General features: G+C 44.4%; 41 protein-coding genes and 1 pseudogene. 23 read left to right on the plus strand and 19 right to left on the minus strand.

Going from position 1 to position 50,091, the window contains the following annotated elements:
- Window positions 1–254 precede the first annotated feature (254 nt).
- From AACT18_RS06165 to gyrA, 3 genes are all read right to left on the minus strand, one after another.
- Window positions 255–431, minus strand: a complete 177-nt coding sequence (locus AACT18_RS06165; protein WP_017042466.1) for a hypothetical protein — start codon at window positions 429–431, stop codon at window positions 255–257.
- Between the two features lie 125 nt (window positions 432–556).
- The gene (locus AACT18_RS06170) at window positions 557–2,203 is read right to left on the minus strand and encodes a methyl-accepting chemotaxis protein (protein WP_017046166.1); all 1,647 of its coding nucleotides are present in this window, start codon (window positions 2,201–2,203) and stop codon (window positions 557–559) included.
- A gap of 357 nt (window positions 2,204–2,560) precedes the next feature.
- A complete protein-coding gene (gene gyrA, locus AACT18_RS06175; RefSeq protein ID WP_094125866.1) occupies window positions 2,561–5,284 on the minus strand; it encodes a DNA topoisomerase (ATP-hydrolyzing) subunit A in 2,724 nt (907 codons plus the stop codon).
- A 294-nt stretch (window positions 5,285–5,578) separates the two neighbouring features.
- On the opposite strand from gyrA, the gene ubiG reads away from it, so the two are divergent.
- The 4 genes from ubiG to yfaE all read left to right on the plus strand — a co-directional run bounded on the left by ubiG (window position 5,579) and on the right by yfaE (window position 10,529).
- Entirely contained in the window at window positions 5,579–6,286 is a 708-nt protein-coding gene (ubiG, locus tag AACT18_RS06180; protein WP_017044298.1) for a bifunctional 2-polyprenyl-6-hydroxyphenol methylase/3-demethylubiquinol 3-O-methyltransferase UbiG, read from the plus strand.
- A gap of 480 nt (window positions 6,287–6,766) precedes the next feature.
- On the plus strand, window positions 6,767–9,049 hold the full coding sequence (gene nrdA, locus AACT18_RS06185; RefSeq protein ID WP_094125805.1) for a class 1a ribonucleoside-diphosphate reductase subunit alpha: 2,283 nt from the start codon (window positions 6,767–6,769) through the stop codon (window positions 9,047–9,049).
- 68 nt (window positions 9,050–9,117) lie between these two features.
- On the plus strand, window positions 9,118–10,251 hold the full coding sequence (gene nrdB, locus AACT18_RS06190) for a class Ia ribonucleoside-diphosphate reductase subunit beta (protein WP_010318364.1): 1,134 nt from the start codon (window positions 9,118–9,120) through the stop codon (window positions 10,249–10,251).
- Window positions 10,251–10,529: a class I ribonucleotide reductase maintenance protein YfaE gene (gene yfaE / locus AACT18_RS06195; protein ID WP_013857000.1), complete on the plus strand. Its 279-nt coding sequence runs from the start codon at window positions 10,251–10,253 to the stop codon at window positions 10,527–10,529. Before nrdB ends, yfaE begins: the two co-directional genes overlap by 1 nt.
- A gap of 64 nt (window positions 10,530–10,593) precedes the next feature.
- Here the strand turns inward: yfaE and AACT18_RS06200 are convergent, their stop codons facing one another.
- Complete coding sequence (locus AACT18_RS06200) at window positions 10,594–10,848, minus strand: hypothetical protein (protein ID WP_013857001.1); 255 nt, start codon at window positions 10,846–10,848, stop codon at window positions 10,594–10,596.
- 263 nt (window positions 10,849–11,111) lie between these two features.
- Window positions 11,112–12,350 carry a CinA family nicotinamide mononucleotide deamidase-related protein gene (locus AACT18_RS06205; RefSeq protein ID WP_094125067.1) on the minus strand — a complete coding sequence of 413 codons (1,239 nt, stop codon included), beginning with the start codon at window positions 12,348–12,350 and terminating at the stop codon, window positions 11,112–11,114.
- 156 nt (window positions 12,351–12,506) lie between these two features.
- Here AACT18_RS06205 and AACT18_RS06210 point away from each other — a divergent pair, with 156 nt between their 5' ends.
- From AACT18_RS06210 to AACT18_RS06220, 3 genes are all read left to right on the plus strand, one after another.
- On the plus strand, window positions 12,507–13,445 hold the full coding sequence (locus AACT18_RS06210; RefSeq protein ID WP_017044301.1) for a DUF3943 domain-containing protein: 939 nt from the start codon (window positions 12,507–12,509) through the stop codon (window positions 13,443–13,445).
- 202 nt (window positions 13,446–13,647) lie between these two features.
- Window positions 13,648–14,160, plus strand: a complete 513-nt coding sequence (locus tag AACT18_RS06215; protein ID WP_094125066.1) for a glycine cleavage system protein R — start codon at window positions 13,648–13,650, stop codon at window positions 14,158–14,160.
- 359 nt (window positions 14,161–14,519) lie between these two features.
- Entirely contained in the window at window positions 14,520–16,130 is a 1,611-nt protein-coding gene (locus AACT18_RS06220; RefSeq protein WP_026028013.1) for a methyl-accepting chemotaxis protein, read from the plus strand.
- Window positions 16,131–16,184: 54 nt separating this feature from the next.
- Here the strand turns inward: AACT18_RS06220 and nspC are convergent, their stop codons facing one another.
- The 8 genes from nspC to AACT18_RS06260 all read right to left on the minus strand — a co-directional run bounded on the left by nspC (window position 16,185) and on the right by AACT18_RS06260 (window position 29,243).
- Entirely contained in the window at window positions 16,185–17,318 is a 1,134-nt protein-coding gene (nspC, locus tag AACT18_RS06225) for a carboxynorspermidine decarboxylase (RefSeq protein WP_017046172.1), read from the minus strand.
- 64 nt (window positions 17,319–17,382) lie between these two features.
- Complete coding sequence (locus AACT18_RS06230) at window positions 17,383–18,627, minus strand: carboxynorspermidine synthase (protein ID WP_094125065.1); 1,245 nt, start codon at window positions 18,625–18,627, stop codon at window positions 17,383–17,385.
- A 16-nt stretch (window positions 18,628–18,643) separates the two neighbouring features.
- Window positions 18,644–21,532, minus strand: a complete 2,889-nt coding sequence (locus tag AACT18_RS06235) for a pyridoxal phosphate-dependent class III aminotransferase (protein ID WP_094125064.1) — start codon at window positions 21,530–21,532, stop codon at window positions 18,644–18,646.
- 545 nt (window positions 21,533–22,077) lie between these two features.
- The gene (nhaA, locus tag AACT18_RS06240) at window positions 22,078–23,223 is read right to left on the minus strand and encodes a Na+/H+ antiporter NhaA (protein WP_026027720.1); all 1,146 of its coding nucleotides are present in this window, start codon (window positions 23,221–23,223) and stop codon (window positions 22,078–22,080) included.
- A 280-nt stretch (window positions 23,224–23,503) separates the two neighbouring features.
- The gene (locus tag AACT18_RS06245) at window positions 23,504–24,637 is read right to left on the minus strand and encodes a lipocalin-like domain-containing protein (protein WP_094143666.1); all 1,134 of its coding nucleotides are present in this window, start codon (window positions 24,635–24,637) and stop codon (window positions 23,504–23,506) included.
- Complete coding sequence (locus tag AACT18_RS06250) at window positions 24,638–27,091, minus strand: FtsX-like permease family protein (RefSeq protein WP_094124780.1); 2,454 nt, start codon at window positions 27,089–27,091, stop codon at window positions 24,638–24,640.
- Window positions 27,072–27,743: an ABC transporter ATP-binding protein gene (locus AACT18_RS06255; RefSeq protein ID WP_094124781.1), complete on the minus strand. Its 672-nt coding sequence runs from the start codon at window positions 27,741–27,743 to the stop codon at window positions 27,072–27,074. Before AACT18_RS06255 ends, AACT18_RS06250 begins: the two co-directional genes overlap by 20 nt.
- A gap of 123 nt (window positions 27,744–27,866) precedes the next feature.
- Window positions 27,867–29,243, minus strand: coding sequence for an MATE family efflux transporter (locus AACT18_RS06260; protein WP_094124782.1), 1,377 nt, complete (start codon window positions 29,241–29,243; stop codon window positions 27,867–27,869).
- Window positions 29,244–29,283: 40 nt separating this feature from the next.
- On the opposite strand from AACT18_RS06260, the gene AACT18_RS06265 reads away from it, so the two are divergent.
- Complete coding sequence (locus AACT18_RS06265; protein WP_094124783.1) at window positions 29,284–30,777, plus strand: DUF2867 domain-containing protein; 1,494 nt, start codon at window positions 29,284–29,286, stop codon at window positions 30,775–30,777.
- A gap of 42 nt (window positions 30,778–30,819) precedes the next feature.
- On the opposite strand, the gene AACT18_RS06270 is transcribed toward AACT18_RS06265, so the two are convergent.
- Genes AACT18_RS06270 through rsuA form a run of 3 tightly spaced genes read right to left on the minus strand, consistent with a single transcriptional unit; the run spans window position 30,820 to window position 33,430 of the window.
- Entirely contained in the window at window positions 30,820–31,479 is a 660-nt protein-coding gene (locus AACT18_RS06270) for a DUF2913 family protein (protein ID WP_094124784.1), read from the minus strand.
- A complete protein-coding gene (locus AACT18_RS06275) occupies window positions 31,479–32,687 on the minus strand; it encodes a Bcr/CflA family multidrug efflux MFS transporter (protein ID WP_013857017.1) in 1,209 nt (402 codons plus the stop codon). Before AACT18_RS06275 ends, AACT18_RS06270 begins: the two co-directional genes overlap by 1 nt.
- Before the next feature lie 47 nt (window positions 32,688–32,734).
- On the minus strand, window positions 32,735–33,430 hold the full coding sequence (gene rsuA, locus AACT18_RS06280) for a 16S rRNA pseudouridine(516) synthase RsuA (RefSeq protein WP_013857018.1): 696 nt from the start codon (window positions 33,428–33,430) through the stop codon (window positions 32,735–32,737).
- A gap of 104 nt (window positions 33,431–33,534) precedes the next feature.
- Here rsuA and AACT18_RS06285 point away from each other — a divergent pair, with 104 nt between their 5' ends.
- From AACT18_RS06285 to AACT18_RS06310, 6 genes are all read left to right on the plus strand, one after another.
- Window positions 33,535–35,277 (plus strand): DEAD/DEAH box helicase, encoded by a 1,743-nt coding sequence (locus tag AACT18_RS06285; protein WP_013857019.1) that lies wholly within the window; start codon window positions 33,535–33,537, stop codon window positions 35,275–35,277.
- Window positions 35,278–35,339: 62 nt separating this feature from the next.
- Window positions 35,340–35,729 (plus strand): PepSY domain-containing protein, encoded by a 390-nt coding sequence (locus AACT18_RS06290; protein ID WP_026028016.1) that lies wholly within the window; start codon window positions 35,340–35,342, stop codon window positions 35,727–35,729.
- 9 nt (window positions 35,730–35,738) lie between these two features.
- Window positions 35,739–36,398, plus strand: coding sequence for a response regulator transcription factor (locus AACT18_RS06295; RefSeq protein WP_010318384.1), 660 nt, complete (start codon window positions 35,739–35,741; stop codon window positions 36,396–36,398).
- A complete protein-coding gene (locus tag AACT18_RS06300; RefSeq protein ID WP_094124785.1) occupies window positions 36,388–37,728 on the plus strand; it encodes an ATP-binding protein in 1,341 nt (446 codons plus the stop codon). The genes AACT18_RS06295 and AACT18_RS06300 overlap by 11 nt, the downstream gene beginning before the upstream one ends.
- A 227-nt stretch (window positions 37,729–37,955) precedes the next feature.
- Window positions 37,956–38,234: a 50S ribosomal protein L25 gene (rplY, locus tag AACT18_RS06305; RefSeq protein WP_010318386.1), complete on the plus strand. Its 279-nt coding sequence runs from the start codon at window positions 37,956–37,958 to the stop codon at window positions 38,232–38,234.
- Window positions 38,235–38,399: 165 nt separating this feature from the next.
- Complete coding sequence (locus tag AACT18_RS06310; protein ID WP_017047699.1) at window positions 38,400–38,792, plus strand: ribosome recycling factor family protein; 393 nt, start codon at window positions 38,400–38,402, stop codon at window positions 38,790–38,792.
- A 1-nt stretch (window position 38,793) separates the two neighbouring features.
- Here AACT18_RS06310 and AACT18_RS06315 read toward each other — a convergent pair whose 3' ends face one another.
- On the minus strand, window positions 38,794–39,150 hold the full coding sequence (locus AACT18_RS06315) for a PilZ domain-containing protein (protein WP_017046184.1): 357 nt from the start codon (window positions 39,148–39,150) through the stop codon (window positions 38,794–38,796).
- A 290-nt stretch (window positions 39,151–39,440) separates the two neighbouring features.
- Here AACT18_RS06315 and AACT18_RS06320 point away from each other — a divergent pair, with 290 nt between their 5' ends.
- On the plus strand, window positions 39,441–40,727 hold the full coding sequence (locus AACT18_RS06320) for a DEAD/DEAH box helicase (protein WP_026027722.1): 1,287 nt from the start codon (window positions 39,441–39,443) through the stop codon (window positions 40,725–40,727).
- A gap of 199 nt (window positions 40,728–40,926) precedes the next feature.
- A complete protein-coding gene (locus AACT18_RS06325) occupies window positions 40,927–41,547 on the plus strand; it encodes a LysE family translocator (protein WP_094125351.1) in 621 nt (206 codons plus the stop codon).
- A gap of 61 nt (window positions 41,548–41,608) precedes the next feature.
- On the opposite strand, the gene AACT18_RS06330 is transcribed toward AACT18_RS06325, so the two are convergent.
- Entirely contained in the window at window positions 41,609–43,525 is a 1,917-nt protein-coding gene (locus AACT18_RS06330) for a bifunctional metallophosphatase/5'-nucleotidase (protein ID WP_094144254.1), read from the minus strand.
- 299 nt (window positions 43,526–43,824) lie between these two features.
- Between AACT18_RS06330 and AACT18_RS06335 the strand changes: the two genes are divergently transcribed.
- Window positions 43,825–44,034, plus strand: a complete 210-nt coding sequence (locus AACT18_RS06335; protein WP_026027723.1) for a hypothetical protein — start codon at window positions 43,825–43,827, stop codon at window positions 44,032–44,034.
- 4 nt (window positions 44,035–44,038) lie between these two features.
- Here AACT18_RS06335 and AACT18_RS06340 read toward each other — a convergent pair whose 3' ends face one another.
- Complete coding sequence (locus tag AACT18_RS06340) at window positions 44,039–44,290, minus strand: DUF1289 domain-containing protein (RefSeq protein WP_013857474.1); 252 nt, start codon at window positions 44,288–44,290, stop codon at window positions 44,039–44,041.
- 165 nt (window positions 44,291–44,455) lie between these two features.
- Between AACT18_RS06340 and AACT18_RS06345 the strand changes: the two genes are divergently transcribed.
- The 6 genes and pseudogenes from AACT18_RS06345 to AACT18_RS06370 form a co-directional block, all read left to right on the plus strand.
- Window positions 44,456–44,899: an META domain-containing protein gene (locus AACT18_RS06345; RefSeq protein ID WP_026028018.1), complete on the plus strand. Its 444-nt coding sequence runs from the start codon at window positions 44,456–44,458 to the stop codon at window positions 44,897–44,899.
- Window positions 44,900–45,102: 203 nt separating this feature from the next.
- Complete coding sequence (locus tag AACT18_RS06350) at window positions 45,103–46,242, plus strand: ABC transporter substrate-binding protein (RefSeq protein ID WP_094124580.1); 1,140 nt, start codon at window positions 45,103–45,105, stop codon at window positions 46,240–46,242.
- 20 nt (window positions 46,243–46,262) lie between these two features.
- Entirely contained in the window at window positions 46,263–47,984 is a 1,722-nt protein-coding gene (locus tag AACT18_RS06355) for an ABC transporter permease (protein WP_094124579.1), read from the plus strand.
- On the plus strand, window positions 47,950–48,597 hold the full coding sequence (locus AACT18_RS06360; protein WP_094124578.1) for an ATP-binding cassette domain-containing protein: 648 nt from the start codon (window positions 47,950–47,952) through the stop codon (window positions 48,595–48,597). Before AACT18_RS06355 ends, AACT18_RS06360 begins: the two co-directional genes overlap by 35 nt.
- Window positions 48,590–49,228 (plus strand): CDP-alcohol phosphatidyltransferase family protein, encoded by a 639-nt coding sequence (locus AACT18_RS06365; RefSeq protein ID WP_094124577.1) that lies wholly within the window; start codon window positions 48,590–48,592, stop codon window positions 49,226–49,228. Before AACT18_RS06360 ends, AACT18_RS06365 begins: the two co-directional genes overlap by 8 nt.
- A 158-nt stretch (window positions 49,229–49,386) precedes the next feature.
- Window positions 49,387–50,091, plus strand: a pseudogene (locus AACT18_RS06370) (EAL domain-containing protein); the annotation flags it as partial.

A 50,091-nucleotide genomic window follows, 5' to 3' on the forward strand; every position in this document is an offset into this window, starting at 1 on the left:
ATCGCGTGTGCGCTAAGCTCTTTTCGTCCCCCATTGGGACCCCCTTTCAATTCTTAATTAACTCTTGCAGTTGCCAGACCACAAGACGTTTTTATCAAATTGAAAGGGGTTATATAACTGACTTATAGCTGTAAGCTTTACGGAACCCCCAGCCTAGCTGGGGGTTTTCTCGATACAAAAAAAGCCAGCATCTGTTCTGCTGGCTTTTTATTTGGGATTATTACGAAAATTTGCGCTAATCAATTTGTGGGCAGTTAGATATTCTGCGACTGCTTCCAAACCGCCAGTTCAACCCACATTTGTTCGAGTTGTTGCAACTCTTCTTCTGTGAGCAGTGCTAAGGTCGTTTGAGATTCAGATGTCGGACCGTCTTTGAGAGAGCGAATCTGCGCATAAAAATCCTTCTTTAATTGCGATATCACAGGGTCCACAACCGATTCCTATAAAAATACTAAAATTCTCAAAAATAATACCATTTTTCATAGACATGTCTTATGTCGTGTTAAGTTATGGAATAGTTATCACATTTCTAATATCTAAGCCTAAAGTATCAAAATTACAATTTAAAATTGTTCACTAGGCTATCGAGTTGCTTGGAAACTTTTTTCAAATGTTCGCTACTAACGGTGAGCTCCTCAGCCACTGTTGTTGTTTCCATGGTGAGATGATTAATATCTTCAACGGTGCGGTTGATTTCACTGACCACACTTGATTGCTCTTCCGTTGCCGTCGCCACTTGAATGTTCTGATCACTAATATTCTCTATATAAACGCGGATCTGTTTTAGCGAACTATTGGCATTTTCAGCTTGTTCAACCACCAATAAACTCTGCTCTCGGCCTTGGGACATCGCCCCAACCGCCCGTTTCGATTCTTCTTGTAAGTTATTAATGACTCTTTGAATTTCTTCGGTTGATGCAGCAGAACGGCTTGCTAAATTTCGCACCTCATCGGCAACGACCGCAAAGCCTCGACCTTGCTCTCCCGCTCGCGCCGCCTCAATCGCTGCGTTCAATGCAAGTAAGTTCGTTTGCTCGGAAATGCTACGAATAGTCTCAAGTATCGAGCTGATGTTAACCACTTGACCAGCCAAAGAGCCTACGACTTGTGCAGCTTGCTCTAATTCAGTGATCAAATCTGCAATTTGCACTTGTGCTTTCTCTACTACAGTGGTGCCATTTTCCGCCTGATGAGTGGCCTGTTTCGCAACGTCGGCAGCTTGAGCTGCGTTGTTTGCAATTTCGCCTACCGTTGCGCCTAATTCATGAATGGCAGTGGCCACTTGAACTGTTCTATCACGTTGCGAAGTGCAGTTGTTTTTGGTTAATAGTGCCCGAGCTGAAACTTGGTTAGCCGTATTCGCTAATTCATAAGAACTCGAAGCCACTTGCTTGATCGCTACATGTACTTTCTCAATGAAGTCGTTAAAACTGTCGCTAATTTTCGATAACTCATCTTGACCACCTAAATCAATGCGAGCATCTAGCGCCATGTTTTCAGCTGCCAAAGCAATCGATTTTTGTAGGCTGGCCACTCTCGTTTTTAGGCCGATAACAATAAAGAATGAAGTGACAAACGAAATTAGCACGCCAATACCAATAATGATAAACATGTGATTTTGCCCTTGGGCATAACTCTTTTGGCTATTGACGTTCTGCTGTTTGGCCTGCTCTAGTAGCGAATCGAGGATCACATTGGCTTTTTTACGCAGTTCACCATAGGTAACCGCATATTGATCTCGGTATATGTTGCGAGCCGTATCTAGATCGCCCTTTTCAAATGCCGCCAACATAGGATTAAGTTGAGTACTGACCATTTTTTCAAAGTCAGTCAACAGCTGCTGAACTTGTCTACGTTGTTCTGGATCCACTTGTGACTGAACTGCGTGCTCGACAGACTGCCTCATTTCAGGGATATCTTCGTCACGTGTCTCTTTCACGCGTGTGAGGACACCCTTTTTATCTCTTAACGACGTCTCTTGAAGTAACATCATATCGATACCAACCCGCATACGGGGAATTCGAGAGGCAACTTCAGCCATTGAACGCATTGGCGCGGCCGTATTGAGATAGAGCTGTTCTGCCTGTCGTTGAATCGTCGACATGCTATTGAAGCTCGCCATTCCAACAATAATCAACGCAACGCAAGGTAATAACACCGCAAAAATTAATCGCGATTGTAAAGTAAACCGATTAGCAAACATCTTTTATATCCTTTTTAGTTGTAGCGCCATTATGTTATGGGGACAGATCTTAACCAATGATTGGTTTCTTATTTATTAAAAAGTTATCTTTTCTAGAACGTTTAAAATTAAATTAATGACTTTTATGACGTTAACTCAATAGCTAAGTATAGGCAATTTTAGGTTGAATGAGAGATGTGGAGTCAGCCGTATTTGTGGCACAGATGATCTTTTCAAAAAGACCACCACGATTTCAACGCTGAATGGAAATCCTTCGCTTGTTGGATGGGCTGCTCGCTAGAAGTAAAAAGCCGAAGCAATCAATGCTCCGGCTTTTATTCTTTATCACCTTAGAATAAAGGTGGATATGTGAAACGATTACTCGTCTTCAGAATCGCTGCTCGGTTCAGAGTCAGCCTCTTCTGCGTCACTTTGTACTTCTAAAATTGCAATGCTCGATTCACCCTCTGGCAATTCCTCACCTTCTGGTAACTCAACATCTTCAATTTCTTCAATACGTTGTAAACCTACGACGTTTTCATCTTCAGCGGTGCGAATCAAGGTCACACCTTGAGTATTGCGTCCCACTTGGCTCACTTCCGCGACGCGAGTACGAACGAGCGTACCGGCATCGGTGATCATCATGAACTCATCGCCTTCTTCAGTTTGCACTGCGCCGACAACTTGACCATTACGCTCAGACACCTTGATTGAAACAACGCCTTGAGTTGCACGACCTTTAGTTGGATATTCCCCTAAGGTTGTACGTTTACCATAGCCGTTTTGTGTCACTGTTAAGATGTCGCCGTCATTTGAAGGAACAATCAGCGATACCACTTGGTCGCCTTCTGCTAGCTTCATACCACGAACACCGGACGCTGTGCGTCCCATGGCGCGCACACCTTTGAACTTAATTTCTGGCTGGCCATGTTCATCAAGAACAGGCTGACCATTTTCATCCAATACTGGCGTTTCTTCTGATTCTTTAAAGCGAACCACCTTACCAAATTTAGAAAACAGCATAATTTCACTGTTGCCATCGGTAATGTCCACACCAATCAAAGAATCATCTTCACGCAAGTTAACCGCGATCAAACCGTTAGAACGCACGTTGGCAAAGCTTGAAAGTGATGTTTTCTTCACTGTACCGTCACCGGTCGCCATAAAGATAAACTTATCATCACTAAACTCAGTGACTGGCAAAATCGCAGTAATACGTTCCCCTTCTTCCAGAGGAAGAATGTTAACGATAGGTTTGCCACGCGCTGTACGGCTCGCTAGCGGTAATTGATAGACTTTCAAACGGTATGTCTTACCACGAGTCGAGAAGCAAAGAATATGGTCATGAGTATTCGCCACAAGAAGACGCTCAATGTAGTCTTCTTCTTTCATCTTCGTCGCGCTCTTACCTTTACCACCACGGCGTTGTGCTTCGTAATCGCTGAGGATCTGGTATTTCACATAACCTGCATGAGAAAGTGTAACGACCACATCTTCACGAGCAATCAGCTCTTCCATGTCGATATCGTGAGTTGCCGCGGTAATTTCAGTGCGTCGTGCGTCACCAAAAGCATCACGAACAGTTTCAAGCTCTTCGCGGATCACTTCCATCAAACGTTCAGTGCTAGCAAGGATATGCATCAGTTCAGCGATTTCTTCCAGAAGAGCTTTGTACTCATCAAGAATTTTTTCGTGCTCTAAACCTGTCAATCTGTGCAGACGAAGTTCAAGAATTGCTTGGGCTTGTTGCTCAGTTAAGAAATATTTGCCATCACGGATACCGTATTCTGGTTCAAGCCATTCAGGACGAGCGGCATCGGTTCCAGCACGTTCAAGCATTGACGCTACGTTGCCAAGATCCCAACCACGAGCAATCAAGCCTTCTTTTGCTTCTGCTGGCGTTGCTGCGCGGCGAATCAATTCGATGATTTCATCAATGTTGGCTAACGCGAGAGCAAGTGCTTCTAGAATGTGGGCACGATCACGAGCTTTACGCAGTTCAAAAATAGTACGACGCGTCACCACTTCACGGCGGTGATCAACAAAGCATTTCAACATTTCTTTCAAGTTGAATAGCTTAGGTTGACCATTATCCAGCGCAACCATGTTGATGCCGAATGTTGTTTGTAACTGTGTTTGAGCGTAAAGGTTGTTCAGTACCACTTCGCCAACCGCATCACGTTTACATTCGATAACAATACGCATGCCGTCTTTATCAGACTCATCACGTAGTGCACTGATGCCTTCGACTTTTTTCTCTTTAACCAACTCAGCAATTTTTTCAATCAAGCGTGCTTTGTTCACTTGATAAGGGATTTCTCTGACGATAATGGTTTCTTTACCATTCTTCTCGACTTCGATATCCGCTTTAGAGCGCATGTAGACTTTACCGCGCCCTGTTTTATAAGCGTCGATAATTCCTTTGCGGCCACTGATTAATGCTGCTGTTGGGAAATCTGGGCCCGGAATGTAGTCCATCAACTCATCAATGGTGATGTCTTCATTATTTATATAGGCCAAGCAACCCTCAACCACTTCCGTTAGGTTATGGGGTGGAATGTTGGTTGCCATACCTACTGCAATACCAGATGAGCCATTCACCAGTAGGTTAGGAATTTTCGTAGGAAGAACCGCAGGGATCTGTTCTGTACCGTCATAGTTCGGTACATAATCGACCGTTTCTTTGTCGAGATCGGCAAGCAGTTCGTGGGCAATTTTTGACATGCGTACTTCGGTGTAACGCATTGCTGCCGCAGAGTCACCATCGATCGAGCCAAAGTTACCTTGGCCATCGACCAACATGTAACGCAATGAGAACGGCTGCGCCATACGAACAATCGTATCGTATACAGCACTATCACCATGCGGGTGATATTTACCAATCACATCGCCCACAACACGGGCAGATTTTTTATATGGTTTATTCCAATCGTTACCAAGCACATTCATCGCGAATAGAACGCGACGGTGTACTGGTTTTAGGCCATCACGCACATCTGGAAGAGCACGACCCACGATAACGGACATCGCGTAGTCTAGGTATGAACCTCTTAGCTCATCTTCAATGTTTACGGGCGTGATCTCTCTAGCTAGATCGCTCATAGAGCCATTATCCCTCTATCTTTTGATCGTATATTCGATACGTACAAGGCCGAAAAATATAACACATAATTCACTACTTCGGCATCCCTTTCCCTTTCCTTTTATCAGGTTGTGACCTTTGTTGTGTATCAAGTGCCGAGAAATTGCACATTCATTCCATACCCGGCTGATTAATGGCCAAATTTTAGCCAAAAATTAATGAAATAAAGATAACCTGTAGCCTGTGATAATCAACTGGTTATAATACCCCACACAACTAAAGATGCCTATTTTGACAGCAAGAGCGAATCTAACATGACTAAAGCACAAAACGTTGATCTTAATGAAATTAAAAAGTTTGAAGAGATGGCGTCACGCTGGTGGGATCTGGATGGTGAATTTAAGCCACTGCATCAAATTAACCCGTTAAGATTGAACTATGTGTTGGTCAATGCCAACGGCCTATTTGGCAAGAAGGTGCTCGATGTTGGATGTGGTGGCGGAATTTTAGCCGAAAGCATGGCGCGAGAAGGTGCGCAAGTGACTGGCTTAGACATGGGCAAAGAACCGCTTGAAGTCGCTCGTTTACATGCTTTAGAAACCGGAACAAAGCTCACTTATATTCAAAGTACGATTGAAGACCACGCCGCTGACAACCCACACACATATGATGTTGTCACCTGCATGGAAATGCTTGAGCATGTTCCAGACCCATTGTCCGTTGTTCAAGCCTGCTCTGCGTTGGTCAAACCCGGCGGTCATGTTTTCTTTTCTACGCTCAATCGTAATTTTAAGTCTTACCTGTTTGCCATCGTGGGCGCAGAAAAGTTGCTACGCATTGTTCCAGAAGGCACACATGATCATGAAAAATTCATCCGCCCATCGGAACTGATTAAGATGATTGATAAAACAAACCTGCAAGAGCAAGGAATAACAGGCCTACTTTATAACCCGTTAACCGATACTTACCGTTTAGGGCGCAATGTTGATGTCAATTACATCGTTCATACTCAGCTTTTTTAAAGTCAGTGGTCATCTAATATGCCATTATCGATAGCGTATTGCTCACGTTAAAAATTAAGCCGAATAGCACATTTTTTCTCGGTTTCTAGGCTGTTTTTTGTGCTCTAGATTCCATTTTAACCACATCGAAAATCGCTCCCTTTTTTCCTCAAAGATCAAGAAGTTTTTTTTTGATTGTGGTTACATCTAAACCAAACTCAAAACGGTAATTTTCTACAATCAAATCGGCTCTTTGATCATCAGTAAGTGGGTACTAACTGTTTTTTTTATTTTTGCTAGTTATCCACAAGCTGTCCCAGATCTGTAACTTGAAATGAGCTTCAGATAGCACTATCTTGTAACTCGCAAAGCAAAGAACCCCTATATGTTGTGTTTGCACTACAATATATAGATAAATTCAGATCACAAAGCCGCGATAAAATTTACAACAATTCTACAAAAATACGGCCTTAATCAGTTTTGTTAGGGAAATGAAGCAGAATGAACCAAAAACTTACTGTCACCAAGCGTGATGGACGCAAAGAAACAATTGATCTTGAGAAAATCCACCGTGTAATCGCGTGGGCTGCGGAAGACCTGCACAATGTCTCTGTATCACAAGTAGAACTGAAAGCTCACATTCAGTTTTACGATGGTATTACGACCTCTGACATCCATGAGACTATCATCAAATCCGCTGCCGATTTGATTTCAGAAGAGACGCCAGATTACCAATATCTAGCGGCTCGTCTTTCGGTGTTCCATTTGCGTAAAAAAGCCTACGGACAATACGAGCCACCCACTTTGTACAACCATGTCTCTCGTTTGGTTGAAATGGGCAAATACGATAAGCACCTTATCGAAGATTATACTCGCGCAGAATTTGAAGAACTCGACACTTATATCGACCACGCACGTGACCTTAATTTTTCTTACGCCGCGGTAAAACAGCTTGAAGGTAAGTACTTCGTGCAAAACCGTGTGACGAAACAAATTTATGAGAGTGCCCAGTTCCTCTACATTTTGGTCGCCGCTTGCTTATTCGCGAAATATCCAAAAGAAAACCGTCTCGATTACATTAAGCGTTTTTACGACGCAACATCAATGTTCAAAATCTCGCTGCCAACGCCAATCATGTCGGGTGTGCGCACGCCTACCCGTCAATTTAGCTCATGTGTGTTGATTGAATGTGGTGACAGCTTAGATTCAATCAATGCCACAGCAAGCTCTATCGTACGTTATGTATCACAGCGTGCGGGTATTGGTATTAACGCGGGCCGCATTCGTGCATTAGGCTCGGAAATTCGCGGTGGTGAAGCATTCCACACGGGTTGTATTCCTTTTTATAAATATTTCCAAACCGCAGTGAAGTGCTGTTCTCAAGGTGGTGTTCGTGGTGGCGCAGCCACTGTCTTCTACCCTTTGTGGCACGGTGAAGTGCAGTCGCTACTGGTATTGAAAAATAACCGCGGCGTTGAAGAGAACCGTGTTCGTCATATGGACTATGGTGTTCAGCTCAATAAGTTGATGTATTCTCGCTTAGTCCAAGGCGGTAATATCACCCTATTCTCCCCTTCTGATGTGCCTGGATTGTATGACGCATTCTTCGAAAACCAAGACGAATTCGAACGTTTGTATGTTCAATATGAGAATGACACTTCGATTAAAAAAGAGACGGTGAAAGCGGTAGAACTGTTCTCCCTATTGATGCAAGAACGTGCCTCCACTGGCCGTATCTACATCCAGAACGTTGACCACTGCAATACGCACAGCCCGTTTGATGCGTCTGTAGCGCCTGTTCGCCAATCCAATCTCTGTTTGGAGATCGCACTGCCGACGAAACCGCTGTCTAATGTTGAAGATAATGAAGGTGAGATTGCGCTATGTACGCTTTCGGCATTCAACTTAGGTTCAATTCAATCTCTGGATGATTTCGAAGAGTTGTCTGATCTTGTGGTTCGTGCGCTAGATGCACTGTTGGATTATCAAGATTACCCACTGCCTGCCGCTTATAAGTCAACCATGAATCGCCGTACATTGGGTGTGGGCGTGATTAACTACGCTTACTATCTGGCGAAAAATAGCGTGAAATATTCGGACGGTAGTGCAAATGGTTTGACACACCGCACTTTTGAAGCGATGCAATATTACCTGTTGAAGGCTTCAGTCGCGTTAGCCAAAGAACAAGGCCGATGCCCTCTATTCCATGAAACAAATTATGCCAAAGGCTTGCTGCCTATCGACACCTATAAAAAAGATGTCGACCAAATTTGCGCAGAACCTTTGCATTATGATTGGGATGCGCTGCGCGCAGAGATCATGGAATTTGGCTTACGTAACTCAACGTTAACAGCGTTAATGCCTTCAGAAACCTCTTCGCAAATTTCCAATGCCACCAACGGTATTGAGCCTCCTCGCGGTTATGTTTCAGTAAAAGCCTCAAAAGATGGCATCTTGAAACAAGTCGTGCCGGATTTCATTAATTTGAAAGAGAACTATGAGTTATTGTGGAATATTGGTTCTAACAACGGCTATCTGCACCTAGTCGGCATCATGCAGAAATTTGTTGACCAAGCGATTTCCGCTAATACCAACTACGACCCCAGCGCGTATGAAAGTGGCAAAGTGCCAATGAAACAATTGCTACAAGATCTGCTGACGGCATATAAATTTGGTGTGAAAACCTTGTACTATCACAACACTCGTGATGGCGCGAAGGATGATCAAAAAGACGCAGTACAGGCACAAGATGATGATTGTGCGGGCGGCGGTTGTAAGATCTAACTCTATTTCACTCAACGTATTCAATAATGCTCCCCACGCAGGGGAGCTTAAAAGGGATTGAGGCATTTATGGCTTACAGTACTTTTTCTCAAAAAAAGAATGATCAACTCAAAGAACCGATGTTTCTTGGCCAATCGGTTAACGTGGCTCGTTACGACCAGCAAAAGTTTGAAATTTTTGAAAAACTGATAGAAAAACAGCTCTCGTTCTTCTGGCGTCCAGAAGAAGTCGACGTATCGAGTGATCGCATTGATTACAACAAGCTTCCAGATCATGAAAAGCACATTTTCATCTCGAACTTGAAATATCAAACGCTACTGGATTCAATCCAAGGTCGCAGCCCTAACGTGGCACTGCTACCGCTGGTTTCGCTTCCTGAAGTGGAAACATGGATTGAAACCTGGTCATTTTCAGAAACAATCCACTCACGCTCATACACTCATATTATTCGTAATATTGTGAATGATCCGGGTATTGTGTTTGATGACATCGTCGAAAATGAACACATATTGAAACGCGCAAAAGACATTGCACACTATTACGATGATCTGATCCAACTGTCTAATGACTACCACCGTTTTGGTGAAGGAACGCATCAGATTAATGGTGAGAGCGTCAAAATTAGCTTAGGTGACCTGAAACGTAAACTTTATCTTTGCTTGATGTCAGTCAATGCGTTGGAAGCGATTCGTTTCTATGTCAGCTTCGCCTGCTCATTTGCCTTTGCAGAGCGCGAATTGATGGAAGGTAACGCCAAAATCATCAAGTTGATTGCACGTGATGAAGCTTTGCACCTGACTGGTACACAGCATATGATCAACTTGCTGCGTAATGGACAAGACGATTTCGCTTTCTTACAAATCGCTGAAGAGTGCAAGCAAGAGTGTTTTGATTTGTTCAAAGCGGCTGCTGAACAAGAAAAAGAGTGGGCTGAATATCTGTTTAAAGATGGTTCGATGATTGGTTTAAACAAAGACATTCTGTGCCAATACGTTGAATACATCACCAACGTTCGTATGCAAGCGGTTGGTTTAGATATCGCCTACCCCGGCGCAACATCAAACCCAATTCCTTGGATTAATGCGTGGTTGTCTTCAGACAACGTACAAGTTGCACCTCAAGAAGCAGAAATCAGCTCCTACCTTGTAGGCCAAATTGACAATGAAGTTCGTGCCAATGACTTCGAGGACTTTGAGCTGTAATGGCGACCATTAAAATCAACAAAGTTACAACCATAGAATCAAACTCTTCCAATACTTTATTGGAAAGTATGGAGAGTGCGGGGCTAGAGCCGGAGTACAACTGTCGCGATGGTCACTGTGGTGCCTGTCGCTGCACGCTCGTTAAAGGCGAAGTGGAATATGTTGGTTTTGCGATGGCTTACACGGAGCGCAACGAAATATTGCCCTGTATTTGTAAAGCCAAAAGCCACGTGGAACTTGCTGGTGTTAATTATCGACCCAAAGCAAGGCGAGCCTAATCTCGGTCTGCCAATATGCGCTTAACGCATCACACATTGGCGCGTTAAAAAGATAAAGCCAGAGCTATGCTCTGGCTTTATACATTCCTAGAAGAATGCCATCAGCTGTACCCATTGATACGGATTTGTTAGCGATTTCTCTGCCATCCCCATCAAACAATGAAAGTCTATATCCTTGATAGCTGGGCGTATCTAAGTCTGATGGAGCGTTGAGCCATAAAGAAACAACATCACTCATTTCATTACTCAATGCCTCACCTAAGATCACTTTTTGACTTGCAACTTTATACCAAACTAAAATTTTCGATTGGTTAAACATGTCAGCCTCCTGCTGAATTTCATCGAGCGGACTGACAGTGTACAGAGAAAAGATGTGCAAAAAAGACCTAATTTTGAAACAATTTTATCTGATGCGTGAAATCATGAGCTTAGTCTTTAGACGAAATAATCATAAGCTAAGCACCTCACCGAACCTACGGAATAAGCCAAAAAATCATGCAGTTACCACCCGATACAATTTAAATATAAAGCAACTAATTATCAAAGACTTAAACTTAAAAATGCGCTAACACATTGAGTTAATTAGCCAATGACGCTCGCAGATAAAAACATCTCTTTGACGGAGATCAATGCCCCATACTGAGCAAAAATAGGCTTATTCGATAAATAGCGGCGTAACATATCAGCCGCTATGGTCCCCATTAACTCCCTCTGCTCATCGGCGCTGTAACGACGCTTGAATTTGAGGATCTGTCCCCACTCTCCCTGCGGAGCCGATAAAGCTAGGCTAAATTGATCATCATTTACTACACCAGTCACGAGCGATAACGAAGTAGAACACTTTTCCTTCGTTGCGCCAGCAAGCGCTAATGACGCCGCGAGTGGATCTTGATCGCCTAAGCCCGATTCAACGTTGCGGCTCAAAATCCAGCAGTGGCCGCTCAACGCTTCCACTTGCTCGTTACTTAACAACCAACTGGCGAGCCAACCTTTGGTCGCTTGTTCTGCAATAGAGATCGATAATCCTTTGTCTTGCATTAAATGACCGATATGCGTGAGCATAGGTTCATCGACACTCACAACATGTTGTTCCAAATGCTGGTAGATGATCTGTAGTAGTTTTACTCGGCGTTCTAAATCACTTTTCGGACCAAACAATTTCACCTCAATAAAAGGCAGATAAGAACGATACCCCAGCATATACCCTTCCGATAAGACTAATTTATCCAACTTATCTGAAATGGCCGATTCTGATGAACCCAGAGTGAATAAACGGCTGCACTCTAATCCCGTTTGTTGTGGGTATGTTGCTAGCAAGTCGGGTAAAATCTGTTCAGAGACCATCAGCTTAAACTCTTTGGGTACTCCGGGGGTGAAATAACAAACACAATCATTAATCTGAACTTTAAAGCCGCAAGCCGTCCCTATTGGGTTATCAATGATGTCAGAGAACTCAGGTAACATCGCTTGTTTGAGGTTACTTTCTGGCATCACAACACCACGCTGCGCAAAAAATTCGTCCAGTTTTTGCTTCCACAGCACAGACAACACCAACTTTTGGTCCGCCGCTTGAGCCGCCGCCGCCGCACTTAAATCATCAGACGTTGGGCCGAGCCCGCCATTTACGATCAATACATCATTATTGAAACTAAGCATCAGTAACTCTTCAACCAAGGCTTGCTGGCTATCGCCTACCGTTGATCGTTTTACTAACGAAAAACCCTGCTGGAAGAACTCACTGGATAACCAAGCAGCATTGGTATCGACAATATCGCCATGGAGCACTTCCTCACCCGTGCTTAACATTGCTATTTTCAACATATCATGGTGTCCTTTTGTGTACGCTTACAGGTGTGCTATCAATCAATACGGCAGAGAATAAAGTGCAATATATAACGCTTTGAATGCTATTTTTCTCATAAGTTTCCTTATTTACATAATTTGCTGTTTTCATCACCGCCGCTTTAATAGATAATTGTGATTCTGATCATTAAAAACAAAACTTTGGAGCCCTCCGTGTCAAAGAAAAGCATCATACCATTGATGTTATCGTTTTCGGCTTGTGCTAGTGCCACTGCATACGATTTCAACCAACACATTGAGTTTTCCTATACGGTCGACTGCAATCAAATTTCTTGTTTTAATGACGATCCGAATATTTACCAATCGAACTCTCCATTTTTAGCAAGCTTAGCAGAGTCGCAACCGCTAAACCTTGAAGAGCCCGCGCTGCCTAAATATCTTACCGTGCAAGATACAAAAGACTGGGACTATCTCAAAGGCCAAACCTACACCATCTTAGGATTAAGCGTAGCAACCGTTGGTTTAATGACATTTTTGCCTGCATCCATTACCAAATGGGATGAAGAGGATCGCAGCATAAGCGGCATAGGCAGCAAATGGAAAGATAACGTATCATCCGGCCCCACTTGGGATAGAGATGAGCATTATCTCAACTACATTATGCACCCCTACTTTGGCGGCGTTTACTACACAGCCGCAAGACATGCTGGATTTAATGAGTTTGAATCTTTTCTTTACTCCGGTGTTATGTCGACTTTCTTTTGGGAATATGGCGTAGAATCGTTTGCCGAGATACCGTCATGGCAAGACTTATTTATTACGCCCTTTTTTGGTGCGGTTGTCGGTGAGCTGATGTTTGAAGCGGAACAAGATATTGTTACCACAGGTGGTGAAGTGTTGGGTTCATCGACTCTGGGTGATGTCACACTTTTCTTCCTCAACCCTGTTGGACATATCCATGGCTGGGTATCAAATGCTTGGGGAGGCGATGCCGAAGTAGAATTTAATGGCACGCCTTGGTTTGGCAACCAAGATGCCGCAAAGTTTGCTTTGGACTCAGGCGCTAGCTATGATTCGCAATTTTATGGCCTTAATCTCAAAGTCAGTTTCTAAAAAACAGGGCTAAACACAAGACCAATGCCTAAAGCCAAAGCTATTTTTGTGGCCCAAGTATGAATACTGACAAGCAAGAGACTGCGTAAATGTAAAAAATTGACTCTCATCAAGTCTTATCTAAGATAGGCCTCTACACTGAAGTGAAAGGAATTCAAGATCAACGATTTATCTTTCGTTAGCTTGCTATGGGAGGCCTATTATGAACAGTACTTTTATCGTCAATTTCGTCGGCAGTGCAACACCAGCCACAATTAAACATCTTGCCGCTATCACTCATGAAAATGGTGGAAAATGGTTAATAAGTAAAGTGAACTTTATTGAAAACCAAGTAGCTGCCGTCATTAAAATAGAGTTACCGACCTCAAATGCCGTTATCGTTCAACAAGCATTTAGAGAACAACCCGATCTTCTGGTGCAGATTGTTGATTCTGACGTACATCAACACGAAAAAGAAACGATTTACCAACTGCGGATTGATGCAAATGACCGTGCAGGCATCGTCAACGAAATCACCCACCTTCTTGATAATCAAGGTATCAATATTTTAGATATGGATTGCCAACGCGTTTTTATTGCGGGTGGCGGTGGTGTCAGCTCAAGTTTATTTACCGCCAACCTAGCCATCAAGCTCCCTGCTGCGATACAAATTGAAGACGTAGCCGATGAGCTTGAAGCGCTCAGTGGAGATACGCGCGTGATATTAGAAGTGTAATCTCGTTTACGACCCCGAAAAAAGGAAGCTGATGCTTCCTTTTTTATCGACCTCACTATCTATTAAGCAAGATTAAAGTTGTGATTCAGTTAACAAAATCAACTAATTGCATTCGCGAAATGACGACCATATTCCAATATTAGAGAGCGGGTAACCATAATTAATCTAAGCCTGCAAATCCTAGATGCCGAATAACTTGAAGACGCCGTCAGATGGATAAACGGATGATTACTAATGAGTATTAACAAACCTTGTGACTCTGGCAATCAAACGTAACCAACATCACGGTAACCTCAAGTACAACAGGTAAACCAATATGCCCAGCAATAAGGTTGGGTTGTTTTAATGGTGGTAACGTCATGTTGAAGCTTGAAAATATTAAGGTCAGCTACAAGCTGACCGCTATTATCGCGGTTGCAATTGTTGGCTTATTGAGCTTACTGTTCATTGCAACTAGCGCGCTGAGAAGTAACTTAGTCGTAGAGCGTGAAGCGAGGTTGAACGCAGTTATCGATACTCTCCTCTCACAAATCTCACACCTTCAGAAAACACTCCCCGAAGACGAAGCTAAATCACAGGCGAAGATACTCATCAACAACACACGTTTTGACAGCAACAACTATCTTTTTGCTATCGATGAGTCTCGTTACACCATTGCCCATCCGATTCGCACTGATTTGGTTGGCAAACAGATGGGAAGCCCAGGAAAAGATACACAAGGCGAGTTTTGGTTCACTATGGTTGAACTTGGCAAAAATGGTCAACAAGGCACGTTGACATATCCTTGGCAGACTAACAGTGGAACACCCGCAGAGAAATTATCGGCAGTCCACGGGTTTGCGCCGTGGCATTGGATTATCGGCTCAGGCATGCTCATCAATGACATTGAAGAGGCGATCAACAAACAGATCCTCAAGATGGGAGGAGCGACATTGGCAGTTGTGTTTGTGATGGCAACGCTTGGGGTGGTCATCAGCCGAGCCATCATTATGCCGTTAGAGTCAATTAAAGAAGTCATGAAAAAAGTGGCAAGCGGCGATTTAACCGCACAGGTCCCCGTAATGGGAGAAGATGAGATTGGCATTGTGGCATGTCGTATCAATGACAGTGTAAGCGCAGTGCGTTTAGCATTAATCGAGTCGGTCACCTCAGCAAACCTGCTTGCAGAGGCCGCCATTCGCATCGCTTCTTCTGCGGAAGAAACTAGCCAAGCGGTGACCAGCCAACGTGACCAATTAAGTCAGCTCGCAACCGCGATGAATGAAATGAGTGCGACAGTTGCCGATGTTGCAGGCCATGCAGAAGAGACCGCAAGAGACACATTGGATGCCAGCAAAGAAGCCGGCTTAGGCGATAAAGACGTACATTCCAGTGTGGACAGCATTAAAGCGCTCTCAAAAGAGCTGGAAGTGGCTACTGAGCAAGTGCACAAACTCAAAGAAGGCGTGATGCAAATCAGTGAAGTGACCACAGTGATCAGCGGCATTTCTGAACAAACCAATTTACTTGCACTAAATGCAGCGATTGAAGCCGCACGTGCTGGAGAACAAGGTAGAGGATTCGCAGTGGTCGCCGACGAGGTCAGAAATTTAGCTAGCCGTACCCATCATTCCACTGACCAAATCCAAACCACCATTAACCGCTTACAGCAACTGGCCGTTAGTACATCAAACGCGATGCAAAAAAGCCAAGATCTCGCTTATAACAGTGTGGAGCGGGCAGAAAATGCAGGCAGTGATCTTTCCTTGATCGTCAGTCATATTCAGCATGTGAGTGACAAAGCAATTCAAATCGCCACTGCGGCAGAAGAACAAAGTGCAGTGGCCGAAGAAATGAACCGTAACGTCAGTGGCATTAACGATTCAGCATTGGAGATGTCACAATCGGCAAACTATTTGGCAGAAGAGAGTGAAACCTTGGCCGCTCTTTCACGCCAATTAGACGAAAGAATGAAAAGCTTTAAACTCTAAGGTGTGATTTTACAAAAATAGGCCTCACCCACTGTATGGTGAGGCCTATTGTCATCAGTTTACCGACCATTGAGATAATGAACGTTTAAAGTCTTCATAGCCAAATTCATTCAGTTTCTGAAGCTCTCCTGTACTGCGTTGACAATACACGGAAGGCATTTTAAGGCCATTAAACCAATTCAATTTCACCATGGTATAGCCCGCGCTATCCATGATATGCAACCGCTGGCCAATCGATAATGGCTGTTCAAATGAAGCCACACAAAATTGATCACCCGCTAAGCAAGAGCACGAGCCAATGACATACTCATGTTCACCGTTCGCACTCGCTTCTAAGATAGCCGCAGGCTCTTTGTAAATCAGTGTGTCTAAACGATGCGCTTCAGTTGCCGAATCAACAATCGCTGTTTTCATGCCATTTTCAACGATATCGACGACAGTCACCACTAAATCAGCCGTTTTCGTGATGATCGCCTCACCCGGTTCAAGATAAAGCTGAACCTGATGCTTTTCTGAAAAGGCCTTAAGCGCTAATGCTAATTTTTCTAGCGGATAACCAGGCCAAGTGAAGAACACACCACCGCCTAGGCTGACCCAATCTAACTTATCCAGATATTGGCCAAAACGCTCAGAGATCGAATCTAATAACGCAATGAACGCATCAGCATCTTTGTTCTCACAGTTCATATGGAACATCACGCCATTGATAGTATCGAACACTGAGTTATCAATATGGTCTGTTTGAACACCTAAACGAGAAAACTGACGTGCGGGATTGGCAAGATCTTGCCCAGCGTAACTCACGCCGGGGTTTAAACGTAAACCCAATGACGCCTTGCCTTCAACTAAATGACGGTAAGCGGCCAACTGGGATTGCGAATTAAAAATCATTTTGTCGCAAATATCGGCCACTTCTTTAACATCAGCTTCACTGTAGCCAACGCTATAGGCGTGAGTTTCACCACCAAACGTTTCGTAACCTAATTTTACTTCAAATGGGCCACTGCTGGTTGTGCCATCTAGGTAAGGTTTGATGATGTCAAACACTCCCCAAGTAGAGAAGCATTTTAAAGCTAAGACGAGTTTGACGCCCGACATCTCTTTGAGCTGCTTCGCGATTTCTAGGTTCGCGATCAACTGTGATTCATCAATCATAAAATAGGGCGTTTGGAGTTCGCTTTTTTGCATCTATTTATCACTCTCAAATTGAAGAAAGCCGACACATCTGCATCGGCTTAACTATCGAAAACTCTTATTTTAGAATTTTAATCTCTGGTTGCACGATATCGAGCTCTTGAACATGCCAATCCAAACCTAATTTAGGCATCGTTTCTAAAAACAGATCAGGGTCAAGCTGCTCTAAGTTAAACACGCCCGCTTGTGCCCAATGCCCTTGGAAATACTGCAATGCCGCAGTAATGGCAGGAACGCCCGTGGTGTAAGCGATGGCTTGGTGCTCTACATCATGGTATGCCACTTCATGGTCTGCATTATTGTAGATAAAGACACTGCGCTGTTTACCATCCTTCCAACCTTGCACCCAAGTACCAATACAAGTCAGGCCTTTGTAGCCAGGAGCCAAAGAGGTTGGGTCTGGCAACATCGCTTTAAGCACTTGAAGTGGTTGAACCACAGTACCATCTTGCAGCGTCAATGGGTTTGGACTCAATAAACCAATATCACGCATGCAATTGAAATAGTTGAGATAACGATCGCCAAAACCCATCCAAAATTCAATACGTTTAGCCGGAATAAACTCTTTCATCGAACGCACTTCATCGTGCGACATGGAGTACACCTTGTGCTGGCCGCACTGAGGAAAATCAAATTCTAGCATTCGTGAATGGCAAGGAACACGCTGCCACTGCCCTTCTTCCCAATAGAAAGAGTCGCCTTGAATCTCTAACATATTGGTTTCTGGATCAAAGTTAGTCGCAAATTTTTTGCCGTGATCGCCTGCATTAATGTCCATCACATCAATACTGTCGATTTCGTCAAAGAGGTGTTTCACCGCATACGCGGCAAACACACTAACCACGCCCGGATCAAAACCAGCACCGAGAATAGCGGTAATGCCTGCTTGCTTAAATTTTTCACGAAATGCCCATTGAGGATCATACGCTTCAGGCACTTGTTGACCTTCAGAGCAAAGGTCAACAGCAACCGATGTATCTAGATAGGAAACCTTGGCTTGATAACATGCTTCCATGATTGGCACGTTTACCCAAGGAGGGCCAGCGTTGATCACAAGATCAGGCTGGACTTCTTTAATTAATGCAACTAACGAGGCTACGTCATCCGCCTTGACGGTGCGTGCCTCAAGTTTTTTAGTTGGATCTTTAAGGTTATTTTTTCCTTTGATCGATTCAATGATCTTCTCGCACTTTTCAAGAGTACGAGAAGCAAGAACAATATCACCGAGTATGTCGTTGTTTTGGGCCGCCTTATGTGCGACAACCCAGCCAACGCCTCCCGCGCCAATTTGTAAAATAGACATGGTTGTTTGTATTCCTTTATGCCTTGGCTAGCTCAGAGGCTAGTACTTCAATCTTATTAAGTAATGCTTTGAAATCTGACAATTGTAAGCATGGGTTTAAAATGGTGAATTTAAGCGCTGTTTTGCCATCCACAATCGTCTCGCCCAACACCGCGACACCACGTGTCAATGCTTCTAAACGCAACGCTTTGTTCAACTCGTCAAAATCTACCGCTTGTTTATCCACGGAACGGAATAACACGGTGGAGAGCGCAGGCTCAGCCAAGAGTTCAAAAGCATCGTGATGCTGCACTAAATCTGCCACTTGCAGTGTTTGTTCTAGCAGATGATCGTACATTTCACCCAAAGCCTTAGGGCCTACGTTTTGCATTGTCATAAACACTTTCAATGCATCAAAACGCTTGGTCGTAGAAATAGATTTATCCACCAAGTTTGGCAGTTCATCATGTTCACGGTTAAGGTAATCCGCATGATGCAGTAGATACTTGAAGTGACTTTTATCTTTGAGCAACACCGCGCCACAACTGATCGTTTGGAAGAACAATTTATGGAAGTCGACGCTGACCGAGTGCGCACGCTCAACACCGTGCAAACGTGCTTTATGGCTACTTAGAACCAATGCGCCGCCGTATGCTCCATCCACATGCATCCATAGATCATGTTGCTGTGCTACATCCGCAATCGTCGACAGATCATCAATCGCACCGTGATCCGTTGTGCCTGCCGTTCCAACAATAGCAAAAGGAATAAGACCTTCCGCTTTCGCTTGTGCAACAACCGCTTCCAGTTTGGTGACATCCATTGTGCCGTTTGGATTCGCATCAACCGCCAAAATGGCTTTCTCGCCCAACCCCATCCAAGAGGCCGATTTTTGCACGGTGAAATGCGATTTTTTCGAGCACACAATACGCAGCTTATCGGCATATTCAGGTAAGCCCAGCTTTTGAATAGAGTGACCACTTAATTTATCGGCAATCCAGTCACGAGCTAACATTAAACCCATTTGGTTACTTTGCGTGCCACCACTGGTGAAAATACCATCCGCCTGAGCGCCGAGTTCGTATTTTTCACACATCCAATCAATCACTTTCTGCTCGACATAGGTAGCAGAAGAAGATTGATCCCATGAGTCCATTGATTGATTTAATGCACCGATCATCGCTTCGGCAACTACTGATGGCATCAGGGGTGGAGTGTGCAGGTGAGCAATACAATCCGGGTGTTGAACGATAATGGAATTTTTGGCGACCAGATCTGCCATTTCAGAGATCACATCCTTCAACGGCGCGTTTTTGTTATCTAAATCTACCGCGTAAATCGCTTCTTCAAGCTGCTTTGGATCCAAACCTGAATAAGGCGCTTTGGCTTGTTCAAAAACAGATTTCATCGCAGAAGTGGCATGGTTCATCACAGCGGCAAATTCATTGCTACCCATTTCACCGGTTTGGATAAAATGCTTCTTCCACGCTTGATTTTCTGGCTCTGGATCTTTCTCGCCGCCACCTGCAGCTAAAATCGCCGCTTCAAGAGTGCGCAGGGCAAAATCGATCTGCTCGAATGAGATAATAATCGGTGGTAAGAAACGAATAACGGATCCGTCACGGCCACCTTTCTCAACCATCAACCCACGTTCAAGTGCCGCGCGTTGGATAGCGAGTGTTAATTGGCCATCGGCCATTGGCTCGCCAAATTTGTTCATTTCACCGTTTGGTTTACGAATCTCGAGGCCGAGCATCAAACCTTTGCCACGAACTTCAGCAATACAATTCACGCGGCGTTGAATCGCTTCAAGGCCTTGGCGTAGGTACTGACCCGCGACGTTAGCGTGTTCAACTAGGTTATCACGTAAAATAATTTCTAACGCTTTCGCACCGGAAACCATGGCTAATTGGTTACCACGGAATGTGCCTGTATGCTCACCCGGTTTCCAAGTATCGATCTCTTTCTTGAACACAAGAATAGACATTGGCAGACCACCACCAATGGCTTTAGATAAGCAAAGAATATCAGGACAAATGCCAGACTCTTCAAATGCAAAGCGGTAACCCGATTTACCCACGCCACACTGAATTTCATCGAAAATTAATAAAATACCGTGTTCATCGCAGATACGGCGTAGTTCACGCAGCCAGAATGCTGGAGCGGGAATAACGCCACCTTCACCTTGAACAGGTTCAACAATAATGGCCGCCGGTTTCATGATGCCTGCTTCGTCATCGTTCAGCAGACGTTCGATGTAGCGAATGCTCGCTTTGGCACCTTCATCGCCCCCTAAACCAAACGGACAGCGCAAGTTGTATGGGAATGGCATAAAATGCACATCCGACATTAATCCTGTGCGACGAGCTTTGGTATTCAGGTTGCCCATCATGCCCATCGTACCGTTGGTCATACCGTGGTAAGCACCGCGAAACGCAAACATAGTGTTACGACCCGTTGTCTGCTTCACCAGCTTGATAGCCGCTTCAACGGCATCCGCACCAGAAGGTCCACAAAATTGAATCGCGGAATTTTTTGCAAACTCTTCAGGCAAAAATGCTTTTACTTGCTTGATGAATTTGTCTTTAGCGTGCGTTGTCATATCCAATGTCTGATATGGCAGACCTGAATCTAACTGCTCTTTCAGTGCTTGATTGATCTCAGGATGGTTATACCCAAGTGCCAACGTTCCCGCGCCCGCTAAGCAGTCGAGGAAAATTTGTCCGCGCGTATCTTCTACTAACGCACCATAAGCTTGCTTGATGGCAATCGGTAGACGGCGTGGGTATGAACGAACTTCAGATTCATGCTCAATTTGATCGAGTAGAATTTGATCCGGTGTGAGATCATAAATACCTTCAACAACAGGTACCTGAGATGAAAAAATGTTTGCGATAGTGTTATCGACTTCAAAGGCTGTGCTCATTTCCCTTCCCCTTGAATGTGAAAATTTCCGCCTATTTCCTTGGTTTGGTTTTAATATAAGGAAATATGACATAGCAATAAGCTCCGTATTAGCCAAAAGGCAAAAACGGAAATTGGTTCATCGTCTTCGATGAAAGATTACTAAATCAGAGAATCAAGGTTCGGTGATAGAACTGTCTTCAAGCACAGGGCATAGAGGAAGTACAAAGCTGATTAACGTCAGTGTGTTAAGTGATGATGAGTTCAATGTTGGGTTTCCCATTCACATGCAGCTCCCGCTGCAAGAGTATCCCGTCTATCAACAAAAGGACTTGCTGATACCTACCCTACGTAATGTCACAATCAGCCTGAATGGTCATTACGCGTGTCCCCCAGAAGCTACTGTCCGAGATTGGTGCGAAAAATATCAAAAAATAATTACGCTGGCAATAATTTTCAATAAATCGATAAAAACTTAAATTTTCTATTGATTAAGAATATTGATAAATCAAATGGTTAGTTTATAAAATGAATCAGCCCTCGTATTACGGAGGGCTGATTATATTCTTATGCGTTTTTTGGCAAAGATAAACGAAGCAATATATAGCCTACAATCGCGGCAGTGGTCGAGCCCATTAATATACCGAGCCGTGCAAACGTATCAAATTCAGCATTGGTCGGTCCAAAAGCCAATGACGAGATAAAAATCGACATTGTAAAGCCAATACCACATAGCACTGACACGGCAAAAATATGCTTGAAATTGATCCCTTCAGGCAATTTAGCGACACCGAGTTTCACCGCAGCCCAACTGAAGGTAAAAATACCCAATGGCTTACCAATAAATAGGCCAAGAGCCACGCCCAAAGGCAACATTGACGTGAGGCTAGATACGGAGATCCCTTCCAGTGAAATCCCGGCATTGGCAAATGCGAACAATGGCAGAATACCAAAAGCGACATACGGGTGTAGCGCATGCTCAAGATGCTTTAGCGGAGAATATTCGCCTTTATCACCTTTCAGCGGAATAGCAAAACCAATCACTACACCAGCCAAGGTTGCATGAACACCAGATTTAAGTACGGCAAACCATAAAATCGCACCGACAATTAAGTAAAGGCTGATTTTGGTAACATGCTTGTTGTTTAGTATAAAAAGCACACCAGTCATTAAGAAACCGACGGTTAACGCAATGGTAGAAAGATCACCGCTATAAAATAGCGCAATAATGACCACAACCCCTAAGTCATCAATAATCGCAAGCGCCAGCAAGAACACTTTTAAGCTGATTGGAACACGTTTACCCAATAGCGCCATAATACCTAGCGCAAACGCAATATCAGTGGCCGCTGGGATCGCCCAACCTTGAATCGCTTGTGCATCACCAGCCGTAAACAGCACGTAAATTAATGCTGGAGCAAGCATGCCGCCGACGGCAGCAATGGCTGGGAAAATAGCCGTTTCTTTGGATTTAAGAGCACCTTCCAACAATTCACGTTTGACTTCTAAACCAATCAACAAAAAGAATACGGCCATTAAGCCATCATTGATCCAATGCGACACTGACATTCCAAACACGTAGGAATGTAAAAAAGATTGGTAAACATCATTTAGCGGTGAGTTAGCAATCATCATTGCAATTGCAGCAGCAATAACCAGCAAAATACCACCTGCTGATTCCATCTTGAAAAAGTCGCGAATCACATCACTCATGATATCGTCCTTATAGTTATGCATGTTAATAAACCATTAACAAATGAATATGACAGAGTTTATACAGTAGCTGATAGAAGTAAAAATCGCTTGTTCAGATATTAAGAATCGGAATTTCCGAGTCAAGCATAACAATACAACGTATATTCCTTGGTTTTCACTATTTTCCCATTGTTGATTAGTTTTCATGCATAACAATTTTACAACAAAATAAAAAAGGTTCACAAAAACACAAAAGGCCAAGAACAACTTGACCTTTAGATTCCGCAAATATTTGAACTTAGTTGCTCGTTAGTTGCATGAAACCCGTCACCTTATGACTACCATCGGTGATAATTGGGCCTTCCCAATAAGGGATCAGAAAGGGCGACCACAGATCGCGATTCACCGCTTTCGTCACCAGATGAATATTATATTTAGGGATGTTTACCACCCATTGTAACGGGATGTCACGCTCATTCTCCGACGCGGCAGAAACGACAGGAACTAAATCAATTTCATCAGCAGATAGTGCGATCGTGGTGCCCGAATCTTTCACAATTGCCCCAAACAAATAGGGCTCTTGCTGAAAATAACGATAGCGATTAACCAATAAGGTTGTTTTGCTATCGAGTTTAACGAACAACTTATCCCATCCCTGTTTAGCGTTAGGCAGCAGATTATTACCCCACTCCTTGCTCAGCCATGCATTACCTGTGACTTGAATGGGTTGAGAGTTAACACCTAAGTTGAGCACACCTTTGACCTGCAAAAACGGTGCTTGGAGACTATATGAGGCTAAAGAAAGTGAATCATGCTTTTTTTGGTATCCCTGCTGACCAGGTAATACAAATGGCCCGGAAAGATTATTTTTTAATGAGAGTGAAAACGTGTCCGTCGCTACATCTAATACTCCAGGAAATGGAGTCGTCCCCGGTGCGCGCCAGTTCCAATTATCAATCCACATTTTAAACGGCTTTAATTCTAAGCCGGCTTGACCAATTCCGCCCCGCGCAATCCGCTGTTCACGCCAGACTTCATTCTTTGAAGAGATCACCACATAAGCAAGATAAAGCTGAGGACTAAGCCATCCATTGGCATCTCGAGCTTCATTAGCGAGACGAAAATAACTCCACTGGATCCCATATTGCTGCCCATGTTCATCACTGACATTCGCAAAGTAATGCCACCACTCATGTTCAAAACCTTGATGAAAATTGAAATCTTGAGGAAGTCGTACCGGGCGATTAGGAAGCACGAGCTCGAACGGGTGCTCTTTCGATATTGATGATGTATCCATTTGCTTAGAAGCTGTTTCAGAAACAGCATATTCTGAAATCGTTTGCTGTGCCTGCCAATACTGGTGCCACGAATAGAGGCCGAACAATACAGCAATCAACAAAGAGCACAAAAGTACGAGGTATCGTTTCATCATTTATAACGCGTCTCTAAATGAGCTAATCGGTGGCCTTCTAACCAAACGAATAACCGGGATTGCACCTGCGCACATCAAGGTCACCATCGCCCATGCTGCCGTTTTCAAATACTCCCCGGGGATCAACTGCAGTTGGATTGTCCAACCAAAGGATTGTTTAATCACGATGTCCACCACAAGACGAGCAAGTGCAAGCCCTAACGGCATTGCAATCACGAGCGCTATCGCCCCAAAAACACACAACTGCAAGCTGCCAATCACCACCAGCTCTTTACCAGAAACACCCAAACAACGCAGTAGCGAAACATGCCGCTGGCGGGAAACCTCTCCGGCTAACGTAGCAAAGAAAATACCACACACGGCAATCAACAAAGTAATACGCCCGAGCGTATCGGCGATGGCAAAGGTTCGGTCAAACACCCGCATCGCTTGAGTATGAATGTGACTGTTATCAAAAATCCGCTCAGGGCCCAACCTAAATACCGATTCTAGTCGCTTCTTTAATCCTTGGTCATTCACACCTTCATGCAAAACCACTCCTAGCGCCACATTTCCCGTACTGGCAAACGCAAATAACCAATTTTGGTGTGATAATAAGACCTGGTGGTAAGGGTTACCATAATCGTAGTACACCCCCACGACTTGCCACTTTTGACCCAAAGGCTCAGAAAGGTCAATAAAATCACCAGGCTTAATGCCTAATTTAAGCGCCATGGATTCACTGATCATCAAACTCTTTGAATGGTGTAAATCATACCAATAGTTAGGAACAGCGAGTTTAACCGTCAACGAGTCTAACTCACCATCGGAGATACCTGTGCTGACCACTTGCAATGCACCTTTGTCGGTGGCGAAATCTTTTTCCCAACGCCACCAAACATCATTGACCTCAGGCTGCGCTTTCAACCAACTACTCATTCTTGATGCCGAACTGTTGGTAGGATAGACATAAATATCGGCCGCTAAACGTTGGTTTAACCATTTTTCAGTAGTATCGCGAAAGCTACCGACCATGGTTTCAATGCCAATATTCGCCGCCATAGCAATCATAAATGCCATAGTGGCGACACCGCGATAGCTCATACTGGCGGCTGCATCGGCAAAGAACCAACGCGCTTTTACCCAAGCGAGTGAGTAGGAAAAACTGTTGAACAGCGTCCAAATAAGATAAGGCGTAAACAGCGCAACACTGAGTAACATCAACGCAATAATTGCAAAACCAGAAAGTTGCGTTTGTGGAACTTGATACACGGCAATCGCCGCGACAGTCAATGCGCAAGCAACAAGGGCTTGCAGGCGAAATTCTGTGCCAGCAAATCGAAGCAAAGAGAGACGAGCCGAAAGACGAATAGGCTGCGATTTTAGCAACCGGACGAGGGGCCAAGCGCACGCCGCAAATGCACCAATCAACGCCATGGCTAAACTGTAACTACTCCACTGCCAATTCCAGCTAATCGATAAACCGACATTAGCATCGTACAAGTCACCCAAACTGGCTGAAACCGCTGGAATAAGTTGATTGGCCAATAATAACCCCAATCCGTTACCGCATATCCAGCTAAGCAGGACCATGCCAAACAACTCAATCACCAATGCTTGGGTAAGCTGCCAGCCAGAAACGCCCGCTTGCCGTAATAACCCGACCAAAGGTTGGCGCTGGATTAAAGATAAAGACATGGCTTGGTAGAATATAAATAGCCCGACCAAAAATGCCAACATACCCATTGCATTGAGATTGAGATGAAAAGCACGCGTGAGTGATTCCAGCTCAGTGCGAGAACTACGGACTAGCGTCAAACCATTAGGTAAATTATCTTTTAGTCTTTTCAGTTTCTCTGGCGGCATATCACCACAAGCAATAACAGATAAGCCCGAACTTTTCTTGAGCATTCGCACCAAGGATAGATCCGCAATAACACGCGTGCCGTTGATGAGATCTTGTTGATCGATCTGAATAGGACCTAACTTTGATTCATCATCAAGCACGATAAAATCACCCGTTTGCCAACCTTGGAGACGAGCGAGATCAACACTCACCAAAATAGGATACGGCGGATTCATCAATGATAATGTCGAAAATTCCGATAAAGGAAGACCGCTATTGGTTGGCAACATCGCGACGGGATCAAGCCCAATCAGCGAAATATCCGTGCCATTTTTTGTCGTCAAACGATGGTTTTCAAAAGGAGCGCACTGAGAAAATCCATCACGGCGCAACTGAATATAGAAACCTTGGGGGATTTTATTGGCAATATGCTTGGAACGAATACGATAAGGTAATGGATTAGAAAACAGCTTTTCGCCATGTTCATAACTTTGACGAGCATGCTGGTTGATGGCCGTCACTCCCACCAATAATGAAACGCCAAGCGTTAAACCCAGCCATACTAGAATGATTTGTAAAGGATAACGCCGATAATGACCAAGTAGCGCCTTAACTACGGGCCATAACATGCAACAACCCTCCTTGTAAACGTACGCGACCATCCATATGCTGCGCGACTTTTTCACTGTGCGTCACCAATAATAACGTGCAATCCAACTGGCGAGTTAAGGTCGTCAATAAACGCATCACCGCCTCGGCATTACGCTCATCAAGACTACCGGTTGGTTCATCTGCTAATAAAATTTTAGGCTCCATGTACAAGGAGCGCGCGATCGCAGCACGCTGCTGCTGCCCACCAGAAACCTCTTCAGGGTATCGGCCTAGCAACGGCATTAAATCAAGTGAAGAAAGAATTTGACGCAGTAAACCTTGGTCTTCCGGCATTCCTTTCAACTGACGACAAAAGCGAATGTTATCCGCAACATTGAGGGTGGGAAGAAGATTAAACTGCTGAAAGATATGACCAATGTTATTTCGGCGATAAGCGGTACGCTTATTTTCTGACGTGTCATGCATGGCAAAACTTGGAAACCAAATTTCGCCAGAATCGACAATATCTAATCCGGCAATGAGGTTGAGTAATGTACTCTTACCCGAACCACTTTCACCCATTAATGCGATTTGGTCGCCTCGGTTTAATGTTAACTCTGCCCCCTGTAGCACTGGATGAAATTCATTGCCATCTAGATAGCCTTTACACAGGTTGGTCAGCTGTAACATTAAATCGCTCGCAATCGACTAAAATTGGATTGTGAATCTACACTAATTCTCCTGCAGTAGAAAGTATTTTGGATACCGGATCACATTGTGTGCATCAAATTGCAACACCTAACTGCGTTGTGTCTAATTTTCAATCAAATTTCGCATCCACTTCTTGCTTTTCATTCGATAAAGAGAACCGCCCCATTTAATCAACTCTTCAACGAGAAACAATAAATAGATGGCTTCAGGCTTAGCACCAAGCACAATCGCACAAAATGCGGCTAACGGAATACCGATCAGCCACTGCGCGACTAAATCTTGATAAAGACAAAACTTTACGTCACCGCCAGCTCGCAACACGCCAACAATCACCGTCATTGGAATGGAACGTAAAATGATGCCAAGGCTCAGTATCACGATAAACTCTTCAGATAAAGCACGGGTTTCATCCGTCAAGGCGGTGAAAGAGTTCAGGATAGGGATCTGCACTACATACAAAGCAGCAGCGACAACCACGCCCACAAGAAGGCTGATGATAGTTAAGCCCAAGGCTTGATAATAAACGGCATCGTACTGCTTAGCGCCAAGTTGGTTACCGACTAAAACCGCAGCCGCATTCGACATCCCAATCAGTAAACTCAATGAAATCGATTCTACTGGCGTCATCACCGATAACGCCGCTAAGCCTTGCACACCACTTTGCCCCATGATGGCATGGTAGACAAATAAACCGCCTGCCCATGCAAGGAAATTAAAGGTGGTTGGCAACGAAAGCTTCAAAAAACGAGAAATGGTAGGCCATTCAATGATGGCTCGGATATCGTCAATTCCAAACGCTAACAGATGTTTCTTAGCATAGAGGTAACCGTATAAACACGCGACTTCAATAAAACCACTTAGCACGGTAGCAATCGCCGCACCTTCAATTCCCATTGCGGGAAAACCCAATTTGCCGAAAATCAGCACCCAGTTTAAAAACACGTTTGAAACAATACCAATACCGCTAAAAAACGTGCTGAGCCCTGGTTTATGCATCGCTCGCAACCCTACTGCCGTACTACTGACGCAAGCTACAGCAAACATACTGAGTGAGGTAATAACCAAATATTGGCTACCTAGCGCATTAACGGTCTCGGAATCCGTGGTTAGTGCCATGATTTGACTTGGAAACAGTAAAAATAGTGCCACCGTCATGAGAGCAAATAGGTTAGCGACTAACCACGTAAGTGCGGTACTTTCTCGCACGCCCTGTTTGTTTCCTGCGCCCCAATACTGAGCTGTTAACAGTGCGCCTCCGGTTGTCACGCCCACTAGCATGATGGTGGTGACAAAAGTTGCTCTAGCGGCAACGCCTACCGCAGCAATTTCAGCCTCACCTAATTGCCCTAGCATCAAAACATCCACTAGACCGCGGCTAGAAAACATAATACTTTGCAAGGTGATCGGCAGAGCGATAGCCATTAAGCGACGGAAAAAATCGCCTCTTGTATGTAACACGATTTGCGAAAAAACAGACAACCGATCACCTCAAATTCAACACATTGATAGCACAGGAAAAATGAAGTCGCTATTATACGTCTGTGAGCATAATCTAACCATCTTATTTGAAGGGACCGTCATGAAAAAAGTGTTAGTACTCGGCGCATCAGGCTATGTCGGCTCACAACTGCTACCTTTGCTATTAGCGCAAGGTTTTCAAGTAACGGCCGCAGCTAGGCACATTGACTACTTAACCTCACGTGCCATATTTCATCCCAACCTTACCTTGCGTTATTTAGACCTTACCGATAAAGAGGCGACACTTGCGCTTATCCCACAATTTGAACTGGTTTATTTTTTAGTGCACGGTATGGCGCAAGGACATGATTTCGTCGACTATGAATTGTCGTTAGCGGAAAACGTTAAACAAGCCCTTGAGGTTAGCCAGGTCAAACACCTGATCTACTTAAGTGCGATTCAGCCACAAACCGGAAACTCAGAGCACCTCAAAGCACGGAAAATGACAGGCGATCTACTTAGGAAAAGTCCTGTACCAGTGACCGAGTTAAGAGCCGGTGTCATTCTTGGACCGGGATCAGCCGCATTTGAAATCATGCGTGATTTTGTTTACAACTTACCGATGCTCATCACACCCAAATGGGTTGATTCCAAAGCAAATCCGATAGCGCTGGAAAACCTCAATCATTATCTACTTGAATTAGCTAATGAGCAGCCCGTTGCACACCAATTGTTTGAAGTCGGTGGGCCTGACACCCTCTCCTACCGCGAACAATTTGCCATTATTTGTCAGGCAACACAGAAACCATTTCGGTTATGGTCTACCCCACTATTAACCCCCAAAATGGCTTCTTACTGGCTAGGTCTTGTCACCTCCGTCCCCTCCAATATTGGCAGAGCACTACTTGCCGGTTTAGATCATGATTACATTGCCGACTCACAAGCCATTGAAGCACGCTATCCTCAAAGACTGATCTCATATCGTGACGTTGTCACCAAAATAATCGAGCATGAAGGGGAATTTACACGCTCGCAAGTGTGGGGATTTGATCCAAGTGCTCTACAGCGTTGGCAACCCGGTTTTGGCTACTATCCTAAACAAGCAGGAGCAACGATTCAGACCAGCGCTTCTGCTGAGGCTTTATGGAATGTTATCCGAACCATAGGAAGCCGCCAAGAAGGCTATTTTTTTGCCAATGCACTATGGCGTACACGCGAATGGCTCGATCTTTTATTCGGTGGTGGCAAACCTGTGCGCCGCTCCCCTTGTGGCCCGGAACTGCAAGTTGGCGATTTTATTGATTCGTGGAAAGTGATCCGCTGCCAACCTCAACAGTTTTTGTCTCTTCTTTTTGGGATGAAAGGCCCAGGATTAGGGCGATTGGAATTTACCATTAAAGATCTAGGCGAAACGCGAGAACTCAATGTGACCGCATGGTGGCACCCCAAAGGATTCTTAGGGTTACTTTACTGGTTCGCGATGATGCCTGCCCACCTTTTTATTTTTAATGGCATGGTCAAAGCCATCGTCAAAAAGGCACAAAAAAAGAGCTAGCGAAATCGCTAGCTCTGCAACTTATTGGGTTTCAATTCCATACTAATCAATAGGAAAGCCTAATGGAATTTCAGCCAATTGCACGCCATGGTTACTTGGGTATATCAAATACTCACCATGATATTTCACATTCGACTTATAATCGGTACGTTTGTGCACCATAAAGCCAGCACTGCTGGCTTTTTCGACGAAATCAGCATGATGGCCCCGCACAAACCAGTTCATCGGCTTCACGAGCAGTTCACCATCAAAGCATGATTCACACTGATTTGCGCACAAAGCCAATGAGTTTTGCCCATCGGTAAAAAGCTGTAATTTGCCTTCATTCACCAATGGATCACATGTTGTCACTTCCCAGTGAGCCGCTTCCATGAATTCCAAAAACGCGTCAATTTTCTTATCGGTAATGATGTTATCCGCGTCTTGCGCAAAAAACTTACCGTAAAATGCTGAGATGCGTTTGAAGATAAACAGTAATTCAGATTGGTTGCCTTTCGAACGTCCAGCTTTCTGCCAACGATTTAAATCATCCACCACACAGCGATGGAATCGTTGTGCTTTCAATGCCTTACTCACCCAATGCACCAAAAAATGATTATTAGCTAAAGGCGCATTCACCAGCTTATTCGCTTGGTGTTCTGCTGTTAACTCTTGCAGCGCTGTATTCACTACACGTTGAATTTCGAGGTAATAATCTGACATTACGCCTTTCTTCCTAATGTCCAATAAAAAAGAGATGAAAGTACCGAGCACGCCGTCATGACCACAATCATCGGCCACTCAACATCACTAGGCATCATCGCGACAATCGCTGCAACCACTGAGCCTGTGCCAAAACGCAACGTTCCAGCCAGTGAAGAAGCGGTACCCGCCATTTTCGGATAACCACTTAACAATAATCCCATTGAATTACTGCCTATCGTTGACAATGTACCAATAAAAAGCACCACAAAAGGCACAATACCCCATAAACCAAGGTTGAGTAACCACGCGATAAATAGCCCGATACCTGCGCACAGCTGAATCAACAAACCAAAGCGTAGCATGGCGTGGGAACCGACTCGTTTCACCATTCGACCATTCAAGCTGGTCATGATAATCATCGCGACGATATTGAGGCCAAACAGGTAACCAAATTGATCAGGATCGACTCCATAAATATCAATATAGACAAAAGAGCCTGCGGTCAAAAAGGCAAACATACCAGCGAACGAGAAAGCACCAGAAAAAACAAGCCCCATCGCGACTGGGTTACGGCTTAACTGCACATAGTTGCGAATGGTATTTCGAAAGCGTAGTGGTTGACGATTTTCTGCACTGAGTGTTTCTGGAATTTTCCAAACCACGAGAGCAATCACCACCGCGGCAAAAATAGCTAACACCCAAAATATCGAACGCCAACCAAACCAAATGGCCAAGTGTCCGCCAATCATCGGCGCAGCTAACGGGGCAACGGTCATCACTAAGGTGACAAAAGACATGGCGCGGGCAAAATCTTCGCGATCAAACATATCACGCACCACCGCTTGGATAACCACAGCCGCCGCTGCTCCAGCAAAACCTTGCGCAGCGCGAACATACGTTAACGCTTCAATACCCTGCGTAGTCGCACTCACAGTGGCAGCAATACCAAACAGTAATACGCCGATCAGCAACACTGGGCGACGGCCATAACTGTCGGCCAGCGGGCCATGCAATAGTTGGCCTATCGCAAAACCAGCGGTATAAGCAGTCAGCGTCATTTGTACCGCTCCAGCACTCACACCGAGATCTTTAGCAATCGCTGGCATGGCTGGCAGATACATATCAATCGCCAGCGGCGTTAATGCGCCAATCGCGCCTAATACTAAGAAGAGTAAAAAACTAATGTGCGGCGTATTATTCGCTGTAACAGGTTGAGATGAAGTCATAGTTCTCCAGATAAATAAGGAATGAAGTTGCAGTAAAGCTAGGCCGTTCAAGCCCCAATAGAAGCCACTTCTTGGTCAGTCAAATAACGGTATTCACCGGGCTCTAGTGCCTCATCTAGCACAATATGACCAATGCGCTCACGGTGAAGGCCAACCACTTTATTGCCTAAAGCAGCAAACATGCGTTTAACTTGATGGTATTTGCCTTCATGAATGGTCAGTAAACATTCATTCTCACCGACGACTTCCAATTGCGCAGGCAAGGTTGGCTCACGCTCATTACGCAGTTCAATACCCGTTAAGAATTGTTCGACATAATTCGCTTCAATAGGGTCTGCAAGCCAGACACGGTAGGTTTTGTCGCATTTGTGTTTTGGCGAGGTAATGCGATGAGACCATTGACCGTCATCGGTGATCAGAACCAAACCTGTGGTATCGACATCCAAACGTCCTGCAAAATGCAAGTCTTGAACATTCACTTCATCGAGCAAAATAAATGCCGTATGATTGAAGCCGTCTTCATGTGAGCAAACGTAGCCAGTGGGTTTGTGTAACATGATATAGCGCGGGCCATGCAAGATTAACTCACGGCCTTGCCACTCCACCTCACACTCCTGTGTCACCTGCAATGAACCACTTTTCTGCGTCTTACCATTTACTGTGACATCACCACTTTTGATGATCTTGGTGGCTTCTTTACGTGTCGCACCTAACGCATCACACAAAAATTTATCTAACCGCATGATTACCTCATCTAAATCAAGTCAGGTATTATACGCAGCTAAAATGAAATAGTTGATCTATTTCACTGTTTTTATCCAGCGTTCAACAAGAGAAAACGCGAGTTATGTACACACTTCGTCCTTATCAATCGGACTCGGTCAAAGCCGTGATCCACTATTTTCGTCATCACACTACGCCCGCCGTAATTGTACTACCGACGGGGGCAGGAAAAAGTTTGGTTATTGCTGAGCTGGCAAGGCTTGCCAAAGGACGAGTCTTAGTACTAGCGCACGTGAAAGAACTGGTAGAGCAAAACCATGCCAAATATGAGGGCTACGGTTTGCAAGGCGCGGTATTTGCGGCAGGTTTAGGACGAAAAGAGACCGATCAACAGGTCGTCTTCGCTTCGGTACAATCCGTGGTGCGCAATTTAGATGCCTTTAAAAATCAATTTTCATTACTGGTGATTGATGAATGCCACCGCGTACCGGATGAGAAAAGTAGTAGCTATCAAAAGGTGATCACCCATTTAAGCGAGCTCAACCCAGGGATTAAAGTGTTGGGGTTAACCGCTACGCCTTATCGTTTAGGCATGGGCTGGATTTATCAATACCATACTCGTGGCCAAGTGCGCAGTGAGGAGCCTCGCTTCTTCCGTGACTGTATTTTTGAGCTACCGATCCGTTATCTGCTTGATGAAGCTTTTTTAACGCCAGCGCGAATGGTTGATGCCCCCGTGCTCAGTTACGATTTTTCGCAGCTAAAACCCGCCAATACCGGGCGCTACAAAGAAGCCGAACTCGACATGGTGATTGAGCAATCGAAACGTGCCACACCACAGATTGTTCAACAAATCATCCAACTAGCACAGCAAAAACAGGGAGTAATGATCTTTGCAGCCACCGTTCGCCACGCTCAAGAAATTGTGCAATTACTGCCCAACAACGAAACTGCCATCGTCATTGGTGACACGCCGACCCCTGAACGCGACACCATCATCAAGCAGTTTAAACAACGCCAAATCAAATTCTTAGTTAACGTGTCGGTATTAACCACAGGTTTTGATGCTCCGCATGTTGACCTGATTGCGATTTTACGCCCCACCGAGTCCATCAGTTTATATCAGCAAATTGTCGGACGTGGGCTACGCTTATCCGCAGGAAAAACCGAATGTTTGGTATTGGATTATGCGGGCAATAACTATGATCTTTATCAACCAGAAGTCGGTGAGCCAAAGCCCGATCCCAACAGTGAAATTATTACCATTCCCTGTCCGGCCTGCGGTTTTAATAACAACTTTTGGGGTAAACTCGATGCCGCTGGTTTTTTGCTTGAACACTATGGTCGACGTTGCCAAGGCTATTTTACAGACGAAGAAAGTGGCGAACGAGAACACTGTGGTTACCGTTTTAGAGCAAAATATTGCGGTGAGTGTGGGGCTGACAACGATATCGCCGCACGTATCTGCCATGAATGTGACGCAACACTGGTTGACCCTGATAAAAAGCTCAAAGAGGCACTCAACCTCAAAGATGCATTGGTTTTTGAATGTATCGAAATGGATTTGAATGTACATAAAGATGCAAGTGGAAAAGCGCAACTGCGCGTTACCTATCGTGGTGAGAACGATGCGCAAGTCCACGAATTTTGGCCACTAACCACCAAGAAACAGAAACAGGTGTTCCACGACCAATTTGTGCGACCACACCTAGCCGATAAGCATCGCCCTTTTGATCAATCTTCACCAAGCAAAGTGGTGGCTCATCAACACCGTTTTCGTCCACCACAATTTGTCATTGCGCGAAAAGTGGGACGATTTTGGAAAATGCGCGATAAGATCTTTGAAGATGAGCTACAAAACCGATGATTCACTTTCTATTCATGTAAGGTCATTTATACTCTGTTCATCTTATTACAGGGGGGCGCAACATGTTGTTCAAAAAGGGTAAAGCTTTCGCACACTTACTGCTGCTCTCATCATTATCTTTACCCACTTTAGCTGCGAGCAGTGATGTACACGATTGGGTTCAAGACACTTATAAGCCAGGAACCAAGGTAGAGATTGATGAGGATCAAGACGAGGTCTACGCGGCAGTTCAAAAAGGTTTAATTCATCCATTGTCTGAGCTTTATGCCACGATAGATAAAGAACTCAATGGTCGAGTTATCAAAGTAGAGTTAGATGAAGATGATGGTGAATGGGTCTACGAATTAAAACTGATGCATGACAACCGAGTTATCCGCGTAGAATATAATGCAAGCACATTAGAACTAATGGCTATTCGTGGCAGAAACCTGCGCGACATCATCAAAAAATAGAGAATAACCATGAAAATATTGGTAGTCGAAGACGATCCTCGTCTTGGGGAACAAATTGTAGAAGCGCTTGAACAGACCGGCTGGGTGCCTGAATTATCACAAGATGGCATTGATGCACTCTATCGCGCCACATCAGAAGAGTGGGATGTGATTGTGCTCGACCTCGGTTTACCCAAGCTCGATGGGCTCACCGTATTGAAAGGCATTCGAGATGAAAACATTAATACGCCTATTGTGATCCTCAGTGCAAGAGACGGTTTGACTCAACGAGTCGAGGGCTTAAATGCAGGAGCGGATGATTACCTCACCAAACCATTTGAGATGGTGGAATTAACCGCTCGTATCCGCGCACAACTGCGCCGAGCATCAGGTAACGCTTCCCCTGTGATGCAAATCGGTGACTTAAGCCTTGATACTCGAACCTCTAAAGTGATGTGGCAAGGTCAAGCTGTGAGCTTGACGGCACTGGAATACAAAGTGGTTGCCTACTTCATGCACAATGCCGACAAAGTCATTTCACGGACTGAACTGGTGGAACACATCTACAAACAAGATTTCGATAGAGACTCCAACACCATCGAAGTGTTTATTGGCCGCATCCGTAAAAAAATCAATAACAACATTATCAAAACCGTGAGAGGACTGGGATACCAGCTTAATGCAAAATAAAACCTCGGCCTTAAAGCGCCTCAGTTTAAAAAGTCGTTTACTACTCGCGGCAACGTTTTGGTTAGGTACCATGATTTTAGCGGCGGGAATTGGCATTCCCACACTGATCAAAGACTACCTAGTCAATGATGTGCAAGGTCAGCTACGCTTAGCGATGGATGAAATCACAGCGAACTTGGAAGCAACACCGCAAGGGAATCTAGTGCTGTCGTCGCGCCTTTCAGACCCTCGTTTTAGCCAACCCTACAGCGGCCTTTATTGGACGGCCTCAAGCCATGATCAATCGCTTCGTTCTCGCTCATTGTGGGATAAGCGCCTTATCAGCGAAAAACATGGCTTGAAAAGCATCGTCAAAGGCGCAAGAGATGAAAAACTGATCGTCATTGAACAAATCATCTACTTACCAGATTTCCCTTCTCCTATCACCATTACCATCGGTCTTGATGAAGCGCCATTACAAGACACTTTAAACAGCGTAATTAGCCAATTGTGGATGATACTAGGTCTGCTCTTCAGTGGTGTATTGGTGCTGATTGGCTTGCAAGTCAGTTGGTCATTACGGCCGTTAGGGAAAATGCAAAAAGAGCTGGCCGCATTGCGCAAAGGTCAACAAGCCAGTCTCAGTGACGAGTACCCAAAAGAAGTCTTTCCGTTAGTCAATGATTTGAATGCACTGTTATTCCACTATCAAGAATTGCTTGAACGTGCACGTAATCATGCAGGCAATCTCTCTCACGCTTTAAAAACGCCGATTTCTGTACTGCGCAATGAGATCGATCATCTTGATTTCGCACAACAGCAGAAACTCAGAACACCGATTGAACAGTTACAAAAGCAGATTGACTACCATCTAGGCCGCGCGCGCATGGCTGGCTCAATGAATATTCTTGCGGTAAAAGCCAATCCAAGCGAACGGGTAGATGCTATTTCTATGGCATTTGACAAAATTTACGCACAGCGTGAAATCACGTTAGTTAATGAGTTGGATTCTGATCTAGAGGTTGCCGTTGACCCAACCGATCTCGACGAGATGCTCGGCAACCTACTGGAAAATAGCTACAAATGGGCAGCTTCTTTGGTTCGAGTTCACGCAAAAAATCGAGAAGAAGGCTGGGTAGAAATCCACATTGAAGACGATGGCCCAGGTATTGCTGAGCAAGATCTGGCTAAAGCGGTACAACGTGGCGTGCGCTTGGACGAAACAACCTCTGGATCGGGGCTTGGGTTGAATATTGTCAGTGAAATGGCGCACAGTTATCGCGGCACGCTAACCCTATCGACTAGCACCATGGGGGGGTTAAAAGCGGTGCTGACTTTTCGTTCGGTTTAATGGACGAAATCGAACTCGACATTAAGCAATAAAGACTGTCACGGTCCTTCGTAACACTGCAATAAATCGATGCTGCAAGGGATTTTCTATTGCCCCATCTTAGATAGAGTGCTAGTATCCGCGCTCGTTTTGTTAGTAATCATTGATTCACTATCAAAGCTATACCACATCAGCAAGGTCGCATTGCAGATGTGAAGTTTATTTTTACTAATTTGAGTGTAAAAACTATGAAATTCGAAGCAGTAGTACGTACTGAACTAGGTAAAGGTGCGAGCCGCCGCCTACGTCACGCGGGCCAATTCCCAGCAGTTGTTTACGGTGGTGAAGCAGCGCCAGTTGCTATCGCACTGGATCATTCTGACGTGATCAACCAAATGGACAAACCAGAATTCTACGAAGCAATTACTCTAGTAATTGATGGCGCAGAAGTAAAAGTTAAGCCACAAGACGTTCAACGTCACGTGTTCAAGCCAAAAGTTGAGCACATGGACTTCATCCGCATCTAATTTCCTACCAAGGAATTAGTTGGATAAAATCCAACCTTTTGCATAAAGATGATCGGCCTTACCATCCGAGAAATCTAAAAATTCGAAACCCCGATAGCTACCAACTATCGGGGTTTCACCGTTTTATAAGACCGTGTTATAACGGAAAGTCATCCAAACAAGAACATGGCTATTATGATCATCACGATTTCCCTCCCCTCATTGATTCATCGGCTTGGTGGAGAAAATGCGAAAAAAGCAAAAATGCTGGCGAGAGAATATCAGTGCGACCTGAAACGAATACGACGTTCCAGAAATTGGCAAATCAGTGGTGAGATAACGCAGCTTGAATTATTGGCAAATCGGCTCAGAGAACTTGATTCACTGGTCATGCAATTTTTAATAACGAGACTCAAAGACAAACTGGCAGAATATCAGGAACAGCTTGAACCCAAATCAGCCAAGTTGGTAAGGCTTGTTAAACAAAACCCATCAATCACTCTCGCCGAACTTATGCACATCACGCACTGCACAATCGCAGAAGCACGCACCGCTCGTTTCAACGCAGACAGTTTTTGATTTAAGCAGAACGTAAAGACGAGAAGTAAGACGGGTATCTTTGGCGAATATAACGCTGTTCTTCAACCATGTGCTTAAAAGCAGGACCATTGGATAGTTGAACCACGACTTCATCTTGTTGAAAGCGCAGTACTTGACCTGCAATTTTGACTGTATTATTGCTGCGTAGCTGCACCGTACCAGACATCGATAGACCACAATATAAAGTAGTCACTCTCGGCATTGAAATACGAATGCCTTGCTCTGATATTTCACAGACATGGAATAGCTGATCATCAATTTTTACGGTAGGTCTTGCCCGCTTTGGATACTTTAAGCGGTAATATTGCCGTTTCTGTACAAAATCTGCATTGTCCATGGCGTCTATGCATCCTTTATCAAGGTTAATTACTTCTGCGTCATCATGATGCTACGCAAGTGTTGAGAGTCTACCATTTATTATCGGCTTCTGAAGTAAAAACATAATAGAAAGATAGGCAACCGCTATGAATCACCAATTCATCTCATTTGTGAACTCAAATACAATTGGTCAATAATGTAGGAAATTTATCACTGATCACGATAAACGTGAGATAAATCACTCTAAATCCTATATAGTGCACGGCTAAAATTAAGAACTGTAGGCTGTCTGCTTAAGGAACCCGTTAAATGTCATTTTCATCTCAAGGTTTTGCACCTGAACTTGTTAAAGCGCTTACTGAATGCGGCTATGAAAAACTTACCCCCATTCAGCGACAAGCCATTCCCGAGGCTCGTAAAGGGCATGATATTTTTGCAACGGCGCAAACTGGCACAGGCAAAACCGCAGCATTCGCACTGCCCGTTATTCAACATCTGTTAGATAGCGGCAAGCAACCTTCGCCTAAAACAGCGCGAGGCTTAATTTTGGCACCCACGCGTGAATTAGTGGCACAAATTGCCCAGAACATTAAAGACTACGTCAAGTACACCAAACTCAGTGTCGCTGCTGTTTACGGTGGAAATAAAATGTCTTCTCAAGTTCGTCAGCTTGAAATGGGTGTGGACATTTTGGTCGCGACCCCTGGCCGATTAGAAGAACATTTAAGTGAAGGTAATGTTTCACTCGCCAACCTTGAGTTTTTGGTTTTCGACGAAGCAGATCGAATTTTAGATATGGGATTCATCAATCCCGTGCGTAAAATCATGCTGGAAGTAGAAACCTCACCGCAAATCATGATGTTCTCGGCCACTACATCCACTCAGCTTAACCAACTGGCGGGCGATATTTTACGCAAACCCAAACGCATTAATGCTGATCGTGCCAATACCACGGCCGCAACAGTGGCGCATGTGGTTTACCCTGTCGATCAAGAGCGTAAAACGGAACTGCTGTCTGAACTGATTGGCCGCAAAAATTGGCAACAAGTATTAGTGTTTGTGAACTATAAAGAGACGGCTAATGAAGTGGTTAAAGAGCTGAAACTGGATGGCATCAAGGCCGTGCTATGTCATGGCGATAAAGCACAAAGTGCACGTCGACGCGCTCTTGAAGAATTTAAAGAAGGCAAAGTGCGTGTCATGGTTGCGACCGATGTGGCTGCACGTGGTTTAGATATCGTCGACCTGCCACACGTGGTTAACTATGACATGCCATTTCTCGCCGAAGATTATGTACACCGCATAGGTCGTACTGGTCGTGCTGGCAAACAGGGACATGCTGTCTCATTTGTCAGCCGCGAAGAAGAGTTGACTGTTGTTCAGGTTGAAAACCTTATCCAGCAACGCATCCGCCGTGTTGAGCAGCCAGGTTATGAACCTAAACAGCGTGATGCCTACATTGAAAAACTTCACACAAAAGCGGCGTACAAAGATCGCCAAGGCCGTCGTAACAACCCAAATGACGAAAAGCCGGATCAAGCCTCAGCAGAACGTCGTTTGAACATGATGAATCGACTAAAAAATCGTAAGAAGTAAGTCATAACAACGAAAGAGCTGCAGCAATGCGGCTTTTTCATCTCTGTGCATCCTATCTATGCTTCATCATCCCAAACGGTCATCTTTATTGGTTTCAATCCGTAAGTAGCACTGTCGTCAATTGCACAGCAAAGTGAAATAGTGAAGATTGTAATTAATGTGTATGCTAGAGCTCTTGTCTCTCAACACGGATTGATTAATGAGCAGTACTTTACTTCTGGCATTTATACCAACATTCTTTTTTGTTTCGATTACTCCAGGTATGTGCATGACATTGGCACTGAGTCTTGGGATGAGTATTGGTTATCGCCGAACTTTATGGATGATGATGGGAGAGATCGTCGGTGTGGCGTTCGTTTCCATCGCAGCCGTTTTGGGGATGGCTTCGATTATGCTCAATTACCCTTGGCTCTTTACCGGATTCAAAACCATCGGTGCCATCTATCTTGGCTATATAGGCATTCAGATGTGGCGCTCAAAAGGCAAGCTTGCCCTCAGTAGCGACTCACAGGTCACTCCCCATAACAAAGACTGGGATCTTGTCGTGCAAGGTTTTGTGACCGCGATTGCTAACCCTAAAGGCTGGGCGTTTATGGTCTCCCTACTTCCGCCTTTTATTAATAGTGAAGCACCACTTGCACCTCAACTATTACTGCTGGTGTCCATTATTATGGTCTCGGAATTTGTCTGCATGACACTTTACGCAACAGGTGGCAAAGGGTTAAAACGAGCTCTAGGGCATTCAAAAAATGTGCGTCTAATGAACCGTATTTCAGGCTCATTGATGATAGGCGTTGGATTCTGGTTATTGATGAGTTAGTCGTTAAAGTAGTAGGCTCTGACTTTTGGCCAGAGCCTTAACCGTTAATTTAAAACTTTAGCTAATCTAAAACATTAGCATTCAATGCCTTGAGCAATACAATATCTCGATTGATACGCTGTTTTTCAGCATCAGAAGCTTGGCTACTTTGCAAAATACGCGCATTGATCGCCTCTTCAGCCGCGGCCTTATTGGTAAAGAGCAGTGCTTTAACATTGATCGAGGCGATATTGCTATAACGCCCATCATCACTACTTGGTACATCAATTTGGCCACTATTAATTAGAGCTTTCACGATGGCACGTTCCGATTCATACCCTTGCAAACCTTCCAGCTTCCAACGTTGCATTGGTTTCCCTTCGTAGCGGCCTTGCTTCTCTTGGGTGAGATAGCGGATCGTTAGGTTTCTAATAGTTCCTTCCTCTTCACCATATTCCGCTTCCGAGTCAAAAATAATCGGGAATGACCGCCCTTCAAGGCTACCCCCTTTCTGCGTCAAATGCCCCATTCGGTAACTATTCATACCCAACCGAATATCACTAGTATCATCAATCGGTTGTCCACCAGCAAAACGCAGATCTTTAATTCGCTTACCCGCAGGTTGAGTAAGATCAATGGTGTAAGTGACACCCGCAAAAAAATCATTGGTTGAGTATTTCGATGCGCGCCGCTTTGGATCAAAGCTATAAGTCACATCGCCTGGCGAGACGGAATTGAAATACCCAGCGGCCCATTCCATGTAGGTGCGCAGCTCTTTACCTGTCATTTGGTAAACCGTAATTTCACCACCAGCATATTGATAGTTAAACGCGATATCTTTTGCTTTGATTGGGCCAGTATCAAGTTGAGCTTGGTCATTATCAATTTGCAGTGCGATCACGTTTGCTTTTGGCGCGTAGAAAAAACTGGCTTCCTGAAACAGCGCACTGATGCCGGTATCTTGAATATGCACTTGAGGGATACCGCGTATTTCATCATCAGGAACCAAGTCGACTCCGTCAAGTATCGCAATTTCGCGATTGGCATTTTCTCGTAAGCGTTGATGATAAGGTGCGTACAGCGTTTCCATTTTCGAATCAGAATCAACACCTTTCATAGGGTAGGTGAAGCTGTCTTTATGAACGAGCGTGTATTTGCCATCCTTTTCTTCAAATTGGAAATCGATTCGAGATAAAACGCGTCCATATTTGTCAGGCTCGGTAATGATGACACCGTTTACCGTCGCTTTATCAATTTTAGTGTGCATGTGGCCAGCAACAATGGCATCGATTTCTGGGTTAGCATTGGCAATATCAGATACGCCCGTATCTTTGATGTCGTTTTCGTTATCCAGCCCCATGTGCGCAACCAAAACGATCGCATCGACATCATTTTTTATCTGCCCAATCACTTTTTTCACTTCAAGTGTTGGGTTAGTGAAGCTCATGCCTTCAAGGCGATTAGTGCCTTCAGCAAACACTTGTGTCATCGGAGTATCCATTCCAATGATACCGATCTTGACGCCATTTTTTTCAATAATTGTTGCGGCAGGTAAGAATGGATTGCCATCGGGCCTCTGAATATTCCCGGCTAACGCTCGGCCTTTAAATTGAGTCAGGGAGCGATTTAATACCGATAAACCAAAATCAAACTCATGGTTACCCAGCACCCAAGCATCGTAGTTCATCTCATTAAAACCGAGCATCATAGGGTCTACGGCTTCATGCTTAAACGTTTCAACAAAGTTTCCCTGAATCGTATCTCCCGCATCCACTAGAATAACGTTTTTATCTTGCTCTCGTATCTGTTTAACCTTGGTGGCGATTTGACTTAGGCTCCCCTGCATATTCAGTTTGTCAGCAGCATAATCCCATGGCATAAAATGCCCGTGAATATCGGAAGTACCAAGAATGGTAACCTGATGAATATCGCCATCAGCAGCGAAAGAAGAAGCGGCAATAGAAGCAAGTATTGCGCTAGTAACAATTTTTAGTTTCATAACATACTCATACGTATAAACAGGCTTTCATTAAAACAGAGTGGATATTATTGATTTTATAAATATGTTTATGTGATGGGGTCGCTCATTCGGTTGCAACACTAAAAAGCAATCACAAAATTTCGAGAGCGATCTCTCTTTAAATAGATTCTATGGCTTAAAGAGCTTTAATCGAGCCAAATCAGGCGGTTAATTTTTAATCATAAAATTGAGCAAATTTTAATCAGATCTTTGATTGACGCTGTACTGGATCGCTTCTATTTTTTCTATTGGTTACCACAACAATGGAGGTTATAGAAATGAAACGCGCAAGTTCCACTTATCGATTACAACTGATAAAAGATGTTGTAACGCGGCACCAACGTACAGATCCAATGGCGAACTATATTCAACAGCTTCTGACAGAAAAACCCAACATGGAACAACCCGATGTGAATAAACGTTTTCACGGTAATCATTTTGATGAACATGCTGGTGGTTGGGTCAGTGATTTTTGGGGAATGAAGTAATTGATTAAAACAGATCGCGCTGCGGGTTCGTTTCTGGCTCGGAATCTGCTTTGTTTTGCGCTTGTTGTTTCTGTTTTTTCCGCTTATAGCGCTGTTGGCATAATTTTATGACATGCAGTTGCTGTGCAGCAGTCATTGAGAGCCAGTTAAAACGCTCTTCCCTTTTACGCATACAGCCTTGGCAATAACCTTTGTCATCAACTGAACATACACCGATACAAGGGCTCAGCACTTTAAAAAATTCGAGTTGCTCCATGGTTACTCAATTATTTTTCCAATTTAATGTCCGCCACATAAGAGTAACGTGTGTCACTTCCTGATTGCAAACTGTGACGCATATAAAACAATCACCTTATACTGACAAAAACAGTACTCAATTTTATATACTGTGCGCGTTTTCCAAATTCTGGGGTCTAATACGATGAAGTTTAGTTCAAAAAAATGGCTAGCCGCAATTTCTCTACCTGTATTGGTGAGTGCCTGTGCAAGTAATGGTGATGTAGAAAGCATTACCGCTCAAGATTTGCAGCATCACAATTGGCAACTGGTGCAAATTGATGGCAAGGACGTGGTCAATAATGACAAACAAAAAGCACCGCGATTAGAAATCGGCGAAAAGATGATGGCTAGCGGTAACGCAGGTTGCAATAACTTTTTTGGGCAAGCCGAGCTAAAAGACAACCAATTCCGCATCGAAAAAATGGGCATGACCATGATGATGTGTATCGGTGATGTCATGGATACCGAGCAGGCGTTTTCTCAAACATTGTCAGATTGGAGCGAGATCAACCTGACTAAAGATAGCCTAACGCTTAAAAATGAGGTTCACACGCTCACCTTTACTTTGCGTGATTGGGTAAATTAATTTCAGTCATTCTTCTCATGGCAGTCTTTTCCATCAGGCTGCCATTTCCGTAGACCACCTCACACATCATTCACCTATCTGCGACTTCTGCTTTTTCTTACCAATTCAGATCTTTTGTTTTTTTTCGTTCATAATGAATGAACATGGAAATATCTCCGGTCTATTCACTAAGTCACTGAATAAAGCGATCTTTAAGGATAATTATGAAAAAGCTCATCACCTTACTCTGCACGTGTGCCTTCGCACTTTCCGCGTCAGCGCAAACTTGGCAACAAACCACAGATGCAGCTAAAGGACAAACCGTTTACTTTCATGCGTGGGGAGGAAGCCAAGAGATTAATGAGTACATCCGCTGGGCAGGCAACGAGCTTCAAGATCGCTACGGTATCGAGTTAAAACAGGTGAAAGTGACCGATATTGCCGAGACAACAACACGGCTTATTGCAGAAAAGGCGGCCGCTAAAAATAACAATGGCAGTGTCGATCTAGTATGGATTAATGGTGAAAACTTTAAGTCCATGAAAAATAATGGTTTACTGTATGGCCCATTTACGGAGCGTTTACCTAACTGGCAATATGTTGATTCCTCACTGCCGATCGATCAAGATTTTTCAGAGCCGACTCTTGGCCTTGAAGCGCCTTGGGGTGTAGGACAACTGGTGTTTATTTACGATCAGGAAAAGCTCAATAACCCACCCCGTTCATTTTCAGAAATATTGAGCTACGCAAAGGCGTTTCCGAATCGTGTTAGTTACCCTCGTCCTCCAGAGTTTCATGGCACCAGTTTCCTTAAAGCCTTATTGATTGAACTAACAGAGAACGATGTTGCACTGTCTAAGCCTGTGGATGAACAAAATTTTGCCATAGTGACAGCGCCTCTTTGGCGCTATCTTGATGAATTTCATCCTGTGGCCTGGCGTCAAGGCAAGCAGTTTCCCAGCGGCTCTGCTCAAATGCTGCAATTGCTTGATGATGGTCAGCTTGATCTTTCCATCAACTTTAACCCCAATGCTGTTTTTTCCGCTCAAGCAAATGGAACGCTCGCGGCCTCTACCCGCTCCTACGCGTTTGAAACAGGGGCTCTTTCTAACATTCATTTTCTAGCCATTCCCTGGAATGCGAGTGCCAAAGAAGGCGCATTGGTTGCGATTAATTTCTTACTCAGTCCGGAAGCACAATCTCGTAAAGGGGATCTTTCCATTTGGGGAGATCCATCGGTATTACAAAATGAGTTCTTAAGTGGCAGCGCCAAGAAAACTCAGCTGTTTAAATCAATCGCCGAGCCACATCCAAGCTGGCAAACGGCGCTTGAAGCCGAATGGCAACAACGCTACGGCCACTAAAGAGACTGAGATAAAGCCCGATGTTTAGAGCAAGCTATTTGCTGATTATTGTCATCTGTATTGCCCCAGTTGTTCCCGGCCTACTTGGGGTCATACTCTCCTCATTGGGCTATATTCCTCCCGTTGGCTTGCACCACTTTTCTCTAGATGGCTACATCGCCATCTTACAATGGTCGGGAGTCGGGCAATCTCTACTACTTAGCATAGGTTCTGCGTTAATCAGTACCTATCTCGCCGCAGCGATCTGCTTTGTGATATTGCAATCATTATGGCACAGCCGTCACTGGTCAAAAGTAGAGAACGCTTTGTCACCGCTACTGGCTATGCCTCACGTCGCTTTTGCCATTGGTTTTGCTTTTTTATTCTCGCCAAGCGGTATGATGGATCGCCTTTTGTATCATCTGTTTGGAACCTCATTCATGGGAGATGGCGCTTCGCTTTTAGTGCGCAACCCTTACGCAGTCGGGTTAACCTTAGCGTTAGCACTTAAAGAAGTTCCTTTTTTACTGCTGATGAGCATCCCCATTTTGCAGCAATTAAACATTGATAAACTGCAACAAGCAGCGGCTTCGCTGGGTTATTCTCAACCCCAACTATGGCTAAAAGTGATCTTCCCACAGTGGTTAAACAAATTGCGGTTTGCCCTCTTTGCCGTGATTGCCTACGGTGTATCCGTTGTCGATTTGGCGCTCATTTTAGGTCCCAATAATCCACCAACGTTTGCAGTATTGGTATGGCAGTGGTTTAGTGACCCTAACTTAGCCTTAATTCCTCGCGCCTCCGCTGGCGCCGTTCTGTTGTTTATACTTGCCAGCGCCATGTTATTGATCGTTCTCTTCATCGAAAAGTGTTCCACGCAACACTACAAACGCTGGCAATACTCAGGCCGCTATGCGCTTTCCTTGCCAGGAAAATCACTGTTTTTATTCATCATTACCTTATCTCTGCTGATGTTGCCTTTAATGGTAAGTTGGAGTTTTGCACAACGTTGGCGCTTTCCAGATTTATGGCCCAGCCAGTTCAGTACCCGTTTTTGGGACAACGAATGGTTGAATATCGCACCAACCATTTATCAAAGCGTACAATTAGCGCTATTCAGCACTGTGATTGCGCTGGTGTTATCTCTACTCGCTCATGAGTATAAGCTCAAATATCAGCGCCATTTACCCAGTTATTTGATCGCCTTGCCGATGCTCATTCCTCAGCTTTCACTGTTATTTGGCATGCAGATCGCCACACTCTTTTTAGCCAGCGATCAGTATTGGCTTTGGGTTACATGGTCACATGTATTCTTCGCCTTTCCTTTTGTCTACCTTGCGTTGGATGGTCCGTGGCAAAGCTACAATCAAAACCTGACTAAAGCAGCGTTGAGTTTAGGAAAAACGCCGTGGCAAGTATTTTGGCAAATTAAAACGCCGCAACTCTTACCAGCCATCGTTTACGCGGCAGCGGTTGGAATGAGTGTGAGCTTAGCGCAATATTTGCCGACTTTGATGCTCGGCGCAGGAAGGATCGCTACTATTACTACCGAAGCCGTTGCACTCTCGAGTGGCTTTGACCGCAGAGTCACCGCCATCTATGCAATTTGGCAAGCCCTACTGCCTTTAATTTTTTTCACCTTGGCGATTGTGATCAGCCGCCTGCAAACTCATCGCCGTACCATGAACTCTATCGTTAAAAAAACTGCCCGTAAGGAAGCCATTACTCATGACGTTCTGCCTCGAAAACCTCGCCATCCATAAACAAAATGGTGAAGTTCTCTTATCGGATTTAAATATCACCATCTCCCCTGGTGAAATTGTTAGCTTAATGGGGCCGAGCGGCTGCGGAAAATCAACGCTACTTAATGTAATTGCGGGTCATTTGGGGAGGGATTTTAGCTTCCAAGGCAGAGTCATACTGGACGGTGTCGACATCACTTTGCGGCCTGCACATCAGCGGCAAGTCGGTATTTTATTTCAAGATGATCTGCTCTTCCCACATCTGACGGTTTGGCAAAATTTGGCTTTTGCCTTGCCCAACTCGGTAAAAGGCCATGAACGGCAGTCTCAAGCAGAAAAAGCATTACAGAAAATTTCTCTCGAACATCTTGCCAATGCTTACCCAGAACAGATATCTGGGGGGCAGCGAGCACGTATTAGCTTGGCTCGCATGCTACTGGCTCAACCTAAACTGGCACTATTGGATGAACCATTTAGCAAGTTAGATAAAGCACTGCGGATCCAATTTAGGGATTGGGTCTTCAATCAACTGGTCGCCGAAGGCATTCCGACCTTGATGGTCACGCACGATAAAGATGATGTTCCACCTAACAGCCGTATTTTAACCTGCTCATGGGAGAGCGCACATGCTTGATCGATTTAGTGTCAAAATCATTCGTTGGCCACTAGAGAAAACAGCTCAAGGGCTTCATCGCTTAGGCATTACAGCGAACCAAACGACACTCTGGGGTTTTGCTTTAGGTTGCTGTGCACTTCCTGCACTTGCTTTCTCGCAGTACACGCTGGCATTAATTTTCATCATACTAAACCGAATAGCAGATGGCCTTGATGGTGCATTGGCAAGAATTCAGGGGGTCAGCGATGCGGGAGGATTTCTTGATATCAGTTTAGATTTTCTGTTTTACTCGCTCATCCCGTTTGGTTTTGTGCTGGCTTCACCTGAGCACAATGCGGTGGCTGGTGCCTTTTTGATCTTTTCTTTTATCGGTACGGGAAGCAGCTTTCTTTCCTTCGCCGTGATGGCCAGCAAGCGAAACATCCATAGCCCTATCTACAAGAATAAATCACTGTATTACATGTCAGGCTTGACTGAGGGTACGGAAACGATTGCTTGTTTCGTCCTCTTTTGTCTTTTTCCTCAACATTTTGCCTTAATAGCTTATCTATTCGGCGGCGCATGCTGGTTCACCACCATTACCCGCATTTATTCTGGATTTCAAACACTCTCTAACACTCACTCACGTCAAGAATACAACCATGATTAACGCTATCACTTTTGGCTTCGAACTGTGGCTTCAAATCCAGATAATGTAATACATTGGGTAATCGTATAACTCTTCGAAATTCTCATCAATTGAACCAGTGGCATGCTAAACTGCGCACTTACTAACGCAGTGGCATAACGATGCCTAAGGTTGCATTTATGACTTTGACCAGACCCGTTAAAATAGCGATCTTACTCTTTCTGATCCCGACTCTTATTTTTTCGTTAGCCATCCCGATATTAATCAATCCGTTGACACGCTATGTGCTGGAAAGCAAACTCGATACCGTCAATCTTTACTTGGCCAATAGAGCTCAGAGCTTAAATGATATGATTTTAGATCAAGTCGCTCAGATAAATTATGAATGCCAAGCAAGCGATATGTCATTAATTCGTGATTCCAAGTACTACAACCGATTTATCAGAATGATCGCGGTTGTCAACAAAGACGGGCGTAGCTGCTCGACTGTCGGTTTCCCATTACAACTTTCGGATGAGTTGAAAGCCTATGACCACTCTTCAGGGTTTTACATGTCCACCACTCCCGCACTTTTTAATACGGAAAAAGAGCTACTTATTTATTATCAAAAAGAAGGTAATCGAATTTTTTGGATATTAGACAGTAGCTGGCAAGAAGAGATATTAAAAGGTGATTGTATAAATTGCTTTTTATTGAATTTTCATTATTTATCGCCTAGTTTAAATGGATTGAGAATGAGTCGAGGCAATAAAGAGATTGCTTACCAAGACCACATCACAACCATTAGTTACACCATAAAAGAGTTTGATATTCAAGAAACACTCTCTGCTGGTAAAGAATTCAAGCAATATCTTTACTACCAATTAATACATTGGGGTTATCCC

Origin of the sequence: Vibrio sp. V04_P4A5T148 (genome assembly GCF_963875605.1) — a bacterium.
GTDB classification, from domain to species: Bacteria; Pseudomonadota; Gammaproteobacteria; order Enterobacterales; family Vibrionaceae; genus Vibrio; species Vibrio anguillarum.

Bases quoted from the DNA above. Each gene is read 5' to 3' on its own strand.
- AACT18_RS06170 (WP_017046166.1), bottom strand. From the start codon at position 2,203: ATGTTTGCTAATCGGTTTACTTTACAATCGCGATTAATTTTTGCGGTG.
- gyrA (WP_094125866.1), bottom strand. From the start codon at position 5,284: ATGAGCGATCTAGCTAGAGAGATCACGCCCGTAAACATTGAAGATGAG.
- ubiG (WP_017044298.1), top strand. From the start codon at position 5,579: ATGACTAAAGCACAAAACGTTGATCTTAATGAAATTAAAAAGTTTGAA.
- nrdA (WP_094125805.1), top strand. From the start codon at position 6,767: ATGAACCAAAAACTTACTGTCACCAAGCGTGATGGACGCAAAGAAACA.
- nrdB (WP_010318364.1), top strand. From the start codon at position 9,118: ATGGCTTACAGTACTTTTTCTCAAAAAAAGAATGATCAACTCAAAGAA.
- yfaE (WP_013857000.1), top strand. From the start codon at position 10,251: ATGGCGACCATTAAAATCAACAAAGTTACAACCATAGAATCAAACTCT.
- AACT18_RS06200 (WP_013857001.1), bottom strand. From the start codon at position 10,848: ATGTTTAACCAATCGAAAATTTTAGTTTGGTATAAAGTTGCAAGTCAA.
- AACT18_RS06205 (WP_094125067.1), bottom strand. From the start codon at position 12,350: ATGTTGAAAATAGCAATGTTAAGCACGGGTGAGGAAGTGCTCCATGGC.
- AACT18_RS06215 (WP_094125066.1), top strand. From the start codon at position 13,648: ATGAACAGTACTTTTATCGTCAATTTCGTCGGCAGTGCAACACCAGCC.
- AACT18_RS06220 (WP_026028013.1), top strand. From the start codon at position 14,520: ATGTTGAAGCTTGAAAATATTAAGGTCAGCTACAAGCTGACCGCTATT.
- nspC (WP_017046172.1), bottom strand. From the start codon at position 17,318: ATGCAAAAAAGCGAACTCCAAACGCCCTATTTTATGATTGATGAATCA.
- AACT18_RS06230 (WP_094125065.1), bottom strand. From the start codon at position 18,627: ATGTCTATTTTACAAATTGGCGCGGGAGGCGTTGGCTGGGTTGTCGCA.
- AACT18_RS06235 (WP_094125064.1), bottom strand. From the start codon at position 21,532: ATGAGCACAGCCTTTGAAGTCGATAACACTATCGCAAACATTTTTTCA.
- nhaA (WP_026027720.1), bottom strand. From the start codon at position 23,223: ATGAGTGATGTGATTCGCGACTTTTTCAAGATGGAATCAGCAGGTGGT.
- AACT18_RS06245 (WP_094143666.1), bottom strand. From the start codon at position 24,637: ATGATGAAACGATACCTCGTACTTTTGTGCTCTTTGTTGATTGCTGTA.
- AACT18_RS06250 (WP_094124780.1), bottom strand. From the start codon at position 27,091: ATGTTATGGCCCGTAGTTAAGGCGCTACTTGGTCATTATCGGCGTTAT.
- AACT18_RS06255 (WP_094124781.1), bottom strand. From the start codon at position 27,743: ATGTTACAGCTGACCAACCTGTGTAAAGGCTATCTAGATGGCAATGAA.
- AACT18_RS06265 (WP_094124783.1), top strand. From the start codon at position 29,284: ATGAAGTCGCTATTATACGTCTGTGAGCATAATCTAACCATCTTATTT.
- AACT18_RS06270 (WP_094124784.1), bottom strand. From the start codon at position 31,479: ATGTCAGATTATTACCTCGAAATTCAACGTGTAGTGAATACAGCGCTG.
- AACT18_RS06275 (WP_013857017.1), bottom strand. From the start codon at position 32,687: ATGACTTCATCTCAACCTGTTACAGCGAATAATACGCCGCACATTAGT.
- rsuA (WP_013857018.1), bottom strand. From the start codon at position 33,430: ATGCGGTTAGATAAATTTTTGTGTGATGCGTTAGGTGCGACACGTAAA.
- AACT18_RS06285 (WP_013857019.1), top strand. From the start codon at position 33,535: ATGTACACACTTCGTCCTTATCAATCGGACTCGGTCAAAGCCGTGATC.
- AACT18_RS06290 (WP_026028016.1), top strand. From the start codon at position 35,340: ATGTTGTTCAAAAAGGGTAAAGCTTTCGCACACTTACTGCTGCTCTCA.
- AACT18_RS06295 (WP_010318384.1), top strand. From the start codon at position 35,739: ATGAAAATATTGGTAGTCGAAGACGATCCTCGTCTTGGGGAACAAATT.
- AACT18_RS06300 (WP_094124785.1), top strand. From the start codon at position 36,388: ATGCAAAATAAAACCTCGGCCTTAAAGCGCCTCAGTTTAAAAAGTCGT.
- rplY (WP_010318386.1), top strand. From the start codon at position 37,956: ATGAAATTCGAAGCAGTAGTACGTACTGAACTAGGTAAAGGTGCGAGC.
- AACT18_RS06310 (WP_017047699.1), top strand. From the start codon at position 38,400: ATGGCTATTATGATCATCACGATTTCCCTCCCCTCATTGATTCATCGG.
- AACT18_RS06315 (WP_017046184.1), bottom strand. From the start codon at position 39,150: ATGGACAATGCAGATTTTGTACAGAAACGGCAATATTACCGCTTAAAG.
- AACT18_RS06320 (WP_026027722.1), top strand. From the start codon at position 39,441: ATGTCATTTTCATCTCAAGGTTTTGCACCTGAACTTGTTAAAGCGCTT.
- AACT18_RS06325 (WP_094125351.1), top strand. From the start codon at position 40,927: ATGAGCAGTACTTTACTTCTGGCATTTATACCAACATTCTTTTTTGTT.
- AACT18_RS06330 (WP_094144254.1), bottom strand. From the start codon at position 43,525: ATGAAACTAAAAATTGTTACTAGCGCAATACTTGCTTCTATTGCCGCT.
- AACT18_RS06335 (WP_026027723.1), top strand. From the start codon at position 43,825: ATGAAACGCGCAAGTTCCACTTATCGATTACAACTGATAAAAGATGTT.
- AACT18_RS06340 (WP_013857474.1), bottom strand. From the start codon at position 44,290: ATGGAGCAACTCGAATTTTTTAAAGTGCTGAGCCCTTGTATCGGTGTA.
- AACT18_RS06345 (WP_026028018.1), top strand. From the start codon at position 44,456: ATGAAGTTTAGTTCAAAAAAATGGCTAGCCGCAATTTCTCTACCTGTA.
- AACT18_RS06350 (WP_094124580.1), top strand. From the start codon at position 45,103: ATGAAAAAGCTCATCACCTTACTCTGCACGTGTGCCTTCGCACTTTCC.
- AACT18_RS06355 (WP_094124579.1), top strand. From the start codon at position 46,263: ATGTTTAGAGCAAGCTATTTGCTGATTATTGTCATCTGTATTGCCCCA.
- AACT18_RS06360 (WP_094124578.1), top strand. From the start codon at position 47,950: ATGACGTTCTGCCTCGAAAACCTCGCCATCCATAAACAAAATGGTGAA.
- AACT18_RS06365 (WP_094124577.1), top strand. From the start codon at position 48,590: ATGCTTGATCGATTTAGTGTCAAAATCATTCGTTGGCCACTAGAGAAA.